Origin of the sequence: Maribacter sp. ACAM166, from assembly GCF_005771495.1 — a bacterium.
Taxonomy (GTDB): Bacteria; Bacteroidota; Bacteroidia; order Flavobacteriales; family Flavobacteriaceae; genus Maribacter.
In genome coordinates, this window is the sequence record NZ_VAUW01000029.1 from 1 (window position 1) to 53,547 (window position 53,547).

The window sequence follows — 53,547 nt, forward strand, 5'->3', positions numbered from 1 at the left end:
ATTAGAAACGGAATTGCAATCACTGAACAATTTAGGAATGATATTAATGTCATTGATAGAGAATACCCCATGATCAAGATCGATTTTATTGAGTTAGATGATCACTTTGGTCCTGAACTCATCAATAGACTATCAAAAGAATGGAATATTCCAATCAACTTTATGTTCATTGCTTCACCAGGTGATCATTTCCCTTATAAGATTGAAGAACTGGGCGGAGTAAGACTAATAATTTGATAAAAAAGAGCATTACAAAGAACTGAACTGAAACTAAAGTTTAAATAAAGGATGAGTAGTAATCTCGATTCTCAAGTTCAAAGGAACACGAAGGGTAAGCAGTTAGAAAAGGATGGAAAAATATTGGAAGCTATGGTTCTTTATGAAGCTAATATCTATGAGAATTTTGAAGGTAGCTTTCCCTATCGAAGGTTGGCAATACTATATCGTAAAAAAAAATTGTGGGCTGAAGAAATAAGAGTACTTGAGAAAGCTGTTTTCGTTTTTGATTCACTCATTCCAACAGAGAGAAATGACGTTCAGCCAAAATTACAAGATTTTATAATGGCGTTAAGTAAGGCACAAGTGAAAATACCAAAGTTCAAATAAGGGATGGGTTTTATTATAAATACATGTTCTCATAAAATCCAATTGAACGATAAAACCCACAAAGTTTTTAGTGACAAATAATATCATTTCTTAAACTTTTATTATGACAAAGCTCTATAAACTTGGGTTATCACCATCCTTTTCTTTATCATGGTGAACCGCACATCTTTGGTCATCGATAACTGCTGCCTAGTGGTAGGTTAAAAGGTTAAATGTAACAAGCGATACATTGGATTGGGCATGGGCGTCCAGATTTAATATCATATTACGGCAACCTACCATTCTAAAAATATGAGTATTATTGTATATGACTGATTTCCGCTTAAAAGTTTTCTATACCGTGGCCAAAAGGCTCAATTTCACCAAAGCGGCCAAAGAGTTGTTAATATCACAGCCAGCCGTCACGAAGCATATAAAAGAATTGGAAAGCCAGTTCAACCTAGCTCTTTTCGAAAGGAAGGGAAACTACATAGTTCTTTCTCCCGCAGGGGAAGTATTGCTGAGACATACGGAAGATATTCAAGGAATCTACAGGCAAATGGAATTTGATATGAATCAGTTTAATGAAACACAAACAGGGCTGCTGCATGTAGGTTCCAGTACTTCTATCACCCAGTATATATTACCACCGTTACTTGCGCGTTTTCATAGTATCCACCAAGATGTCAAGGTTGAATTGCTCAGTGGCAATTCGGAACAGATCGAACAGGCGCTGTTGAATAAAAGTATTGAGATTGGTGTTGTCGAAGGCAAATCGAAAAAACGTGAGATACATTATACAGCATTTTTAAAGGATGAGATTGTCTTGGTGTGCAGTAGTAAAAACCCCTTGGCCAAGAAAGACGAGATAAGGCTGGAAGAATTAAAAAACATTCCCCTTTTACTGAGGGAGCCCGGTTCAGGAACCTTGGAGGTGATTGCCGGTGCATTAAAACAAGAAGAAATCCGTTTGGCCGACCTCAAGGTAGAAATGCAATTGGGAAGTACCGAGGCCATAAAGTCCTATCTTCAACATTCGAACTGCATGGCCTTTATTTCCTTGCATGCCATACTCAAAGAGCTTCAAGGCGGAGTCCTTAAAATTATCGAAATAAAAAAATTACCCATCCACAGGCGTTTTTATTTTATCACGCCCCAAGGACCGGAAGCGGGGCTTCCCGGACTATTGATGCAGTTTTTGATCCGAAACCATAATTTGTAAGCTTCCATAGGAGGATGTCCCCAATACTAACCTATTGGACAATTTTATTTTCCGATTCATTTATCGCCAACTATTTGACCCCAACTATAACTTCAGGTTATTGGATATCAAAATTTGGAATTGGTGATTGGCCTTGGTTCCGTTTATCTTTGTGGCGTAATCCAAACGTAAAATAATGAGCATAAGAATTGGAGACGAAGCACCAGAATTAAATGCCCTGACCACAGCAGATGAAAATGATTTACATCAAGAGTTAGGACACGGGAACCAAGAAGAATTTATTCATTTGAAAAGTCTGGTTCCTTTTGACAGAAGGTCCCTATCTCTGGTTCCGTTTACCGTATTATATTTCACGAATACTAAATTCTTTACATGGATTTAAAAAAAGGACTGGAACGGGGTCCGTTCAACGATAAACAAGGGAAAAAGCTAAGCGAAGCCCTTTCTGGATTGGATTTCGGACAGCTTAACTGGTTGAGCGGCTACTTTTCTGGTATCGCCCAGAACCCTACTTCCATAGCAACAGATGGTACAGCGAACGAATCATCTTTGGGTGCTGCCACTGCGGTTGAACCGGGAAAATTAAATATTCTATTTGGCAGCCATACCGGAAATAGTGAAGCTTTGGCCGAAAATTTAGCGAACCTGGCAAAGGAAAGGGGAATCGAGGTCGAAGTTTCCGATATGGCTTCTTTTAAGACAAGGGACCTAAATAAAATAAAGAAATTGGCGGTTGTCGTAAGTACACATGGTTTGGGAGAACCTCCTGTGCAGGCTCAAGACCTTTATAAATATCTGCATGGCAAAAGGGCACCCGACCTTTCCCACGTACAATTTTCGGTTTTAGGTCTTGGCGATAGCAGTTATGTCGATTTTTGCCAGACCGGAAAGGATTTTGATGCCATTCTGGATAAGTTGGGTGGTACCCGTATGGCTCCCCGTCAGGACTGTGATGTCGATTATGAGGACGATGCCGAAACTTGGCAAAATACCTTACTGGATGCCATCTCAAAGAAATCGAGCGAAACATCCAATTTGCAAATAGGGCCAAATGAAATCGCACCGGCAACCGAGACAAAATACTCCAGAAAAAATCTTTTTGAAGCCACGATTCTTGAGAAAATAAACCTTAACGGCACGGGGTCCTCCAAGGAGACCATGCACTTGGAGCTGGACCTTCAAGGTTCGGGAATAACTTATGAACCGGGGGATGCCCTCGGAGTGTATGGGGCGAACTCCCCCAAACTGGTAAAGGCGGTTTTGGAAGCAACGAATTTATCCGGTGAAAAGATGGTAGTAGGCCATAATGGAGAAAAAACTTTACTGGAGGCACTGACCTATGATTACGAGCTTACACCCTTATCAAAAATCTCTTTGTCCAAATATGCCGAAATAACCGACAGTCCACGCCTAAAAAAAATTCTTGCGGACAGTACCGCCGTTTTGGAATATCTTCCGGGAAGGGATATTATAGATTTACTCTCCGGGGAACCTCATATATTTTCACCGGACGAACTGATTTCGGTACTTCGAAAAAACACGCCCAGAATGTACTCCATAGCTTCATCCCAGGAGGCTGTGGGCGAGGAAGTTCATTTGCTGGTATCCATAGTGCGGTACAATGCGTTTGGCAGGGACAAGGAAGGCCACTGCTCCTCTACCTTGGCCGATCGGTTGGAGGTGGACGATAAAGTTAAAATCTTTGTTGATAAAAATACGCGCTTTAAACTTCCGAAAAATCCTGATGCGCCTATCATCATGGTAGGACCGGGAACCGGAATAGCACCTTTCAGGGCATTCATGCAGCATAGGGAAGTCGCTGAGAAAAAAGGGCCTTCCTGGCTTTTCTTCGGCAATCGGAATTTCACGACAGATTTCCTTTATCAGACCGAATGGCAACAATACCTCAAAGAAGGAGTATTGACTAAGGCCGATGTTGCCTTTTCGCGAGATCAGATAGAAAAGAATTATGTACAACATCGTATGCTGGAAAACGGCAAGGAATTGTACGATTGGCTGGAAAACGGAGCCCATTTTTATGTATGCGGGGACGCACAAAAGATGGCAAAGGATGTGGACCTAGCCCTAAAGCAGATTATACAGCAGCAGGGCGGGGTAACCTTTGAAAAGGCGGAAGATTATGTTAAAAAGCTTCAATTGGCCAATCGGTACCAAGCGGATATTTATTAATCTGTGTCATAAACAATCCTGACACAAAAGAAACCCATTTATGAGCGATCAATCAGAGCAACAGAATTTATCAGAAGACGAACATATAAAGGATAAAAGTGATTTCCTTCGTGGAACCATCAAGGAGAGCTTAAAAGACCCTTTGACCGGTGCCCTCGACCCAGAGGATGTGAAACTTATTAAATATCATGGCTCCTATCAGCAATATGACAGAGATCTTGAGGTTGAACGGAAGCAAAAAAAACTGGAACCCTTGTACCAATTCATGGTAAGGATAAGGGCTGCGGGCGGAATAACTACGCCCACACAGTGGCTTACTTTAGACGAGCTTGCGGATAAATACGGTAATGGGACGCTTAAATTGACCACCCGGCAATCCTTTCAGTTTCATGGGATTCTAAAACGAAATCTAAAATCGACTATTCAAGAAGTAAATAATACATTATTGAGTACCCTTGCCACCTGTGGCGATGTAAACCGGAACGTAATGTGCAATCCCAATCCCTACCAGTCCCAGATTCACGAAGAAGTGTATCGGCTTGCGGGAGAGATAAGCGATTATTTTCTTCCAAAAACCACCGCCTATCACGAAATTTGGCTGAACAAGGAAAAAGTAGCAGGTACTCCAGATTTTGAACCTTTATACCATCATACCTATCTGCCCCGAAAATTCAAAATAGCCTTGGCTATTCCACCAGACAATGATATTGATATTTTCGCCAATGACCTTGGTCTCATAGTCATCGAAAAAAACAATAAAATCACCGGATTTAATATCTGCGTGGGCGGCGGATTGGGAAGTACCTTTGGCAACGATGCCACCTATCCACGACTGGCTGATGTGATAGGTTTCTCACCTAAAGAAAAGGTTATCGAAGTGGCCGAGGCAGTCATTGCTATCCAAAGGGATTATGGCAACCGATCGGACAGAAAATTATCGAGGTTGAAACACACCATCGACGATAGAGGTTTGGAATGGTTTGTAAATGAACTAAATACGCGCCTTGGTTGGAACCTTGGCAGTCCGCGGCTGTATCAATTCATATCCAACGGTGATAAATATGGCTGGCTAAAAGGGACAAGTAAAAAATGGTACTACACGTTGTTCGTAGAACATGGAAGGGTAAAAAACGAAGATGGACACGAATTAAAAAAAGCCCTAAGGGAAATAGCACAAATCCATAAAGGCGATTTTCGGTTAACAGGAAACCAAAATCTTATTATTGGAAATGTAGAGGAAAAGGATAAAGAAAGAATAGAGCTTATTTTGGAGAATAACGGTATTAAGAACCATTCCGAACTTACAGGACTTCGAAAGAGTTCTATGGCATGTGTGGCATTGGGCACCTGTGGACTTGCTTTTGCAGAAGCTGAGCGTTACCTGCCTTCCTTGGTTGATAAACTCGATATAATAATGCGGAAAAATGGTCTTGAAGAAGATGAAATCACTATCAGGATGACCGGTTGTCCCAATAACTGTGCGCGATCATCCCTTGGGGAAATTGGTTTTGTAGGCCGTGCCATCGGGCGCTATAATCTATATTTAGGTGCTAGCCATAATGGAGACCGATTAAATACCCTCTATATGGAAATGCTATCCGAACAGGATATCCTGCAAGAATTGGCCCCCATAATAGCAGCTTATGCCCAAAAAAGAGAAAAGAAAGAAAGTTTTGGAGACTTCGTGATAAGGAAAGAAATAGTAGAAGTAACAAATCGTCCTTTACAAGTTCTACAATAAGGAAAATATTTTGCTCTGCTACTTTTTTCAATCTTAACATCCTACTTTTTGCCCTGAGATCAAAATGAAACTGGAGGAATGCTCTATGGCCCTGCCAGCCCGATTAAATGCATTTAGACAGGTCTCCGTGGTAGTCGGTTTAAAGAAATTTTTTGTTTTGGGAAATGGAATCAGAACCACACCGGAAATAGAACTTTTCTTCCAATTTTTAGAATTGGTTACAGGCTACACCTTGACTGCTCAAAAGCTTGTATTCTGCGATGATTTAAAACTGTCGTTCTGTGGGATGCAGATTCTTCTAAAATATAAGGATAGTAGAATTTTAATTCAAAACTGCTTTTTCAAAAGTGTTAGCGTCCATTTTTCGTTTAGCTACCTCTTTTGCTATCTGGTTTTGGTTTTAGTTGATAGTTTTTAACCATTAAAAAATACGTCATGAAAGGAAAACCAAAACGTATGAGTCTTATAAAACAAAAATTGAGGATACACAATCACGGCATGGGATACAAACCGATTGCCCGCATCCTTGGGATCAGCAAGAACAATATAAGTAGCTATATGGGCAGTGTGGGAAAGGAAGAGGGCATTGTGAAAAGGCGGTAGTTCTTAAAAAAATACTCGCTGCAACTGAACACGCACTTGTAGGTGTCTACAGTGCTGCGGAAAATACCCAAGGCACTCCCATTTTACTGTTGTAGAAGCCGTCGAGGCGCAATGAGATAATCTGTTTTAGTAAATTGAATCAAGTGTACTTTTCCATATCACCGTCTTTGGCGATAAGGTAGTTTTACTTGATCTTTCAAAGTGGAAAAACCAAACTTTATGATTCCGGTTCAAACCTAAAAATAGCAAGAATCAAACTGAAATGGTATGCACAAACCGAACCTAGATTTCTATCGGGTTGATTGTTGAATAACGGGAGATGTACAAGGTTTTTGAAGTCAACTATAAATTTTGGTTTTCAAGATTTAAATTTGAACAAGATTACTTCTTCTCATTTTAGAAGAAATCCAGCATCTGGAAAAGTGATGGAGAATTGCGAAATGAAGAAAGAATGTGAGCTGAATGAACATAGATTGAAGAATTCTATATATTACGATTTAATTATGTGTGGAAAAATTAGAGAATAAAACTAGATTCTGAAACGGAATTGAAAGTTCAAATAAAAGATAAGATAGGACACCATGTCGGTGTGCATCTAGAAGATTAAAAGTTTTAATAAAGGATAAGCTACTATCACTCCAAGAAACTTTATTAACATGGAATCGACTTCCGAAAAATACTGCTTTGATTTATTCCAGAACTTTTTTTTAAATCAAAAAGTCCGTAACTTTTAACCATGGATAGGAAAAGAAATTGGACTTTTGAAGATTTCCATGCCAAACTGGACGAATTGGACGATGACATAAGAAGTAAGGTCCTCGAAATAGTCGATGGGTTAATGGAATCCGGTCAATATACCGAGAATGGTGCCATTCAGGAAGGCATCGTTCAGGCCGAAGAATGGTTTTACAGCCTCGAAGGATGATTATTTCAAAAAGGGATTATGCTGAAACAGCTATCGTGATAGTTGCTAAGGGACCGCTTTAAGCTTCCAGTTGCCACTTTTGTATTGATAGACGCAACGAAAGTATCGAACGGTATTGCGAGTAGTTCTGACCGGAATCAGCCCATCAAGAGAGAATCAGATAAATAAAGTTCAATTAAACAATTGTATAATTGGATAGAGATAGAATAGCGTATATAGAAATCGATGATTTAGGGTATCTACATATTGGTCTTGGGTTGAAAAAGTTCGTGCTCATCTATCGAACTGCCATGGAAGTTCACTGGAATCCAGAAAAACAAACATTTTATTCTCCAAAACCCTCAGATTGGACCTACCTGGATTGGTACAATCACATACTTAAAGTTGTAAAGGAAAAATGTTTTTGTGAACTTTATTTAACTTACGAAACAAAATGGGTCAATGTTCTGGAGGATTTAAAGAGTGGAATAATCAAAGTTCAAATAAAAAATGGATTTTCCAAACCTATTAGGAGGTTGGTCGTCCATTCAATTGGGTTCCTCTCTTTGTGAACGATCTGAACGACTTACAAGAGAATGTTTTCCATTTGTAGTTTGTACAACAGCACCGGTGCCGGGACTAAAAGGCATTCAGCCAAATGACCGTTAGCCTATCCTCACCCTCTCAGAAAATACATAATATTGGTAGATTTACTACCGTATGGCCGATATAGTTAGTTAGGTATGCAATCAATTAACTATATAATTAATTATTTACTATAGGCGTTAATGCGCAGTAAATCAATGTGTTATAAATATCTATTTCGGATAGAGCCATATTGGTCCAAAAGGCAATATATAAGTACAAAGATAAAGGTGAAAGCTTTTATAGACCTAATAAATTGGATCTTTCCAGAACATGGATTACCCAAGCCCCTGCGGAAGTCGAGCAATCCTGCCACTCCAATCCACCCCATGCTGACTCGCTCCCCCGGTCCGAATGGACGTCTTTCCGTTCCAGACTTGCCCGACCTCCTCGGAGCCGCAAAAAAGCACAAGCGGCGAAAAGGCCGCTTTCCCTTTCCTCTCCCTGTCCACAAAAAAATAGGATATTTCCAGAATTCCCAAACACCAAATAAGACCAAGATAATTACCGGATTGGTTCCATGTAATCCGATATGGTTTAATATGTATATACGAGTTAAAATACTGACAATAAGATAGTTGTATTTATGATTTATCTATTATATTTATCCGTGAAACGGATAGCAAGGTGTATTCTAAGTAACTTAGAATTGTCTACTTCTTGCGAAGTGTTTGCTTTAAATAGTACCCGAAATGGAACAAAGAAAAAGAGGCCGAAAAAGACTAGGAAAAAAGAAGCGATACCATAACATAATGCTGCGGTTCAACGATACCGAATATGATACATTGAGGATAATCTGCGAATCCTATCATCTGCATATTTCAGATAGGGGCGTAATTAGTCCTCTACTAAGAAGATTGGTCTTGGACAAAGAGTCGGAGGAAAAGGACAGGCTTCCGAACACCTCGAACCTTGCCTATCGAATCAATAAAATAGGTAATAACATCAACCAATTGGTCAAGCTTGCCCACCATAAAAATTTGAGAAGTCCGAACAGTAATCTGGAAAACGAAATACAAAAGGCCAATGCTCTTTTGCAAGTGCTTATCAATGTTACTGTAGAAGAACTAACGTAATGATTGTAAGTATTATTTATGGGGAAAGTTGCCAAGGAACCTTGAACTATGTATTTGGGAAAGAAGGCATGCGCATACTCGGTTACGGGAATATGTGCTCGCAGGACATTTCCCAAAAGTTCTTCGGGAGCGTACTGCATTTTCAGGGACAGCGCAATGCAACCAAGAACCGTTATGCGCACATTAGTCTGAACCTTCCCCATGGTGAACATCTTGACGATAAAACCTTCCATAAGGTATCAAAGGAATATTTGGAGAAAATGGGCTATGGGGAACAGCCCTATGTTATTGTTAGGCACAATGATACCAAACACGAGCATGTCCATATCGTAACGACCAATGTGAATGAAACCGGAAAAGTCCTGAGCATCTTCAATAGCTATAGAAGGAGCATTGCGGCCCGACAATATCTAGAAAAGAAGTTCGGACTATCACCAGCGCCAAGTACAAAACAAGAAAGGAACCTCCCATTATATAGATTACCCGAGCTACAGTCCGGTCTGGATGAAACTCAAGGGGCGAAGTTTTATTTGCAGGATGTATTGAACGGCATCCTCCAAAAGCACAAAGTGCGCAGCTTTCAAGAACTAGCAAAACTGGTAGAACCCTATCACATCGAAATAAGACAAACTAAAAGCGAATCTGGAAGGGTAGGGGTGGCCTACGGTTTGAACAATCAAAAAGGGTATCAGACAAGGTTCATTAACGGCTCCATCGTACACCGAGGGTTGAGCGGCCCGAAACTACAAAAAGTGTTCGATGCCGAATCGAAAACGAAGCTGCTTCCGATGCACAGGAAGCGCCTGCTGAAACAGATAGAAACTACATTTGGTCTCTTTAAAACAATCCGTCCGCATGACCTTGCCAAAGTGCTCAAGGAATACCAGAATGTTGATATTAAACTGGATGAAAAAGGGGATACTATCTATGGATATACCATATATGACAAATCGGGTTATGTTTTTAGAGAAAGGGAGCTGAGCCATAATATACGAATGGTAGAACGACCCGATATTTTTGGGAACCGGGACGAACAAACGGAAATAGATAGCGATAGCAAACAGTATAAATTGGAAGTGCAGAAACTTATAAAAGAGGCATTCCAAGCATCCTATCTAAAACCCCCGAAACAAAACCGACTGCTCTCGGAAAGCATCCTGACTAAAAACTTGGACAATATCCTTCCGTATATAACACAAACAAAAAACCATATATTCCTTGAACACTATCTTCCAAAAAATCAGAAGGAATTACTGTATAAAGTACTTGAAAAGGAATTTCCATCGGTAAAGGAAAGATTATATAAACAAGAAACTAAAAAAGAAAAAGAAACCTTGGAAGGTAAATTCCAACTTATAGGCAAGGTATTGGGAAACGGAATCTTCAATGTTGGGAAGGAAAACGGAAGCGTTCGTCTTTTGTTCCAATCCTTAGGGGTGAAATATCATAATAACCTATTGTCATTTACCAATTCGAACAAACATAAAATACCGGTCAATTTGGGCGAACTGCCCTTCCCGAAGGCCATGGAGAATTATGTATCCACTGGTTTTATCCGTCAAAATCATTTGATGCTGGAAATGTTGACGTCACAACAATCCGATAGCGGACTCAAAATGATGGACTTGAGTGTTTTTCTGCCAATGATTTTTCCTAAACTTTATCAAGCAATGGCACCTAGTTACAGGCAACAATATGAAAATGTCGCTTTGGGTTCCTATCTAAAACATGCAGAATGGATGCACGCACCTTTCGAGAAATCTGCAAAGGACTATATCGGCTTTTTCAATGCTAAAGGTTTCTACTTTGTGAAAGGAAATGAGGGGCTCGCGTTCAAATCCATTTATACGGACAATAGAACAAGTTTCGCGTTACCGGAAAGAACGAGCCTTTATTTGAATTCGATTCCTAATTTAAGTATGACCTTAAAGGAACAGGAGAGCCTTATTAATGCTCTTGTCAAAGACGGTAGGAACGATCTCAAAAACCTATGGGCGGGTTATTTAATGGAAAGAGGATTGTACGGCAAGGTCTCTTATATGTTAAGGGAGGAGAACATTTATCCAAACCTGCATCCGGAAATGGTACACCACCATATGGACAGCGGACTTCGGAAAAGTATAAAGCAGGTAATGGAACGAAAAGCTGGCCACGAACAAAATAGGCTATTAAGTAAAGGTGTTTATGTCATAAGTTCTTTATTAGGGAGCAGGGGCAAAGGACAAGAAGAGGTTTATAATGGTTTTAAGGATGAACTTACGGATTATTCTAAATTCAAGGGTAAAGGATTTTCATTATAGAATTCATTTAAGTGGTCTGGTTATTGAATGTAGCACCCTATCGGGTGCTTCTTTGTGGATAGGGAGAATAAAGAAAATACTGAACGAATCTAATACACTAACCACCATGATTTTTGAGTTCTAGGTTTAATTTGTCAACTACTGTATCCACAAACTCCTACGTTGTTTTATTCAAAGAGGAAAAGCCAATTGGCAAAATGGAACTATTTAAACAGCTTTAAGAGGAATTGGTTAGAGGTGGTAAGTTTTGATTAACAGGCTTAAAAACTCCTAATTTGTTTTACCTATGTTTTACCCCTTGAATAAAAAAAGCCTCTCAATTTCTTGAAAGGCTTGGTTTTTCTAGTAGCGGGGACTGGACTCGAACCAGCGACCTTCGGGTTATGAGCCCGACGAGCTACCTACTGCTCTACCCCGCGATATGGGTTTCCATCTTTCTTGTTTTGCAACTACAGCTCATTACACTGTCAAGATGGGCGCTACTATTTGTAACGGGCTGCAAATATACAACCAATTTTCGCTACTTTCAAAACTTATTTTAAATAATCTTTTTAGGACCAGTTGCTATTAAAAAAACATAAAATCCATAACTTCGATTTTTTAGGTTTTTATGGATACAATTAATGACTTTATAGCAAGTGCACTTCCTTATACGGAATGGCCAATGTTTCTTTTACTTATTGGCGGTGGACTCTTTCTTGTTGTTTATTCGAAATTCATGCCGTATCGATTTTTCGGACATGCCATCGCCATTACTGCGGGTAAATATGATGATGAAAATTCTGTAGGTGATGTGAGTTCCTTTCAAGCACTTTCCTCAGCAGTGGCGGCTACCGTGGGTTTAGGAAATATTTCGGGCGTAGCTATTGCTATTCATGACGGAGGTCCGGGTGTTGTTTTTTGGATTTGGATGACCGCATTGATCGGAATGTGTATTAAATTCTATTCCTGTAGTTTGTCAATCATGTACCGTGGTACAGATTCGGATGGGAAGTTACAAGGTGGTCCTATGTATTATATAACAAAAGGCTTGGGTGAAAAAGCCCGACCATTGGCAACTTTTTTCGCGGTCTGTGGCTTATTTGGTTTTTTAGGTGTATTTACTGCGAATCAATTTACTGAAACGTTTATGAGTGTAGTGGAGCCTGCTAACACTTTATTTGAAATGAGCGATGAGAATTGGAAATGGACAATTGGTATTATTTTGGCTATCATCACTTCTTTTGTGATTTTTGGTGGTTTAACCAAAATAGCTAAAGTTGCATCTGCTATTGTGCCGTTTATGGTGGCAGTATACTTGGTGGCGGTATTGGTGGTTATGGCCTTGAATTCAGAACTGATACTACCTTCATTGAAACTGATACTTACCGAAGCTTGGAATTTTAAATCATTAGTAACTGGCGGATTTTGGGGTCTTGTGATTATTGGGGTGCGAAGAGCAATGTTCTCTAACGAGGCAGGCTTGGGTAGTGCGCCAATGTATCATGGTCAATCTAAAAATGACGAACCTATTCGAGAAGGTTTAGTAGCAATGTTAGGTCCATTTATAGATACAATTCTAGTATGTACCTTCACTGCTATAGTTATTATTTTAAGTGGTGCTTACTTGGAAGATGTGAGTGGTATAGTAATGACTTTGTCCGCATTTGAAACTACCTTATTTGGATGGGGAGATGTACTACTGATGGTAATTGTAACTGCATTTGCGTTATCTACCTTATTTACCTATTCGTACTATGGTGTGAAATCTCTTTCGTTTTTGACGAATGCGAAAATAGGAAGGCTATATAATTGGTATTTCGTTATTATGATTGTTTTTGCTGCCGTAGCTTCATTGGACTTGGTTAAAAATTTAATTGATTTGTCTTATGCCCTTATGGTAATTCCGAATATGATTGCCGTACTTTTGTTGGCTCCAAAGGTGAATGCGGAAATGAAGAAATATTTAATTAAGTTAAAGGATGGCAGATCATAAGGCAGGCTTCGTAAATATTATTGGCAACCCTAATGTTGGCAAATCTACCCTCATGAATGCATTTGTGGGTGAAAAATTATCAATTATAACTTCTAAAGCACAAACAACAAGACATCGTATTTTGGGCATTGTTAATGGGGATGATTTTCAAATGATTTTGTCCGACACCCCTGGTATTATAAAACCCGCATATGAGTTACAGTCCAGTATGATGGATTTTGTGAAGTCTGCATTTGAAGATGCCGATGTGCTTTTATATATGGTAGAGATAGGGGAGAAGGCCCTAAAAGATGAAGCTTTTTTTGAAAAAATTAAAAATATCAAAATTCCTGTTTTGTTATTATTGAATAAGGTAGATACTACTACCCAAGAGGTATTGGAAGAGCAAGTTCAGTATTGGCAGGAAATGTTGCCTAATGTGGAATTGCATCCTATTTCTGCACTATCTAATTTCAATATAAAAGGTGTTTTTGAACGTATAATTGAGTTATTACCATTATCACCACCATATTATCCTAAAGACCAGTTAACCGATAAGCCTGAACGCTTTTTTGTTAATGAAACTGTTCGAGAGAAAATTCTAATGCATTACAAAAAGGAAATTCCTTATGCTGTCGAAATAGAGACAGAAGAGTTTTTTGAAGATGAAGAAATTATACGTATGCGTTCTGTAATAATGGTTGAGCGTGATTCCCAAAAAGGAATTATCATTGGTCATAAAGGTGCTGCCTTAAAACGTGTAGGTATGGAATCAAGAAAAGATCTTGAAAAATTCTTTGGTAAACAAGTACATATAGAGCTATATGTAAAGGTTAATAAAAATTGGCGAAGTGATTCAAGACAACTAAAACGTTTTGGATATAATAAATAATAGAGTTCTATAACCTTGATGTTATAAGTCTGAAGTGTTTTTACTTGAAATAGATGCGGTTAAAAATAGAATAATATTTATATATCAAGTATTTTTCTCATAAAAATGTAAAGACTATTCATTTGGGGTTTCCCCTTTTTTCTACCATACCTCCCTAAGGTATATAGTACAATCCATAAAATAACCATACCCACCATCAATGCAAGTTGCAGGCCATATGGTCGGTTTAAGGCGGAACTTGAATACGCCCAAACACCTAGAATTATAAAAATGGTTGCCACGCCAAAATGTAGAAACATAAAAAAGGTCCATAGAGTTGGGCTAGGACCAAAAAGACCAAACACGATACTTCCGTTATCTTCTTCATTGATTTCTAATTGTAATTGGGGAGACCAAAAGTGAATCTGTTTTTGGTTAAACGTAATGAAAACATGGTCATCTAGAATTTTAATTATAAATGGAGGTTGGTCTATGTTTTTGAAAGCATTTAAAGCCGATTCTTTAGTTTTTTCTAATTTTAATTGAAATCTTGGCCTTAGTACAAAATCGTTAGGTAGGGTTTTCATACGGTCATTTGTGTTTGCAAAAGAAAGTCATTTAAACGTAAAAAGTATTTCTTGAAAATAAATAGGAATTAAAAAAAAAGAAAAGTTCAAAGTAGAAATTTTAATTCAATTGAAATATAATCTCCCTAGTTGATATATTGTTTTATGTGAATTTAGGGGAAATTAGATTGAGAGCGATTGATTTAGGTATTTGTCTTCGTTCAAAGAACAATTCTCGATAGATTAACCTTCTTGATAGGAAATTAAAAGCTGCTACTAATGAAGTTATTAGGTTAAATAGTGCTTTGTCTGCTGCGCCATTATACCTCTTGCCAGTATTTAAAAAATTACTCGGCTAAAAAAATCAGGGTCTTTTTGTGATAATGAAGCAAACTATTCATAAAGGCTCTCTGCCATTATTTTTATCGTCAAATTAGCTAAAAAAATATCGATGAAATGCAGAATGTAATTATTTTTGGAGCTTCAGGCCATGGTAGTGTAGTCTTGGATTGTCTGGAGAAAGAAGGAAAATATAATGTAATAGGTTTTGTTGATCCTTATAAGCTTAAGGGAGCAAGAGTTAATGGGTATCAAGTGCTTGGAAGTGAATATGATTTACCTTATTTAATAAATAGATCCAATATAGTTGGAGGTATAGTGGCGATTGGAGATAATTGGACACGAAAATGTATTGTAGATCGAATTGTTAGGGTAGTCCCGCATTTTAATTTCATAAATACAGCACATCCAAAGGCAATAATTGGAATAGATGTTATGATGGGTTGTGGTAGTGTGTTTATGCCTGGGGCAATTATTAATGCAAATTCAAGAATACATGATTTTTGTATTATAAATACAAATTCTTCCCTTGGTCACGACAGTATAATGGAGAGTTATTCAAGTTTGGCCCCATAAGTATGTAGTGGTGGAAATTTGAAATTTGGTCGGTTTTCCGCAATAAGTTTGGGAGTGAATTATATAAATGGGATTGCATTAGGTAGCCATACGGTTATAGGCGCCGGAGCATTGATTATTGAAGATTTTGGGGATAAGGTTATTGCATATGGCTCGCCTGCAAAAGTCATACGAAATAGAACAATTGGGGAGCCATACTTATATTCTTCTAAAAATCAACAACCTTCTCTATAAAAATATTTAAATAAAGTTCAATCAGACCTCTCTATTTAAGTTATATTGTATTTGCCGCATTAAGTACTACCTTTGCGCCAAAATTAAGCTATGAGTGCTATTGTTGCCATTGTAGGGAGACCTAATGTAGGTAAATCGACTTTTTTTAACCGATTGATTCAAAGACGTGAGGCTATTGTTGATGCCGTTAGCGGCGTTACCCGTGATCGTCATTATGGTAAAAGTGATTGGAACGGTAAAGAGTTTTCGGTTATAGATACCGGTGGATATGTGGTTGGCAGTAATGATGTATTCGAAAAAGAAATAGATAAACAAGTAGAATTAGCGATTGAAGAAGCCGATGCCATAATATTTATGGTTGATGTAGAAACCGGAGTTACCGGTATGGACGAAGATGTTGCGAAATTACTACGAAGGGTTAAAAAGCCTGTTTTCTTAGCAATTAATAAAGTTGATAATGCAAAACGAGCAGAAGATGCTGTTGAGTTTTATTCATTAGGGCTCGGAGAATATTATACACTTTCAAGTATAAATGGCAGTGGAACTGGAGAGTTGTTGGATGCGCTGGTATTAGAGTTGCCAGAAGCTACAGAAGAAAAGACTGATTTGCCCAGGTTTGCTGTAGTGGGTAGACCAAATGCTGGAAAATCTTCATTTATCAATGCACTAATTGGTGAAGAAAGATATATCGTTACTGATATTGCAGGTACTACGAGAGATAGCATTGATACAAAATACAATCGTTATGGATTTGAATTTAATTTAGTTGATACGGCAGGAATTCGGCGTAAATCTAAAGTAAAGGAAGATTTAGAATTTTACTCGGTAATGCGTTCGGTTAGAGCAATAGAACATTGTGATGTTTGTATTTTGCTTTTAGATGCTACGCGTGGTTTTGATGGACAAGTAGAGAATATTTTCTGGCTCGCTCAACGAAATCATAAAGGAATCGTCATTTTGGTGAATAAGTGGGATTTGGTAGAAGACAAAGAAACCAATACAATAAAACACTATACTGATAAAATCAAAAAAGCGATTGAACCATTTACCGATGTTCCTATCCTTTTTGTTTCGGTACTTACAAAACAAAGAATATTTAAAGCAATAGAGACAGCTGTTGAAGTTTTTAATAATAGGAACAAGAAAATCATTACACGTAAGTTTAATGAAACGATGTTGCCGATTATAGACCACTATCCGCCACCCGCTTATAAAGGTAAATTTGTTAAAATAAAATTTTGCACTCAGTTGCCTACGCCTTATCCTCAATTTGCGTTTTTCTGTAATCTACCTCAGTATGTTAGGGATCCTTACAAGCGCTATTTGGAAAACAAGATTAGAGAGAAATATGACTTCACGGGAGTTCCCATTACCATATTTATGCGTAAGAAGTAAGTATATTTATGTTCGAATTGTTCCCCTAATAGTTATTTAAAAATTCTTAGGGGTTCTTTTTTTTAGTGGTATTTTACCACCCACCAGAAGCACCTCCGCCACCAAAACCTCCGCCACCAAAACCTCCGCTAAATCCACCTCCACCAAAGCTTCCGCCACCGCTACTTCCTCCAAAGCCTCCGCTGGATCCGTTTGATCTGCCCATGTTGCTTAAGATAATCATATCCCAAGGGCTTAGACCTCTACGTCTTCCTCCGGTGCCATTATTGTTGCCGTTTTTACGGCTCCAAAGAATGAAGAAAATAACAATGAAAATAATAAATGGCATGATAGAGGAAATAGGGAAACCTTTATCTGTGCCAAATGTGCGCTCTTCTTGAAACTCACCCGTAAGTACTTGAAATATGACGTCTGAGCCCTTATTTAATCCCGCATAATAATCACCGCCTCTAAATTCTGGAAGTATAATATTTTCTATTATTCGTTTAGAAAGTGCGTCAGTGAGGGCGCCTTCAACTCCGTATCCGGTGTTTATGGCTATTTTTCGGTCATCTTTGGCTAAAATCATTAGAATGCCATTATCCTTACCTTTCTGGCCAATACCCCATTCTTGACCCCATTTGGCTCCTAAGTAGTTAATATTTTCACCGTTAGTACTTGCAATTATAGTAATGACGATTTGCGTAGAAGTGCTGTCGGAATAACGGACCAATTTTTGGTTTAACGACTTTTCTTGTTCGTCGTTAAGTAAATCTAGATAGTCATAGACACTTGTTTGTAGTGCTGGTTTATCAGGAATTTCAAATTGACTCCAAACAGGTTTGCACCATAGTAGAAGAAATACAAGACTAACCTTTAGATATTTCATTTGGTAATTCGTTGGTGTCATCTGAATGCCATGGAAAATGGCTATTCAATTCAGTACCGGCTTTTAAAACACCGGCTATAAGGCCTTCTTTGTATGCTCCTTTAATAAAATAACGTTGTATGGTGTCCTTTGTGGTTTGCCAAAAATCTTCAGGTACTACGTTGTCAATTCCTTTATCACCACAAATCACAAACTTTCTATCATGTACAGCAACATAGATCAATACCCCATTTTCGTGCTTGGTGTTATCCATCTTCAATAAATGGAAGATTTCTTGAGCACGTTTGTAGTGTTTTTTTTGGGTACGGGCTTCAATATGTACTCTAATTTCACCAGAAGTATTTTTCTCAGCCGTTAAAATAGCATCAACTATTTCTTGCTCTTCCGATACGGTCAAAAAATCTTCTACTTTGGACATGTGTAAATCAATCAAATTCAAAATTCACATCTGGTGCATTTTCAGAACCGGTGTCAGCGTTATAATAAGCCAAGTCGTTAAAATTTAAAATACCTGCCAAAATGGAATTAGGGAATCTTTTAATATGTAGATTATAAGGCTCAACGGTGGCATTGAACCTGTCTCTCGCTACATTTATTCTATTCTCCGTACCCTCAAGTTGTGCCTGTAATTCAAGAAAATTTTGATTGGCTTTTAGTTCTGGATAACGTTCAACGGTAACTAATAATCTGCTTAATGCGCTGCTAAGTCCACTTTGTGCTTGATTGAACTGAGCCAACTGCTCAGGAGTAATGTTTGAAGGGTCAATACTTACCGCTGTAGCTTTGGATCTAGCCTCAATCACATCAGTTAACGTTCCTCTTTCAAAATCGGCGGCTCCTTGAACAGTTTTTACCAAGTTGCCTATTAGGTCATTTCTACGTTGATAGGCACTTTCAACATTGGCCCATGTTTTAGTTGACGTTTCTTTTAAAGCAATTGCGGTATTATTAAAGCCAACACCCCATTGGTATAGTCCGAATACTATGACTACAATTACGATTAATGCAACAAATCCTTTTTTCATGTATAGTGTTCTTATAGTTGATCTTTGATTTTATTTAGTTCTGCTTTAACTCGCTCCAATTTCTGAATAATATCAAAATTAGAAAGTGTTTTTTGCTTCTCTTCTTTAAGATGTGTTTTGGCACCATCAAGTGTAAACCCTCGTTCTTTAACCAAATGGTAGATAAGTTGAAGGTTCTTAATATCTTGAGGTGTGAATTTTCTATTGCCCTTCGCGTTTTTTTTGGGCTGTAGTACATCAAATTCCTTTTCCCAAAAACGAATAAGAGAGGCGTTGACTCCGAAGGCACTAGCAACTTCGCCAATACCATAATATCTTTTTTCTGGGAGTTCGATTTGCATTAATCCAATGATTGGTTCTCTTGATTAGCGAATTTCAACATATTTTCAAATTCTTCAGCAGACAAACTGCCATAATAGAAATTGATTGGGTTGATTCTGTCGGTGTCTTTCCAGACCTCATAATGTACGTGTGGAGCTTCTGAACGCCCTGTGCTTCCTACAAAACCTATTAAATCACCACGTTTAACTTTTTGACCTTTCTTAACATTATACTGACTTAAATGAGCATATAGGCTTAAATACCCATATCCATGTTCAATACGAATGTGTTTTCCGTAACCAGACGAATTATTATCCGCTCGGGTTATCTTACCATCTCCTGCTGCATAAACTGGGGTGCCTTTAGGTGCTGTAAAATCCATACCATAATGCATTTTTCTAGCTTTTGTAAAAGGATCGGAACGCCATCCGTAACCAGATGCCATACGGGTAAGGTCTTCGTTATTTATAGGTTGAATTGCCGGTATTGACATTAATAATTTTTCTTTCTCTTCTGCCAATTTGGTAATTTCATCCAACGATTTTGATTGAATGGTCATTTGTTTTTTTATGATATCTAGCCTTTTGGTAGTGGCGACAATCATGTCAGAATTATTGAAACCTTCTAATGATTTATAGCGATTGATACCTCCAAAACCTGCTCGACGCTGTTCGTCTGGAATGGGATTGGCTTCAAAATATAGTCTGTAGATATTATTGTCACGTTCTTCGATATTTCCTAGAACTTCCTCAATTTGTTCCATTTTTTTGTTCAATAACTCATATCGAAGCTCATAGTTTTTTGCTTCACGAGCTAGAGAAAGTTCTCTGGGGGTATTGATGAGGTTGGTGTTTAATAAAAGGATAAGTGATAAAAGCCCAAAAAGGAAGGACCCTAAAACAAAGAATGCAATATTTCTATAGCGCTTTGATTTTTCCGGCTCTATTTTGCGGTAGGACAGGGTGTCCGGGTCGTAATAGTATTTTACCTTAGACATGAATGTAATTTACCCTATTTTTGTTGTTTAATTTTAACGGAACAAACAAATATAAAAATTGTTTTACATAAACGGTTAAATTTTGTAAAAGCTTAGCATTTTAGATGAATTCAAAGGATACAAGAACCCAATTTCTGAATTTTTTCAAAGGTAAAGGACATAAAATAGTACCTTCTTCACCAATGGTCATAAAAGATGATCCAACCCTACTTTTTACAAATGCGGGAATGAATCAATTTAAAGAATATTTTTTAGGTATAAGTCAGCCTAAGAACGCTAGGGTTGTAGATACGCAAAAATGTTTAAGGGTAAGTGGTAAGCATAATGATTTGGAAGAGGTGGGTAAAGATACCTATCACCACACCATGTTCGAGATGCTTGGCAATTGGAGTTTTGGCGATTATTTTAAAGAAGAAGCAATTTCTTGGGCTTGGGAATTATTGACCGACGTTCTTAAAATAGATAAGGATAGTCTTTATGTTTCTGTATTTGAGGGTAGCAAAGATGCCGACCAATTGGAGAAGGATCATGAGGCTTATGCGTTATGGAAAAAAATTATTCCTGCGGATAGGATTATCATGGGGGATAAAAATGATAATTTTTGGGAAATGGGTGATCAAGGTCCGTGTGGTCCGTGTTCAGAAATTCATGTAGATATACGTTCAAAAGAAGACAAAGCTAAGATTTCTGGTGCGAGCTTGATTAATCAAGATCATCCGCAAGTTGTGGAGGTATGGAACCTGGTATTTATGCAGTATAACCGAAAGGCCGATGGTTCTTTAGAAGCTTTGCCTTCAAAGCATGTAGATACAGGTATGGGTTTCGAGCGTCTTTGTATGGTTTTACAGGGGGTACAATCAAATTATGATACGGATATTTTCACGCCGCTTATTCGTGAAATTGAAACCATAACTGGTTCTGTCTATGGTAAGGGTGAAGATGTTGATATCGCAATACGCGTCATTAGCGACCATATACGTGCAGTTTCTTTTTCGATTGCTGATGGTCAATTGCCAAGCAATACAGGTGCCGGTTATGTGATAAGAAGAATTCTGAGAAGGGCAGTACGATACGGATTCACGTTTTTGAATACGAAAGAGCCTTTTATGTATCGCTTGGTCAATGTACTTACCGATTCATTGGGTGATGCTTATCCAGAGTTGAAAATTCAAAAACAATTAATAGAGAACGTAATTAAAGAAGAGGAGCACTCCTTTTTAAAAACCCTTGATCAGGGGTTGGTACTTCTTGATACGATTATAGATACTACAAAAGAAAAGAAAGTTGATGGTGGTAAGGCATTTGAATTATATGACACCTTCGGATTCCCTATTGATTTAACTGCATTGATTCTTAGTGAAAAGGGATATCAACTAGACGAAGCAGGTTTTCAAACGGCTATGCAGCAACAAAAGAACAGGTCTAAATCTGCATCAGTAGTTTCAAAACAGGACTGGGAAGTTTTACAGTTTGATAATGAGCAAGAATTTGTTGGGTATGATAGGTTGGAGACTGAGGTCAAAATCACCAAATACCGAAAGATAGTATCCAAGAAAGAAGGTATCCGATATCAAATCGTGTTTAATTTGACTCCTTTTTATGCGGAAGGTGGAGGCCAGGTAGGGGATAAAGGTTATTTGGAAGATACGCATGGCGATGCGGTTTATATATTAGACACCAAGAAAGAGAATAACGAGATTGTTCATTTTGCGAAGAATTTACCAAAACATATATCCGAAAGTTTTAGAGCCGTTGTTGATGTTAAACAACGTAGTAGAACAGAAGCGAATCACACCGCAACTCATTTGTTACATCAAGCTTTACGGGAGATTCTAGGGAATCATGTGGAGCAAAAGGGTTCTTCAGTTCACTCGAAATACTTGAGATTTGATTTTTCACACTTTGCTAAACTTACTTCTGATGAATTACGCGATGTTGAGAATTTTGTAAATGCACGTATTGATGGGCAGTTGCAATTGCAGGAACAGCGAAACCTACCGATGAAAGAGGCTGTTGAAGCGGGAGCTATGGCGTTGTTCGGTGAAAAATATGGTGATGCTGTTCGTACGATTAGATTTGGACAATCAATCGAACTGTGTGGAGGTACCCATGTGAAAAATACGGGGGATATCTGGCAATTTAAAATAAAATCAGAAGGAGCCGTAGCTGCCGGTATAAGACGAATAGAAGCAATTACGGGAGATGCTGTTAAAAGCTTTCATATAGAAAATGATAAACTTCTATCTGAGATCAAGAGTGTTCTAGGAAATGCGCAGGACCCCTTAAAATCGGTTTCTGGTTTGCAGGAAGAAAATAGTAGCCTTAAAAAACAGGTCGCTCAATTTTTAAAAGACAAGGCAAAGAACTTAAAAGGGGATTTGTTGTTAGAATTAGAGGAGGTAAATGGCGTTCAATTTTTGGCCAAGACCATTGATCTAGATGCAGCAGGGGTAAAAGATTTATGTTTTGAAATGGGAAATAATAAAGATAATTTGTTCTTGTTTTTTGGTACAGAACAAAATGGAAAGGCATTATTATCTTGTTATATTTCAAAAGAATTGGTGGGTTCTAAAAACTTGAATGCAGGCACTATTGTTAGGGAGCTGGGTAAATATATTCAAGGTGGTGGAGGTGGTCAACCTTTCTTTGCTACGGCAGGAGGTAAAAATCCGGCGGGTATAAAGGAAGCGTTAGAAAAAGTCAAAGAATATCTTTAGCAGAAAGAATTCATTTGTGTAAATGATGCTACCGTATTTAATCATTGCTGACATTAAAATTTTAAGACTACCTTCAAAAGGTAGATAGATTCACTTCGGTTGCATAAATTGAATGTGCTAAATAACTTAGTAGTTTTATGAAAAAGTATTTGATACTCTTACTGGGCGTAGCTTCCTGCAATTTGGTAACCAAAGACAAAAACAATTCAGGAGTTAGTGATAATATTGAAATCACAAAGCTTACGTCTAATGATTCGGTTCGCGTTAGGGGGTATATTGAAAAATCATTCAGCACTCCCTTACATTCCTTAGAGCATCAACAATATTTAGATTCTGCTCTTGCCATTCAGCCAGATAATGCTTGGCTCTGGCAGCAAAAAGCAATGCCCTTATACAAGGCGAGAAAGTACCAGTTGGGTAAACCATTTTTGGCCAAGGCTGTTGCGCATGACCCGAAAAAATGGTTGGACTACAGCGGTTTTATGAAATGTATTTTTTCCAAAGATTACCTAAACTCGATAACCGATTTGATAAAGGCCAAAAATGAGTATGGCGATAGTTATGTAATGGATCATACCTATAATTTCTATATAGGGTTGGATTACCTGCAATTAAATGAATTCAATAAGGCGAAGGAGTTTTTAGTGAAAAGTAAAGAACAGCAATTCAAAGACTTTCCAAATGCTCTACCCCAAGAGGCTTGTCATTATTTAGATTGGTATTATTCAGGTATTGCCGATTTTGAACTTGGTAATTATCAAGAAGCAATTGTATCTTTTGATATGGCATTAAAAGGATATGATAATTTCGCTGATGCGCTTTACTTTAAGGGTAGGAGTATGACTAAGTTGGGTAATGTAGAAGAAGGTGTGGAATGGGAGAAAAAGGCATTTGAAAATGGAGATAATTCATTTAATGAGGATAATGCTATTTATGAAATCTACCCGTATCAAGTTTTTCATAAATTAAATGAAAGTGTACGCCCAAAATGAAACTTCTAACCCAAATTCCTTTATCAAAGGCAAAATACCAAATTGATTATTCAAGTCAAATAGTTCTTTTGGGTTCTTGTTTTTCTGAAAATATTGGGGATAGGTTAAATTATTTCAAGTTTCAGAATGTACAGAATCCGTTAGGTATTTTGTTTCATCCATTGGCAATTGAAAATTTAATTTTTAAGGCGGTTCATCAAGAATTATATAACGAGGAAGACGTGTTTAATTTAAACGAATGCTTTCATTGTTTTGATTCACACTCAAGTTTAAGCGATATTTCAAAAGATAAATTAGTAGCTAATTTAAATAAGGCTATTGGGCTTACACACGCTCAGCTAAAAAAAGCAAATCATATTAGTATCACGTTAGGTACAGCTTGGGTTTATCGTTCTGTGGAAAGTGGGCAAGTGGTTGCTAATTGTCATAAAGTGCCTCAAACAAAATTCACCAAAGAGTTATTGGGAGTTGGAGCTATCGTTAAAAGTTTGAAAAACATCAAATCAATGGTACGCACTATAAATCCTGATGTTCAATTTATTTTCACCGTTTCGCCTGTACGTCATCTAAAAGATGGTTTTATAGAAAATCAATTAAGCAAAGCACATTTAATTAGTGCAATACATGAAATTGTAAATCAAGAGAATGCTTCATATTTTCCAAGCTATGAAATTATGATGGATGAGTTACGAGATTATCGTTTTTATGCTAAAGATATGATACATCCTAATGCAATCGGTATAGATTATATTTGGGAAAAATTTCGTGATGTTTGGATAGATGATAAGATTTTTGATGTTATGAGTAAGGTAGGGGAGATTGAACGTGGGTTGCAGCATCGACCTTTTAATCCAACTGGAGATGCACATCAAAAATTTATAAAATCAATTCAAGAGAAAGTTACATATCTCAAGAAAACCTATCCGTTTATGAATTTTAATTTTCCAAAGGCATGAGAAAATTTTTAGCAGGGGCTCTTATAACATTAGCATTTGTATTTATTGTTCGTTCATGCAGTGGGGACAAAGCAGATAAGGCTATACTCCAAGAAAATTCTATGCTAATTCAGCAGGAAATTAACAATGTCTCTAAGTTAATAGTGACCGAAGGCCATTTTGCTGAGGTCTATAATTATAAGGATTCAAAAAAGCTTTTCGGACAATTATTACGTGCTGAAAAAAAGGCATTGGTGATCGTGAATGCCGATGTAACGGTAGCTTATGATTTAAGTGAAATTGATTATGAAATTGATGAAGCAACCAAAACACTAAGAATCAAAAATATTCCAGAACCTCAAATTAATTTGAATCCAGATTTTGAATATTACGATGTTACCGCAGATTACCTAAACCAGTTTGATGCTGGAGATTACAACAAAATAAAAAAAACGGTTAACACTTCACTTATGAAGAAAGTAGAAGCTTCTTCGCTACGTTCAAATGCAGAAAATAGGCTTATCAGTGAATTGCAGAAATTTTATATTCTCACCAATTCCATGGGATGGCGTTTAACGTATAAAGAACAAACTATTGAATCTTTAGAGGAGCTAAAGGTTATAAATCCTTAACGCCTGTTCCATTTACGGCCAACTCAATTCCGTCATCAATTAGTTGCCCTAAATTCGGTTGATCTAGCTTTATGGTTACAAGATGATGTTCAATACTTTTTGCTAAATTTTCGTCTTTGCTTTTAAGGGCTAATTCATAGATCTCGATAGGTAATAACCAGTCCGTTGAATGTTTTTCCCGAATTTCTTGAAACACCTTAGTTCTAGAAATAATAGTATTTTTTCCTTCTCTAAAATCACGTATTAGTTTGTAATACGCTTCGAGTTCATTTAAATCGTCATTATCCTTACTTTCAAAACCACTACTTAAAGTATGGTCTATTAAATCAAAACTCTTTAAATCTGCCGGGCCGTGATAAGCGGAAACAATTTCTTCGCCAATTGCCATATTGTATGGGTCTTGATTCGATTCGAAAAGCACGTTGTTTTGGTAGGTGACTTTGCAATTTTCAAAAGTGATAAGAATGATGCGACCTTGTAAATTTCGTGTGCCTGTGATTATTTTTCCTGTTACGTTTATGCCTCCGGTAAAGTCTAGCGATACAATTTCTCCTTCATAAATTTTGTAAGCTTTAAGGTCACGCGGACTCATTTCTTCAATGGGTAAATTGATTCCTTTGAGCCTGCCAATAGGTGAGCCGAACCCTGTTTCATGTCGATTAATATCTTGGCCGACCAGTTCTTGTTCTCGGTAGGCAAGAGCAGATTTTCCTTTGGTCTGAAAATAAATAGGTTTGCCTTCATGTGAAATGAGCGATTCGAAGTTACCGGATACTTGCAGCCCAGTACTAAGTTCTATAGTGCCCAGTTCGTTAGAATTAATCAACTTTTGCAAGCCGCTAAGTCCGCCCGTTCGAAGTGCCATAGTATTAGCAAAATCTTCTAATACCTGACTTAAAAAAGCAAAGTCTGGCGTTACGAATAGTTGAGGTTGTGGTTTCGTGATATCAAAAGATATCTTTGCCGCTTCTAAAGAGTAGGGTAGTTTTTTTACTTTATCGGTCATACACCCTTGGCTTTCCCCAATGGAAGATAAAAGGCCTGCTCCATATATTTTCGGTTTTTCTATCGTCCCTATGAGTCCGTATTCAACGGTCCACCAATGAAGATTACGTATGAGGGCCATTTCACTTGGCACTCCCATATTTTCTTGTAGATATTCTATATGCTTTTCAGACGTATCGATGTCTTGTTGGTTGGTTCCTTTAGCTTCTTTTATAATAGATAAATGACGTACGGCTTCATACAGCTCAAAATCTTTAGTACTCGATATTGCTTTACAGCCAATCTCTCCAAATCGTCTCAGGTATGCTGCATACTCTGGGTTTCCAATAATAGGCGCATGACCTGCACCTTCATGAATAATATCTGGTGCCGGTGTGTAGGCTATGTTTCCCAATTGCCGAATATCAGAAGCAATGACCAAAACATTATACGCCTGAAATTCCATAAAAGCCGCAGGAGGAATAAATCCATCTACCGCTACAGCTGCCCAGCCTAAATCCTTAAGAATTCGGTTCATGCCATACATGTTAGGAATGTTGTCGATAGAGATGCCTGTTTTTTTTAATCCTTCCGTATAAGACTTATGAGCAACTCGACTGAGGTAGGCCACATTCTTACGCATCACATAACGCCATACTGCTTGGTCAATAGGCGTATAGTCCTCATAATTTTGAGGTTTTATATATTGTCGTAAATGCTTCGGTAGCTTATCCAAAATAGGATTACTCTCATAACCTGTACTGTTCATGTGCTCAATCTTTTTTGCCATATGCTAATTAGGCTAAATGTTTTTCATCAAAGTATTTTTAGTGCAGCTTTAAAACAGGTAAAATTGTTTTGTTTTGTTTTAGAGGATACATTTGTACTTTGTTTCAATTAAATATAATAAAATAGGACTGATTGTGTGTTGTTATTAATTAAATTAGTAAAAATGACTTTTATAATGACTTATATAAGGAATATGTCTTTAGTAGCGGTCTTTTAAATCGAATTAACAGGAAAAAGTATGGCAGATAAACTCGATCATATTGATAGGGAAATTTTAAAAATCTTACAAAAGGATGCGAAAACAGTTGCGAAATCTATTGCCCAAGAATTAGGGATAACAAAGACACCGGTTTATGAACGTATTAAACGTTTAGAACAGGAGGGATTCATTAAGAATTATGTTGCCATCTTGGATAAGGAAAAAATAGAGGAAAGCATTACCGTTTTCAGTTTCGTTTCTTTGGAGACACAGAAAGGAGCAATGATGGATGAGTTTTTTGAGGATGTTAAGAACTATCCAGAAGTTACCGAATGTTTTGTGGTCGGTGGTGAATTTGATTTCCTTTTGAAAGTAGTGGTCAAGAATCTAGATGCATATTATACCTTTGCCAAGGTTAAAATAGCTTCACTGCCCAGTATTGGAAGTGTGAAAAGTGCATTCGTTTTAAATGAGGTCAAGAACGATACGATTTTTCCGTTGTTATGAAAAAAGAGCTAGTTATAAATTGATTTATAAGTAGCTCTTACTATTTATGTTGTCCGAAATTATTTTGTAGCGATTACGTTTGGAGGATACTGCTCTAATATTTGAGATACAAATTCAGTAATGCGCTGTTCTTTCTTAGCGACATTACTAGTATTTGATAGTGTGCCTTCACCTTTGCCTTGCCAGACTAATTCATTGGTCTTATTGTCTATTAAGTCTATGTAAAGCGAGCCTTGGGTGCTTGTGCTAACTCCCGAACCACCGCCCCAACCAAATCCAGGACCCCAAGCCCATGGGTTGTAACCCCAACCCCAGGCACCGCCCCAACCATAATTATTGTTGTATACATCGACCCTTTCTTGCTCTTTGGTGAAAATACTTACCAGTACATCTGGATTTTCGGATTTCACAAAACCTCTTGAACTCATTTCTACTTCAATAGCACGTAGAATACGTTTTTTGTCTAAATCTGATATTTGGGCTTTATCAATACCTGTTTTGTAAAAAGCATACGAAGTGTACCCTTTAAAATCTGCTTTTTGGTCATAATCAGATAATACATTTATCGATGAACACGAAGTGATGAAGACTAAAAGTAAGAGTGGTAGGCCTAAGAATTTAATTTTTTTCATAACGTTAAATCTTTTAAGTACTTGATTTTCTGTGTAAATTAATTACAATAATCATGCCGAAGCACTAAGGGGATGCTATTGTCGATTCGTTTTTGCATCATAACCATATGGGCAATGTCTACATCCGCTTTCACAACAATATCCTCTTTTTAAATGGTACTGTTCAGTAAAAACTCTAAAGCCATTTTCAGACCAATAAAAATCGCCTTCTTCTAAAGGAATAATTTCTTTCATTAAATTAATGATGTTTGATGGAATAAAGTTAATTTTTTCTGTTGATAACCTGAAAATATATAATTATAAAGCCTAGTTAACTAAAGCTTACGTAGGTTTTTGACGTTTGAACGGTTTTGTTGGCAACAAAAACCAGTAGTTTTCATTCAATTTATTTTTGGCCTTATCTTTGTAATATACAGACCAAAGTGAATCTATGATATTGGTTTTTAGACATTTCTTCTATAAAAATTACGTAGGTCTGTCCTTGTGGCCGTTTATTTTTTTGAAAAACGGAAGCTTAAGGCAAGATGATGTTTTAATCAATCATGAGAAAATTCACCTAAGACAACAACAAGAATTATTGATTTTGCCATTTTATATGCTGTACCTAACAGAATGGTTGTTGCGAACAGTTTGGTATTTAGATTCTTATAGGGCCTATCAAAATATTAGTTTTGAACGAGAGGCTTACTCACATGAGCATGAGTTAGGATATTTATCTAAAAGAAAATCGTTTAGCTTTATTAAATATCTTTGCCGTTAAAATACAATCTGTTTGCAAAGTAAGAGCCAAATTGTACAATTACCGTTATTGACTGAAAAGCAAATATCCCTTGTTGTAAAACGAGAAGATTTAATACACCCTTTTATATCTGGTAATAAGTATAGAAAACTGAAGTATAATCTATTGGAAGCAAAGAAGCGTGGACATAGTGCCATTCTAACTTTTGGTGGTGCTTTCTCTAATCACATAGCAGCCACTGCTTTTGCGGCTAACGAAAAAGGATTCAATTCTATCGGAGTGATACGAGGAGATGAGTTAAAAGATTCATGGCATCATAATACAACTTTGCGAAAAGCACATGAAGATGGAATGGTCTTTAAATTTGTGAGTAGACAAGATTATCGTTTAAAGGAAGACGCTTCATTTTTATCGGAACTGAAAAATGAGTTTGGTGAATTTTATTTGGTACCAGAAGGAGGAACAAACAATTTTGCTGTTAAAGGTTGCGAGGAAATTCTCACTAAAGAAGATGAAGAATTTGATTTTGTTTGCGCTAGTGTAGGTACAGGTGGGACAGTATCTGGATTAATAAATTCTTCTTTTTCACATCAAGCAGTGTTAGGATTTTCTTCCTTAAAGGGTGATTTTTTAGAGAAAGACATTCGAAGTATGGCTAAAAATAAGCGCTGGAAGTTGATGTCTGACTACCATTTTGGAGGTTATGCAAAGATTTCGCAAGAACTAGTTTGTTTTATTAATGACTTTAAAGAAAAGACGAACATTCCATTAGATCCAGTTTATACAGGAAAAATGATGTTTGGGTTGCTTGACATGATTATGCGTGATAGTTTTGTAAAAGGAACAAAAATAGTAGCTATTCATACAGGTGGTACACAAGGTATTGCTGGCATGAATAGTGTGCTGAAAAAGAAAAATTTATCTTTACTGGATATATGAAAAAGAAAATAGTAGTGCTTTTAATAATTGGGATATGCTTTGCATCCTGTAAATCTAAAAAAGCATACTCCGATAAGTTGCGAACTAAAAATGTGCTTTCTGAACGGAATAAATTTAAACCTGCTAACTCTGGTAAGGATGGCGAGGTGAATTTGCCAAACGAACCATCAAAGTTTATTTCGTTTAGAATTGAGTCAGTTTCAGAGTATATTGAAACATTTGCAGAGACAGCACAATTAGAGATGGTGGGTTATGGAATACCGGCGAGTATTACGTTGGCACAAGGTCTGTTAGAAAGTGGCAATGGTAAAGGCGAACTGGCCATGAAAACGAATAATCATTTTGGTATAAAGTGTCATAAAGGCTGGGAGGGAGACTATGATTTTCACGATGATGATGAAAAGGGAGAATGTTTTAGAAAATACAACCATCCCATGTATTCGTTTAGAGATCATAGCGTATTTTTAACAACTCGTTCTAGATATGCTTTTCTATTTAATTTAAAACATACCGATTACAAGGGCTGGGCTAAAGGTCTCAGAAAGGCAGGGTATGCTACAGATCCTAGGTATCCACAAAAACTCATCTATCTTATAGAAAAAAACGGACTTCATAAATACGATAGGCAAGTCAAAAAAGCTGGTTATGATAGGCAAACTGTAATGGCCACAGAATCTGACAAGATGCATACAGTTGAAAAAGGGGATACTTTGTATTCATTATCGAGAAAATACTATATGCCCGTTAATGAAATCATGCAGTTAAATAAGTTACGCAGTTCAAACTTATCCATCGGCCAGCGTATTAAGGTGAAAATTAGCAATATCAATTAGAAGGAATGATTTATCAAAGAAGTAGTGCCCTGTTTGCAGAGGCTAAGAAATATATACCTGGTGGAGTGAATTCTCCTGTAAGAGCATTTAAAGCAGTTGGTGGAGATCCCATTTTTGTGAAGAAGGCTAAAGGAGCTTATCTATATGACGAGGACGGAAATAAACTAATCGACTATATAGCCTCTTGGGGTCCTTTAATTTTGGGTCATGCGTACGGGCCTGTTATAGACGCAGTAATCGATAAGGCACGAAAGGGTACCTCTTTTGGTATGCCTACAGAAATTGAGACCAAATTGGCGAAATTGGCGATTTCTATGGTGCCTAATATGGATAAAATAAGGTTTGTAAATAGTGGTACCGAAGCTTGTATGAGTGCGGTGCGTTTGGCTAGAGGGTACACTGGTAAGGACAAAATAATCAAGTTTGCTGGTTGTTATCATGGTCATTCAGATTCATTTTTGATAGAAGCAGGTAGTGGAGCAGTAACATTCGGTAGTCCAAATAGTCCAGGGGTAACGCAAGGAACAGCAAAAGATACACTGTTAGCAACGTATAATGATTTGAAAGATGTTGAAACGTTAGTGGAAGCAAACAAGGGGGAAATAGCTGCTATTATCATAGAGCCAATTGCTGGGAATATGGGATGTATTGTTCCATCAGATTCATTTATGAAAGGCTTACGCAAGCTTTGCACCAAAGAAAGTGTATTGTTAATTTTCGATGAGGTTATGACCGGCTTTCGCTTGGCAAGAGGCGGTGCACAAGAGGTTTTAAATATTAAAGCAGATATTGTAACCTACGGGAAAGTTATTGGTGGAGGTTTACCGGTTGGTGCTTTTGCAGCCAAAGCTGAAATCATGGATTATTTAGCACCGGATGGGCCTGTTTACCAAGCAGGTACTTTAAGTGGCAATCCATTGGCGATGAGTGCCGGTTTGGCGATGTTGACAGCATTGAACAACAATCCAGAGGTGTTTCAAAGTTTAGCGGATAAAACCGAATATTTGCATAAAGGCATTGCAGAAGTGCTAACAGAGAAAGGAGTTGCTCATCAAATCAATAGGTTTGGGAGTATGATTTCGGTACATTTCACCGATAATCCGGTGATAGATTTTGCTTCTTCGGCAAAAGGGGATAATGAAACCTTCAAGACCTATTTTCATGGTATGTTAGATAAAGGAATTTACTTGCCACCTAGTGCCTTTGAAAGTTATTTTCTAAATGATGCGTTGAGCTATGCTGATTTAGATACTACCGTAGCGGCACTGAAACAGATAAAATTCTAGACTTTTTAGAAGTTAATTTTTTAAATTTTTGGAAGTAGCCAAAGCGATAACTCTACCCTCGCTTCCTACAGCGTTATAAAAATGATATACAGTTCCGTTCCATTTAATAACCCAAGGTTTATGGGCGTACTCTTGGTCAAAATGTTCTGAAGGAGATATAAGGTCTGGACCTTCCCAATCGGTCCAATTGATTAAATCATAGGAGCAAGCAAACCGTTCGAAGGCATTAGGCTTCCAAAAGGCACCAAAATAAAAAATGATATAAAGGTCATTGTACTTGGCTATTTGAGCATCACCACAAATTCCTTTACCTCTGCTAATGATTGGATTATTTCCAAAACGTTTCCATTGGGTCATATCATTAGAAACAGCCATATCTATACTCTCAAAATCATACGAACCTTTGGCATTATAATACATTACGTAAGGATAGCCCGTATTTAGCATGCTGTCTTTTATCACTAGACTTTTATAAATGATCTTATCCTTAAACCAGCGTGCATCTTTATCTTTTGGAGATAGTACTGGTTCATTTAATGTTTTCCAATTCTCTGCTTGTGAAACAGTATTTGACTTCGCCAAACCAATTTTTAATGTTCCTGCTTCATAACCCGTGCTGTTTCCCCCAAGATAAGACATCCAATCAACTCCATCATATTTTTCTACTTCATAGTTACCTCCCCAATCATAATTTACAAGGGCAACATAACCTGCTTTTTGATTTGCGTCCCAGGTGTTCTCAGTAAAAGAAAGAATTTTCCCTTTTGAATTCCATTCTAGTAAATCGTTACTTTCTGCCAGCCAGGTTTCGTAACCTTGACCATCAAAAACAATATAGGTCATAAACCACATATCGTTTTTCCTGTAAATTGTTGGAGAGTCGATTAATTTAGTACTGTCAGGATGTTTTAAAACAATACTATATTTAAATGGAGTTTTCACTTCTTGCATCTTTTCGGGACTTACCATTTTGCCAGGGTGTTCTGCTTTTTTTTGTAGGAAGTGTAGGTGACCATTGTAATGGTACTAACGAAGACGGTTAAATAAAAACCTATTTTTGATAACGTAATTAATTTCATTAATTAAACGGTTTTTTAGTTGTCCAGTTTAATACTTCTGTTTTATTTGCCCAAATGTTCCAAAGTGTCTCCAACTCCATAGCTTTATCTGGTAATACGGTAACGATGTTATTGGTCTCACTTCTGTCTTTGGACATATCGTAGAGTTCCCAATTATATTCCATAGCTTTTGACCACTCGGAAACGAGTTGTAATTGCCAAGGCGTATAGCTTTGTTACCCTCATGTTCCCAGAAAATAGGCCGTTCCGCTAAAGTTTTATTATCAAATGTTGGTGTAAGACTGATTCCTGCCAAAAGGAATAATTGAATTTTCATTGTATGTTTTCGGGTATTTGGCATTGGCGACTTCCAAGCAAGTAGCCATGATATTTATAAGATGGGTCGGGTCTTTTACAAATGTATCTTTTCGTGAAATACCATCCGGACAATGAACAATTAAAGGTGTAGCAATACCACCTTCTTGAACCCAATGCTTGTACATTCTAAATGGGGTGTTACGAGCATTTGCCCATTGCTTTCCATATCCTAAATACGTATTGGCAGCACCAGGTTGAAGGCCTTTGCCTGCTAAAACGGGTTTTCCATTTCTTGTATATTTCGGAACCATTCTTGTTTGAAGCTCATCTTTCGGCATAACTTTTATCTCGTCTCTTTCCACATCTTCATAATAGGTTACGATAGAGTCTCTGAAACCGAATTCCTCAGCAGAACCACCGTTATCCGGTAGAAAGAAAACTAATGTATTCTCCATTTCGCCCTTCGTTTTTAGGGCCGCATTATACGGCCAATACCTTGGTCCATATTATCTGCCATAGCCACATACACCTCCATGAGAGAGGAATACCATTCTTTTTGCGCTATGGTTTCCCAATCCTGCATATCATCTTTAAGTGTCAATTTCCATTCAGGCTCCAATAGTCCCATTTCTAACATTTTTTGATACTTCTGTTCCCTTAGGCTATCCCAGCCTTCAGCAAATTTACCTTTGTATTTTTTTATGTCTTTTGGTTTTGCGTGCATGGGCCAATGTGCAGCGGTATAGGGTACATAAAGAAAAAAGGGACGCTCGTCTTTATGGTTATTGATAAAGTCTACCGCATTATTTGAAATTGCCACGGTATAATAAAAATCATCAGACGGTGGAATAAACTCATTATCCCTTTTAAGAGAGTTAGGGTCATAAAAACTACCAGCTCCATGAATGGTACCAAAGAATTTATCAAAACCTCTTTGCAAAGGTCAATTATATTTTGTGGGGTTTACCTCCTCAGATTTATAAGGGGTAATATGCCATTTCCTAGACATAAAGGTGGCATAGCCTGCCTGTTTTAGCACCTCTGCTATGGTAACAGCATTCATACTTAAATCACCATCGTAAACATTTGTTCCCTGGTCATTAACCATATGACCTATACATGCGTCATGTTGATAAAGTCCTGTTAGTAGGGATGCTCTTGATGGACAACAGCGGGCGGTATTATAAAACTGAGTGAACCGTAATCCGTTTTTGGCAAGCCCATCAAGGATTGGTGTGTTGATTACACCTCCATAACATCCAATATCGGAATATCCCATATCATCTGACATAATTAAAATTATATTAGGCCTCTTTTTCTGTAACTGATCATTTTTGCAGCCGATTACTGCTAGTGAAATGCAACATGTTAAAACTACATGCTTAAATCTAATCATTGGAATACCATTCTGAATATTGAAAATTATGGAATTGAACAGTTACATCTCCACCCTTGACTTAGCTTTTGGTTGAGATTTATAAATCCACCATCCGGCAGCAATAAGTACTAATTGAATTACTATACGAACACCGGCTGCCATTTTAGTGCCAATAGCCGGTATATCTTTGGTTAAATCCCAAATATGAATAGGTAGGAATATAATCATAAGCAAAACGAAACCCAGCCCTCCCCGTTTTCTATATTTAGGTATTAATAGGGCAATACCAATGGAAGCCTCTGCAATGGATGATAAAATATGAGCAAGTGTTTCTGGAAAAAATTCGGGTATAAAATTACTATAAGATTCAGGAGCATATAAATGGTAAAATGCCCCGGAAAGCATTAAAAATGCTAAAATAAAAACGACAATAATTTGTAATATTTTCATGTTACTGTTAATTAAGTATGGTGTTAGTTACTTTACGTCTTTAAGATACTTAATTAGCTGATCTTGTTCAAGATCTTATATAAAAAAACCCTTAAATAAGGGCTTTTACATTTAATGATTCCTTCAATCTCTTAAAGAGCGCTTGTCTTTTTTTCGACCCTCTCTATTACTTTTATGCATCGTTTTTTTACTATGATTCATTTTTTTCCATTTTTCGAATTGCTCATTGGTAAGTAAAGATTTCATCTCTTTTTTATGTGCAATTTGATAATCTAATCGCTCATTTTGCATGGTGTATTTTTCTTCCGCTGTCATTTTACTACCTTCTTCTTGATGGGCCCTAAAACCTTCCATTTTTGATTTGCGAGTTTTTGCATCCTCCGTAAGAATAGATTTCATTTTTGACTGTTGCGATTCATTTAAATCTAAAGACAAAGTCATTTTTTTTGTTTGAAGCGTTGCTGTCTGGTCTGGGGTTAAATCCTTCATAGCATGTCTCTTTCCTCTTATGTTATGGTCTTGTGCCGTTGCCGATAATCCTGCCATCACTAAAATAGCCATCACTAATTTTTTCATATGTATTATTTTATTTATTTGTTCATTGGATAGGTTTTAGTCAATTAGGTTTAAAAATGAAATTGACTTTGGCAATTATTTAACGGCATTAGGAAATTTATAAAAAGCAAAAAGCGCGGCTTTTAGGCCGCGCTTTCGAGTAGGTAAGAATTGTAAATATTTTAATTCGTTTGAATTTTGTCGTGACTCTTGTACGGATTAATGACAATGTCAACCTCTTGTTCAATTGTGTTTGTGGCTAATTCTTCTTTTACTTCTGTAGTAGTAGCTTGGTGATATACTACAGATGCAAGGATAAAGCAGCTTAAATAAATGAGACTTTTTAATTTACTGGTCATGACTTGGGGGTTTTTAAATTCAAATCTAATCTAAAGAACATATAAGCATGAAAAAGCCCATTGTTGTGAAATGGGCTTTTTTTGATGTCAATGGTATTTAGAGTGTGGTAAACTGTTTTCATTCATCGATAATATTGACTCTTCATCGATACAGTCAAGAAAACGGATGAAGTTGAATATACCTATTTCGGATTCAGAATAAGGTTAATGCGTTCTAAAACATCGTCTAAATGATATTTAGTCATCGTATTTGTAGTCCGATTCCTTCCATTTCTAATGTCGTGTTTTAGAATATTTAATTCTGCTCTGGCCAAGGTTCTAATATCTGATTGACTCGTATTAACTGCAGTTGATTTTCTATATCCTCCGTAATCTGAAACTTTAGCTTGGTTATCTGCGGTCATTATATATTCCAAACGATCAATATGTGCCTTTTGTAAATTTCTTCGATACGTATCAATCGCAGTACCATTGTTAAGTTCAGACCAAATTCCTTTTCGTAGTTCGCTCATCATCTGTACTAAGGAATATGCGTCCTTAGTATTTACTGTTTCATGTTCAATGAGCCTGGCCATTTTACCTAAACTTAATACATTGTTTAATGTACGAACTTGCATGGTACGTATTTGCTCCAAAAATCCTGAATACTCTGTCCGATCAAGAATATTCTGGTCTAACATCCACATTGGCGTTTTAAATAATTGTTCATTTAGAAAGGCCATAGCTTTCATTTGGTGGGCTTTAGGAACCGCTGTATATACAGCGCCTTCTTGGTCATAGGTCTTGTGGTTTTCATAAACTCCACCAATATTATTGGTAACATGACCCATATATCTATTGAATTGGGCGAATACCTGACCGTATAATTTTTTAAGATCATCATAATTCTTACCATCTTCTGCAGTCCATTCGACAAGTTTGGGTACAATTCGTTTTAAATTGGCAATACCATACTCACTTGCTTTCATAGCATCATCACCTAAGTCTTCAGTCTGGGAACTAGGGTCAACAATATCACCTACTTGCTGATGGCCAAAACGATATAACGGATCACCAGAATGCGCCATAATCCAACTGTCTAATATCGATTTCTCTTCTTCGGCAGATGTATTCAAAATGGGGGTATATCCCCATTGAATGGCATATTTATCATATACACCAATATCGGGCATCAATGCCACCCCTTCATCACCTGGCTGTGCAATATAATTAAAGCGAGCATAATCCATAATCGATGGAGCTGTCCCATTTTTATTGGTGAATGATTTAGAACGAAGAGAATCTACAGGATAAGCAGCACTACTACCCATGTTATGTGGAAGCCCTAAAGTATGCCCAACTTCGTGTGATGAAACAAAACGAATCAATCTACCCATTACGTCATCATTGAACGAAACACCTCTTGCATCTGGGTTAATGGCCGCTGTTTGAACGAAATACCAATTCCTCAAAAGAGACATGACATTATGGTACCAATTGATATCAGATTCTAATATTTCACCACTTCGTGGATCACTAACATGTGGTCCATTGGCGTTAGGTATCGGTGAAGCCAAATAACGAACTACAGAATAGCGAACATCTTCGGCAGACCACTCTGGGTCTTCTTCTATAGAGGGAGGTTCTTTGGCTATTATTGCATTTTTGAAGCCTGCTGCCTCAAAGGCAATTTGCCAATCTTCAATGCCCTGTTTAATAAATGGAACCCATTTTTTTGGTGTTGCTCGATCCACATAATAGATAATCTGTTTTTTAGGTTCAACTAATTCACCACTATTGAACTTTTTAAGGTCTTCATCTTTTACCTCTAAACGCCATCGGTCTAGAAATTTAATGGTTTTACTTTCTTGAGCTTCCGAGCCGTAATCTACTTGTCCGCGAGCAAACCACCCTACACGTTCATCAAAATAGCGACGCTTCATGGGATCTTTAGGTAGCAATACCATAGAGTTGTTGATTTCTACCGAGATGGAGCCTAAGCTTTTATTACTTGGAGCCGCACTGGCCGAATAGGTTTTCACATGTCGAACTTCTAAATTTAAAGGATAACTTTTTACAGATTCGATATAACCTTTGCTTTCATCTAATCGCGAAACTTTATATCGTTTTCGATATTGTTCAGGCATTCCGAAAGCTTTTGTGTCCTTTGTGAAAATATCATTTACCTCAATTACTGTTGTTGGGTTTAATGAGTCTTTCTTTATTGCTTTGACATCGAATGAAAAAAGTACGGGTTCAAAATTTGAATTGACCACCGCTTCATGAACTGGTAAAGAATCTGCTGCAACGACATCATGTGAAACAACACGAAGTAGCACTTTCTTATCTTTCTTCTGCCATCGTAACACGTGGGTATTTATTTTTCCGCCACCAAAACCGATGCCAGAGGCTGTTTTGGAGATACGGCTCACCATCAACATTTCCTTGTTAAATAGAGAATCTGGTATTTCATAGAAATGATTGTCATCCACTTTGTGAACGGTAAATAGACCCTCATCAGAAATGGCGTCTTTTGTTATGACCTTATCATAGGGCTGTATAGCATCTTTCTTCGGTTTGTCAGATGTTTTTTCGGTGTCTTTTTTCTTCTTTTTAAAAATTTGAGCTTGGGTGGATTGATAGCCACAAATGCATACCAATAAGAATAATTTAAGCAGTAATTTTCTTTTCATTTCAAGTTAGTTTGGTGCTATTTCAAAGATCGAACTATTATATGAAACAGGTTGTTAATAATTTCTTAAGCCTATTTTGTAACAAAGTGATTCAAGCAGCGTCTATTTAATAGGAAGAATTATTTTTTATATTCTGAATTAGTCAATTACAAAGCCTTTGCACATGCAAGGGCTTTGTTTTTTTAGGGAATAATTAGAAAATTAGAGGTAGTATAAATTGAAACATACCAATTAGAAGTAACACGGCAATCACATTTAAGATAATGCCTGCCCGTGCCATTTCATGTACTTTAATAAAGCCGCTAGCGAAAACAATTGCATTCGGTGGTGTGGCCATAGGAAGCATAAAAGCGCAACTACTTGCAATGGTTATGGGAATTAGTAAATAAGTAATTGGAATACCTAAGCCAATAGCAATACCTGCTACAACGGGAGCCAGAACGGCTACCAAGGCAACATTACTCATTAATTCTGTCATGAATAACATTAAGACAATCAACAATGTTGCTGTAAAGAGTATGCTTAAATTACTTTGAGCAATTAAATCTGCTACCAAATCTACAATTCCGGAAACGGACATACCGTTTGCCAGTGATAATCCTCCTCCAAAAAGAATCAAAATGCCCCAGGCGAGTTTTTGCGTATCCTGCCATTGTAAAATAAAATCTCCTTTTTTGAGATTATAAGGCAATGTAAATAAGGCTATAGCGGCGAAAATACTAATTAGCGTATCTGATAAACCTAAACTTGGGAAAAGTGAATTGATCAAGGTTCTAAAAACCCAGAGAAAAATTGTGACTCCGAAAATAAAAAGCACCATTTTTTCTTTTCTAGAAGTAGGTCCTAATTTCTGTAACTCTTCATGAATGATTGTTTTAGAAGCCTTAAACTTTAAATTTTGGGTAGGAAAGAATAATTTCGTCAATACAAAATAGCTTATTGTAATCATAACTAGAGCAAAGGGTAGTCCTATGGTCATCCATTTTAAAAATGAAATTTCAATTTGATATTCATTTTCCAATAAACCTATCAATACAGAATTTGGCGGTGTTCCTATAACAGTAGCAATACCACCAGCATTGGCAGCGAATGCGATACCTAGCATTACGCTTAATGCAAAATTACGGTCACGTTTGGTGAAACCATCTGCATCTTCAATTAACAAATTGATTACGGACATTGCAATGGGTAGCATAACAACCGTACTGGCAGTATTGCTAATCCACATACTTAAAACAGCCGTGGCAATCATAAAACCGAGCACAACTCTATTTGCTGTTGTACCGGTAAGACGTATGATGTTTAAAGCAATGCGTTTGTGAAGATTTACTTTTTCTAAGGCTAGGGCCATGACAAAACCACCAAAAAACAGAAATACAATCGGACTACCGTAATTAGCACCGACATCACCTATAGGCATAATTTTTAGTAATGGAAATAGCAGTAAAGGCAATAGTGCAGTCACTGATATGGATACTGCCTCGGTAACCCACCAAATCACCATCCAAAGTGCAACAGCAATAACAGCATCTGCATTTGGTGTGATAAGTGGGGTCGGTAAATTAATCAGGATAAAAAATAAGATGGGACCTAGAAAAAGTCCTACTTTACTGCTTAGGTTCATTCTGGTTGGTTTAGCGCGCTCCTAAGCTAATATTATTTATCCTAATTATACCTAGTTTAAAACTTCAACAAAAAGCACATCATCAACCTTAAAAACTTTCGCAAGTTGTTGCTTAGTTATTCCTTTCAGGCCTTTATCCCAAGCTTTATTGCTTAAATCAGCTTTGCTTTTCAATAGTTCTAACTCCAGTTTTCTATCCTTTTTTAAGATTTCAAAAATTATTTTTTCGTTGTCAGATAATTGTAAGGGTTTTTTCTCGGGTCTCATTTGAGGGAAGAATAATACCTCTTGTATCGATGAATTATTGGTCATTAACATTACCAAACGATCAATACCAATACCAATACCAGAAGTTGGTGGCATACCATATTCAAGCGCTCTAAGAAAATCTTGGTCGATAAACATGGCTTCATCATCCCCCTTTTCAGATAGTTTTAATTGCTCTTCAAAACGCTCTCTTTGTTCGACTGGGTCATTAAGCTCAGAATAGGCATTGGCCAATTCCTTACCGTTCACCATCAGCTCAAAGCGTTCTGTAAGTGCAGGGTTGCTGCGATGCTCTTTGGTAAGCGGACTCATCTCTTTTGGATAGTCGGTTATAAAGGTTGGCTGCACATAAAAATGCTCACATTTCTCGCCAAAAATCTCATCGATGAGTTTACCAATACCCATAGTTTCATCTACTTCTATGCCTAAAGTTTTAGCCGTTTCACGAAGTTCATCTTCGGGCATACCGGCGACATCAAGACCTGTGTGTATTTTAATGGCTTCTAAAATAGGTATTCTTGCATAAGGTGCCTTGAATTCAATTTCATGCTTACCAACAGTTATTTTGGTGGCATTATTGGTATCCACAGCAATTTTCTCCAATAATTTTTCCGTAGTATCCATCATCCAATTATAGTCCTTATACGCTACGTAAAGTTCCATTACCGTAAACTCAGGATTGTGGGTACGGTCCATTCCCTCATTTCGGAAATCTTTTGAAAATTCATAAACGCCGTCAAAGCCACCTACAATCAATCTTTTTAAATAGAGTTCATTGGCAATTCTTAAATACAAGGGAATATTAAGTGCATTGTGATGCGTTAAAAAAGGTCGAGCGGTCGCGCCACCAGGTATAGGTTGTAGAATAGGAGTTTCTACTTCCAAGTATCCTTTTTCATTATAAAATTCACGAATGCTATTGGTTATTTTGGTCCTTTTAATAAAGGTCTCTTTAACCTTTGGGTTAACCACCAAATCTACATACCGTTGACGGTAACGTAATTCTGGGTCATTGAATTCGTCATACACCTTACCTTCTGCATCCTTTTTAGGTAATGGCAATGGTCTAAGCGATTTGCTGAGCATGGTAAATTTCTTTACCATAATTGTTTTCTCCCCTACTTGGGTGGTGAAAAGTTCTCCTTCGATACCAATAATATCTCCAATATCCAATAGTTTTTTATAGACATCGTTGTAAAGGGTTTTATCCTCACCAGTACATATTTCATCTCTATTAAAATAGACTTGAATACGACCTGAACTATCTTGAAGTTCTGCAAATGATGCTTTGCCTTGAATACGACGAGACATCAGTCGACCAGCAACAATTACCTTTTTACCGTCCTCATAATTAGATTTTATACTTGCAGATGTAGCATCTACAGGGTATAAAGCGGCCGGGTAAGGATTAATCCCCAGTGCTCTTAATTTATCTAATTTTTCCCTTCTGATTAGCTCTTGCTCTGATAATTGCATGCCGTCGTTTATTTAGCTGGCAAATATAAACGATATGTATTAATCTTTCAATCTCGAAAGGACTAAAGGATACAGGCGCTCTTTAAATTTTTCATAACCTATACCAGAAGGATACAAACCGTCTTTAGCTACAAGTTCTGGCCGTTCCAATCCTTTTCTCGTAATATCAGTAATTTTAAGGAATGTTACACTCTCAGCTTTTGATACGGATTCAGCATACATGATATAGCGTTCTATTTCAATTGAAATTTTAATACTACCAATAGTTTCACCATAGTGCGTGAAGTAATACTTTGGTATCGAGAGTACTACGACTTTTTTTTAGTCGCCACTACTAAAATCGATTGCCTTGTGCTATAGGTAAGAGAACTTGGCTTCATAGTGTGAATATGGTTTAGATTGAAATTGATTGTTTATACCAATCAACAAGGTTACCAAGTTATAATTTGCAGATTCTCGACCACTGACGCCTGTTGTAAGTTGGTCTGTTCTACAGCCTGTTAGTGCGGTAATCGTAATTTTTAAATCGAGATCAAAATTTGTTTCAATCTTGTTACCTAGTTGGGTGGAAAAGCTTTCGCCTACTGTATAACTTGTCAGTAAGGGCCAAATAGCTCCAAATTTTAGGATTTTATTTCTCGTTTAAAACGAATTATCAGACACACTACAAGATGATCTGATTGTGAACAATAGGAATGGCATAGCTATTTTAAAAATCATAAAGGTGTTTTTCATGTGTAGCTAACAAATTAGAAAAAGAAATGGTTTTAAATTTTATCAAAAATAGTGTAACAGGTTAGTCAATGTGACGACAAATAGGTACATCAATCAATCTAAATAATAATCAAATGAGTTTTATTCGAGTCTTACTCGCTATTTTTTTTCCACCACTAGCTGTTTTAGGAAAAGGGTGTGGTTCTTTTTTAATTGTGTTACTACTAACTTTTTGTGGTTGGGTACCTGGTGTTATAGCCGCATTGGTGATTCTCAACAACCCAAATTAAAATTACGATACAGCCAAATTTATCATCAATCGCATTTAGCTTTGTATCTTTGTAGTAATGAACAAGGAAGTGGTTTTTACGGATTTAGGACTAAAGGATTATAAGGAAACCTGGGGTTTTCAAGAGAAACTTTTTAAGGAAATTATAGACCTTAAAATAAAAAACAGAAGGGAAGGGCAAAGTTTGGAAACGCCAAATTATCTTCTTATAGTGGAACATCCACATGTATATACCCTTGGTAAAAGTGGCGATATTGAAAATCTTTTGGTAAATGAAAACCAATTAGCGGCAAAAGGAGCTAAATTTTATAAAATAAACAGGGGAGGGGATATCACCTATCACGGTCCTGGTCAAATTGTTGTTTATCCTATCCTGGACTTGGATAATTTCTTTACCGACATTCATAAATACTTACGATTCTTGGAAGAAACGGTCATTCTTACTTTAGCGGATTATGGACTAAAAGCCGAACGTTCACAAGGAGAGACGGGTGTATGGTTGGATGTTGGTACTCCATTTGCTAGAAAAATATGTGCTCTGGGCGTGCGGGCTTCACGTTGGGTGACCATGCATGGTTTCGCCTTGAACGTCAATGCAGACCTGGGTTATTTTGATTTAATGATCCCCTGTGGAATTAAGGGTAAAGCAGTTACGTCTTTAAATGTAGAAGTAGGGAAAAAAGAGGTTGATATGGATGAAGTAAAACAAAGGTTGTTACAGCATTTTGAAGTGCTTTTTGAGGCTGAGGTGATAAAAAAGAAAACCTCGGTATAGACCAAGGTTTTCTTTTTTAAAATCGTTTAATGATTATTTTGAATACGCTGTAAGTTCAGTGCTCGCCATCAAATTTCCATTTTTTTTATAGGTTTCTTGTTTTACCATTCCCACTCCTTCCGCTAGCCAAACCCTTGAAGGATAGACTTGATTTACCATCATCATCTTAGATTGGTTTTCACTATATATAACATAGCAATCATAAGTTCCGGCTGGAGTAGTCACGTTTTCTTTTTTTTCAACTTTTCTATTTTTCATATCCACAACCATATTCATGTTAATACCGCTCATTCCAATTTTCATGGTCACATTGGCATCACTTAGATTTTGACCAACGCTTAAATCATTCGGTATTTCAATATCATTGCCAGAAATATCAATATCCATATCACCATATTGTTCCATCATTTCACTAGGTAATAGAGATTCGAAATCTAACGTGACCATATTTCCAGAACACGATAACTTATAGTCGGTACTATAGATATCTTTTCCTTTTTCATCCTTTAGGTTAATGGCCATTGTCGCATTGGTAATACTCCCATCTGTATCCACCTCAGTAACCTTGTACGAACTCACGCCTTCAACCTTCCCCTTTTTATTGTAATTCGTGTATTCCATAGCAACTCCTTCGGTCATAGGATAGAACTTACTACAATTATTTTGTGCTATGCTATTGGAAGTGCCAACTATAAAAAGTATAAAGGCGGTTAATGTAATTTTCATTTTCGTTCTTGTATTAAGATTATTGTTTTATAAATTCTACCCGTCTGTTCTGTGCTTTCCCATCTAAGGAGCCATTATCTCCAACGGGTACTGATTCCCCTTTTCCATCGCTGGTTAGTCTGTTGGAGTCAATTCCATAGACGTTCACCAAGGTTCTCTTAACAGCCTCCGCCCTGTTCTTGGATAGAGTCATGTTAGCGCTTTCCTCCCCATCTGCATCGGTATGCCCAACTATTTTAAGGTTCATGCTAGATTCTTGTTTTAATACTTGGGATATTTGTAAGATGATACCCATGGACTGTGGTTGAATATTTGCCGAGCCACTATCGAAGAGAATGCCGTTGGTGGATATTTTGCCATCCGCTAACAGTTTTTGCCTTAAGTCTAACCCGCCCTTTTTTACCTTAAAGTTGCTTATGTAAAGATTCTCCTCATTAATATCCGTGCCACTTATCGAGAGCTTTATGGCACGCATAGTTATATTTGAAGGCAAAAGTCTGGGTACATCCACAAATTTCCCTTCATTGATCCAAAACCTAAAACGTTGTTTATTCACTGCTACCGAAATATGGTGGGGTTCGAGTACGGTTTGCCGAATATCTCCTGCAACGCCACTCCGAATTTCGCGTTTTCCGTTAATATTGTTTTCAATAATAATATCCCTTGCGATGAACTGGCATAAAGGGTATTCGATAAAACCATAATTCTTGGGTTTGTCAAAGGTATTATTGTCACCAACCATAATCTGTAAATGGGCTGTCGAAGAGGTTTTTTGGTTAAGTCCATCTGTAATTACATCAAACTCAAAGGTAAACTCCTCGGGAAGATCAATCACATCAGGAATATAGGAGGTATTATAGCCAGGTAAGATTTTAAGCCATTTGCTGTTCGTTTCCTCAATATTGACCAATTCACCACCACCATTCGTATTCCATTTTGCGGGAAAATCGCCCACAAAATCGTTGGAAAAATCATCAAAGAACAGCTGTTTATCACCTGGAACAAAATCGAACTTACTATATATTGCTAAGGATTTGGGTATTGAAGAATTTATACTTTCAGCTTTATTGTCGACTTGAGAGTTTTCTTCTGAAGAAGGTTTTCCTTTATTTTCTTCACCCGTTGGAATAGGGAGTTTATTTTCATTTTTTGTACCAGGCTCCAAAATACTGTCCAAGGCAGCATCGGTCTTTTTGGAAGTTTCATTCTCTACCCTCCGTTCCACAGTCCTTTTTGCGGCACGTTCAGCCGCTTTCCCTAGCTTTTTTATGAATTGGCTTTGTACTGGGTTGGCGAAGGCCAATGTTAACAATACAACAACTAAAAGGCTATTACACTTTTTCGTGATTTTCATTTTGTTTGTTTTAGCGCTAAGAGTAGGATTTACCAAGACGTCCCAAAAAATCAAATGTCTATGAGATGGCTTATTTTATAACTTACTAAAAATAAGAGAATTAGATGGATATTCGACTTTGAATAATATATTTGGAGGTTCTAATTGTGTGGACGGTGTATAAACCTGTATAAATTGTTTTCGGTAAAATCAATTTATTTTATAAACCTTTAGGGTGTTGTCTTGGTCCTTAAGAACCAATTCTGCTTTATGGTCATTATCCATATCCGCCATATCTATGATTGAACTTCCAAAAACAGGAAAGTTAGGTATGGATACGGCTTGACTATCGAATAGATAAATTTTTTGGTTCTGTATATCGGTGACCGACACATAAATTTTATCATTAAGATAGAAAATAGTCGGTTTGGAATACACACCAAGTTCTAATTGTATTTTTTTATCACGTATTCGTAAAACATTGTCATTCATAATAACTAATGTTCTTGAAGTGGCATCCATACCGTGGTCTTTAGCCATATTTAGGTTGCTTGTAGTAATATTTCCTTTGGCGTCAATTTGAAATAGAAGACCTTCAGACGAAGTGAAGGTGAATTTATTTTGGTAGAGTTTAATCTCGTTTTCAGAAAACGAGAACTTATCCTTTACGGTCACTCGTGTATTTCCAACCCGGTTTAAAATTTTTAATTGACCGTTTTTCAATTTAAAAATGAGGTAGTCTTTTTTTCCAATTCTAAAATGTTGTGGGGCTTCTAATATATCTGCTTCTGCAGTATCGTATTTAAAACCTTTGACTATTTCGCCTTTACTATTAAACATGAAAACCTTCTCATTTTGAGTTACCAAAAAACGATAATTTTTTTTGCCTTCGTAATCGAATACGGAAAGAGGGTTCAAGTTGCCACCAGTGAATTTCTTGGTAAAGGGCTTAACTTCTTTTCCGTTTCTATCTACTATTAAAAACTCGTTATTAGTGGTAAACGCAAATTGCAATTTACTGTTTTTAAAAAGGTCTACTTGGTGCACTTTGCCTTGTATGGTGCCTTCCAATTGCTTTTTCCATAGTATCTTTCCGCTATTCGAAATTAAATATAGAATGTTCTCTTGGTCTTGAACAATAATTTCTTTCCTCCGATTATTATGATTCGTTACAAATTGAGGTAAGACAGCTAGGTCTGTATTAAACTGAACTTCGAAAGCAGAAGAAACAGTATTGCTTTCAGACTCTTGTGTGATTTTTTTAATTAAGAAGTTTGCGTGGTAAAACCCATCATCGGCTATAAGTTGAGAACCAAAAACATAGTCGGAAAGCTTACTTTTTTCAAATGTTACGCTTAATGTTTTCGAAACGGATTCGTTTAAAATAGCAGTGGTACCTTTTAAATTAGAAACAGTCAAAATACTTGATGAGGAGGTAAGCTTATTTTCAGCATTTCTGAATAAATTACTTGTATTGAACGTATCACCTGCTTTATACTTCGTTAATAGTAATTGGAGGGTGCTTTTTGTCTTGGAAAATACTAATGTGTTTTCAATGACACTTGAATAATTGAAGGTAGACTCGCCAATTAGAGGTTCAATAGGTTTAAAAATTTTAGAAGTTGAATTCAACTCCCATATTTCATTCCCGTTATATTCTTCGGTTGCTACCTTTTCTTCATTTATGTAATCTAAAAGTGTTGCTGTGCCATAGGTTCTTAAAAGTAGAATTTTCTCATTCTCAATTTCTGCTATTCCAATTTCTTCAACGGTGTTTAAAAGAGAATCTAAAGTTGTTGCCTTATAGTTATTTATGGTTTTATTGTTCGAGTATATTTTAAATTCGTTGAAGCCAAATGATTTATAATAAGTTATATCACTTGGTAGTAGGGATGATGTATTGTTAGGTATAGGGTTGGTGCCGTTAAACAGGTTTAGAAAATGGTGTTTTTTTGTGTTAGGTTTTGTGACTCCATTTAGTACAATTTCTGAATCTTTTAGGGTAAGGTCAAGTGAAATCCAACTTGCAAAATTTGATATACTTTGATCTTTGGAAAAGAGCTGATTTAATAAAAACGCTCCATTTTCAATATCAAGCCAAATATTAAGAATTTTCTCTGAATTAGAAATGGAATAAAAACTATGTAAAGATGGATTAATGTTTTCTTGGTCATTAGAATCGATAAGATTCTTCAACAATGTTTGAGACGAGCTTACTACGGAATAGTTTTCAATATATGTGCTAAAAAAAAGCAAATCTTCAATCTGATATTTTGTTATGTTACTAGAATTATAGGAAAGTGTCTCTATACTTTTTTTGGAAAGATTATCCCAGTTTATAAAAGAAAGGCTATCGTTAGTAATATACGTAAAATCAAAATTGAGGCTGTCTGTGGCAGAAAATGCAAGTAATCCGTTCTTTTGATCTGTAAGATAATTTAAGGGTTGTATCGTGCTTTTAATTTTAGCTAATGGGTTGAATGTTTCTAGTTTTTCTACAATGTTATTACTAGAAAGTTCATCTTTAAGAGTCTCAAAATCATTTATTTTAAACACTAATGCGACGTTGTTCGGTACTAAATTTAAAATATAATTCTCCGTCTTAATTTTGCTAGTGCAGGTTATGCATAAAAATAGAATCAATATAGATAATAGGGTATGCCTCATGCAGAAATTTTTAAACAAAGTTATACTATTTGTACTACGAAGACTGGTTGTCTGCTAAAAGCTTAAAACTCATTCTATGGTATTTAGTTGGGCCATATTTTTTAATTGCGGCCCTGTGTTCTTTGGTCGGGTATCCTTTATTTTTTTTCCAGTTATACATTGGGTATTCAGAATGTAATTGAAGCATGTAGGCATCCCTAGCGGTCTTAGCCAATACAGAGGCCGCTGCTATACTGGTATATTTAGAATCACCTTTAATGATGCATGAATAGGGTATATCATTATATGGCTTGAATCTATTACCATCTACAATGATATAAGAAGGAATAGTTGATAATAAGTCAATAGCCTTGTGCATTGCCAAGATTGATGCGTTTAAAATGTTTATATCATCAATGGTATCGGGATATACATGGGCTATACCGTAACAAACACTTTCATTTTTTAAGAGAGGTTCTAAAAGAGTTCTTTTTTTTTCAGACAAGAGCTTGGAATCGTTTAAAATGGAATTTTCAAAAGTTGATGGTAGAATTATGGCTGCAGCGGTAACTGGTCCTGCCAAACAACCTCTTCCGGCTTCATCAGTACCAGTTTCGTTAAAATTTTTATATTTTTTTTTAAGCATTATGTTCCACTTAACTCTTAATTTGCAATTTTACGATATTTCTAAGTTCAAGTCATAAGTGCAACACGAATATTTAAAACAGATGGGGCTAGCCCTATCTGTTTTAGGCTCAATATTTATATTCGTCTTGCATTAAAAATGATAAACAACGTTGTTTTTTTAAAGATATCAAATTCAGTCACTACTTAAGGTACTATTATTGCAAACAGTAATAACTAGTCAAATAGGTGTATTTAAGAGTACTATTAACCGAGAATTGAAGCGCAACATACCTAAGCAATGACGAACTGCCGGACGTTATATCGTTGAGAACGCTCAGGTCAAGACCAATTTACGCCACAGTAGCAAGCCTAAACGGATAACTATTGACCGAAGATCTTAAAAAACGCATCAAAGAGCTTATGAGCTATAGAAGTAGAGCCCAGAGCTCATAACAAATCGACTGAACAAAGAGTCCGGGTATTGTGTAACCCAAGAAACTATATACAAGTGGATATGGACAGCAAAGCACAGTAATCATTATAATCATGCGAAGTATAAAAGACTATGTAAACATCAGCGTCATACAGGGCGAAGACAAAAACGCAATAACACCTATAATAAGCGCAGCGCCATTACCGGTTGCGTAGGTGTTAATCACCAACCACAAGTTGTGGACAATCGTTACCGCATTAGTGATATAGAAGTAGATCTTATGATGGGAAGAAACCATAAGTTAGCGCTATTGGTAATGACCGACAGGGCAACCTTGGTTACAATAATTGAAAAGCTTAATAGTAAAAACGCAAATGAAGTCTACCAAAGAATGAACGAGCGACTTACTAACTTCGACTCACCATGGATTAAGACACTGAAATTTTATAATGTAAAGGAATTTGCCTATCACTATAAAATTGCTAAATAATTAAAGGGAAAAACCTATTTAACTAGACCCTATTCGTCTAATAATAAGGGTTCTGTATAAAATAATATAGGCGTTATAAGGCGATTTTCCCCAAAGAAAACTGACCCTAGAGAAGTCTCGAACAAAAGAATAAAAGAAGTAGAAAGATTACTAAATTACAGACCAATTAGAAAGTTTAATTACAATAACCCTATTGAAGTCCTAAAAAATAAGTGTGTTGAACTTATGGGTTGAACTCAGCTGTTTATTATTAAGTATGATACTTAAACTTTCACATTTACTTAGGAACAAAAAAATTAACTTTGCAACGGTAACCACGCTTCATGAAATATATAGTTCTAGTTTTATTACTCTTCACGTCTTCTATTACGTTAGGTCAGGAAGAAATTGAAAAAACAGAAAAGAAACCTGATTCGCTTTCAGTATTAAAAAAGACTAAACCCCTAAATCCTATTGAAAAGAAAAGAAACGACACGGTTGGTTTGACAATTAGGGATTATAAGATGATCACTTTTGCAAGGGATACTACATATTTAGATACGACCCTTACAATACAAAAAGAGTATACATACAATTACCTAAGAAAAGACGATTTTGAGTTGATGTCTTTTGCTAATATAGGTGAGGTATATAATTCGCTTGGTGTAGATTTAGAGAGGGTAAATATTTACCCTAGTCTGGGAGCAATGGCCAAGGATCAAAAGTATTTAGAAAAGGAACAGATTGTATATTATAATGTTCCGACACCAATGACAGAGCTTTTCTTTAAAACCACCTTGGAGCAAGGGCAGTTGTTAGACGCCAATTTAGCCTTCAATACATCTAGAAGACTTAATTTTTCTATTGGTTATATAGGGCATCGTTCTTTGGGTAAGTATAATTCGAATCAAATTCAATCTGGAAATTTCACGATAACTACCAATTATGTATCAAAAAATAGTAGATATGCGTTGAGGGCACATATTGCTGCGCAGAATATTTTGTCTCAAGAAAATGGTGGATTGATTGATAAAGAACTTCAATTTGAATCGGGTGATCCAGACTACATAAATAGACCTAGGGTTGATGTTCGTTTTGATAATGCGGATAACAAAATATTAGGCAAGCGATATTACTTAGATCATATATACAAATTAATCAGAAAACAATTGGATTCCACCCGAACGGAGAAAACATCATTGTCCATAGGTCATGTTTTTGATTATGAAACCAAATACTATCAATTTATACAATCACCGAATGATACTATTTTTGGGGATGCAATACTTTCTGAGGTTAATGATAAAGCATATTTAAAAACCTTTTATAATGAAGTCAATGCTCAGTTCTATAATAGAACTTTGGGCAAGCTAACGGGTAGTGTCAATATTTATAATTATGATTACTTTTTTAATAGCCAGTTTATTACCGAAGAAGGAGTTGTTATTCCGAATAGGTTGAACGGAACAGAGATTGCAATAGGAGGGAAGTACGAAAAACGTATTCGAGGTTTTGATTTCAATGCAAATTTCAATTATAACCTTTCGGGTAGTTTAACGGGTAATCTTTTAGATGCCTCTGCATCTTATACTATTAATAAGGGTAACATATTGAAATTCTCACTTCATACATCCACAAGGTTACCTAATTTCAATTACCTTTTATATCAAAGTGAGTATTTAAACTATAATTGGGATAATAGCGGGGTTTTTGAGAAGGAGAGAGTAAGTAGTCTTATGGGGGAGCTGAATTCAAGTACCTGGGGTAAGGTGATGCTAAAGTATAGTAATTTGGATAACTATAGTTATTTCGCTTCAGATATTGATACTGCTATTGAGGAAGGTATGGAACAAGCCTTTATTAAGCCACTACAGGAAGCTAAAGGTGTTTCTTATTTGAAGGTGAAGTATGAGAAAGAATTTAAGGTAGGTATGTTTGCTTTGAACAATACGGTGATGTATCAAAACGTAACTCAAGATAATCAAGTGTTGAATCTACCTCAATTTGTCACTAGAAACACATTGTATTTTTCTTCCGATGTTTTTAAGAAAGCAATGTACCTGCAGACAGGAATTACCTTCAAATATTTTACCAGTTATAATATGAATGCATATAACCCTATTCTGGGAGAGTTCTATGTTCAGAATAAAGAAGAGTTGGGAGGATACCCGTTATTAGATTTTTTCATAAATGCACGAATTAAGCAAACACGTATTTATTTAAAGGCAGAACATTTTAATTCTTCTTTTTCTGGTTATAATTACTACGCAGCTCCTAATTACCCCTATCGTGATTTTGTAATTCGGTTTGGTCTAGTGTGGAATTTCTTCTCTTAGTTGTATGGGTGTTGTCTATAAAGTATTGATACTATGAATATTACTAGGGTTCTTGTAGTTTTTAAACATGTAATCATTTGATTTTAAAGGATGTAGGTATGAGTAGTATTTTTTTAAAGTTTGTGGTATTGTAATTATCAGTAAATCAATAGCATAACGGTATATTGAGAAAAACTTCATTTTTTTTCTATAAAAAGTGTTGAGTGTTTGGAAATAGGGTGTACATTTGCAGCCCGCTAACGAGGAAGACAGTGTCTAAATCAGTGGTCGGAAACAAGTTCATATAGATGTTGATTTAACTGGCGAAAAAAAAGAATTATTTTTTCTTAAAAAAGTTGTCGGGTTAAGAAACAGTTGTATATTTGCAGCCGCTTAGGGAAACACCTAAGGGAAACAGAGGTCTAAAAGTCGAGAGATGGAAGTCCTTTTATAGAAGTTCATTGAAA

General features: G+C 36.7%; 49 protein-coding genes, 1 tRNA gene and 2 pseudogenes. 29 read left to right on the plus strand and 23 right to left on the minus strand.

Features of this window, described 5'->3' with window-relative positions:
• The 11 genes and pseudogenes from ES765_RS15980 to ES765_RS16030 form a co-directional block, all read left to right on the plus strand.
• Nucleotides 1-237: pseudogene (locus ES765_RS15980) on the plus strand (APC family permease); the annotation flags it as partial.
• Between the two features lie 51 nt (nucleotides 238-288).
• Nucleotides 289-606, plus strand: a complete 318-nt coding sequence (locus ES765_RS15985) for a hypothetical protein (protein WP_138115314.1) — start codon at nucleotides 289-291, stop codon at nucleotides 604-606.
• A 307-nt stretch (nucleotides 607-913) separates the two neighbouring features.
• A complete protein-coding gene (locus tag ES765_RS15990) occupies nucleotides 914-1,807 on the plus strand; it encodes a LysR family transcriptional regulator (RefSeq protein ID WP_138115315.1) in 894 nt (297 codons plus the stop codon).
• 175 nt (nucleotides 1,808-1,982) lie between these two features.
• Entirely contained in the window at nucleotides 1,983-2,189 is a 207-nt protein-coding gene (locus ES765_RS15995) for a hypothetical protein (RefSeq protein ID WP_138115316.1), read from the plus strand.
• Complete coding sequence (locus ES765_RS16000; protein WP_138115317.1) at nucleotides 2,180-3,997, plus strand: assimilatory sulfite reductase (NADPH) flavoprotein subunit; 1,818 nt, start codon at nucleotides 2,180-2,182, stop codon at nucleotides 3,995-3,997. Before ES765_RS15995 ends, ES765_RS16000 begins: the two co-directional genes overlap by 10 nt.
• Nucleotides 3,998-4,037: 40 nt before the next feature.
• Nucleotides 4,038-5,738 (plus strand): assimilatory sulfite reductase (NADPH) hemoprotein subunit, encoded by a 1,701-nt coding sequence (cysI, locus tag ES765_RS16005; RefSeq protein WP_138115318.1) that lies wholly within the window; start codon nucleotides 4,038-4,040, stop codon nucleotides 5,736-5,738.
• Between the two features lie 974 nt (nucleotides 5,739-6,712).
• Nucleotides 6,713-6,868, plus strand: coding sequence for a GNAT family N-acetyltransferase (locus ES765_RS16010; RefSeq protein WP_138115319.1), 156 nt, complete (start codon nucleotides 6,713-6,715; stop codon nucleotides 6,866-6,868).
• Between the two features lie 209 nt (nucleotides 6,869-7,077).
• Entirely contained in the window at nucleotides 7,078-7,266 is a 189-nt protein-coding gene (locus ES765_RS16015; protein WP_138115320.1) for a hypothetical protein, read from the plus strand.
• Between the two features lie 191 nt (nucleotides 7,267-7,457).
• Nucleotides 7,458-7,817 carry a hypothetical protein gene (locus tag ES765_RS16020; protein WP_138115321.1) on the plus strand — a complete coding sequence of 120 codons (360 nt, stop codon included), beginning with the start codon at nucleotides 7,458-7,460 and terminating at the stop codon, nucleotides 7,815-7,817.
• A gap of 765 nt (nucleotides 7,818-8,582) precedes the next feature.
• Nucleotides 8,583-8,966 carry a hypothetical protein gene (locus ES765_RS16025; RefSeq protein WP_138115322.1) on the plus strand — a complete coding sequence of 128 codons (384 nt, stop codon included), beginning with the start codon at nucleotides 8,583-8,585 and terminating at the stop codon, nucleotides 8,964-8,966.
• Nucleotides 8,966-11,266, plus strand: a complete 2,301-nt coding sequence (locus ES765_RS16030) for a relaxase/mobilization nuclease domain-containing protein (RefSeq protein ID WP_138115323.1) — start codon at nucleotides 8,966-8,968, stop codon at nucleotides 11,264-11,266. The genes ES765_RS16025 and ES765_RS16030 overlap by 1 nt, the downstream gene beginning before the upstream one ends.
• A 346-nt stretch (nucleotides 11,267-11,612) precedes the next feature.
• Here ES765_RS16030 and ES765_RS16035 read toward each other — a convergent pair.
• A tRNA-Met gene (locus tag ES765_RS16035) sits at nucleotides 11,613-11,685 on the minus strand.
• A gap of 191 nt (nucleotides 11,686-11,876) precedes the next feature.
• Here ES765_RS16035 and ES765_RS16040 point away from each other — a divergent pair.
• Entirely contained in the window at nucleotides 11,877-13,241 is a 1,365-nt protein-coding gene (locus ES765_RS16040; protein ID WP_138115324.1) for an alanine/glycine:cation symporter family protein, read from the plus strand.
• Nucleotides 13,228-14,112, plus strand: a complete 885-nt coding sequence (gene era / locus ES765_RS16045; RefSeq protein ID WP_138115325.1) for a GTPase Era — start codon at nucleotides 13,228-13,230, stop codon at nucleotides 14,110-14,112. Before ES765_RS16040 ends, era begins: the two co-directional genes overlap by 14 nt.
• A 77-nt stretch (nucleotides 14,113-14,189) precedes the next feature.
• On the opposite strand, the gene ES765_RS16050 is transcribed toward era, so the two are convergent.
• Complete coding sequence (locus ES765_RS16050; RefSeq protein ID WP_138115326.1) at nucleotides 14,190-14,678, minus strand: GTP-binding protein; 489 nt, start codon at nucleotides 14,676-14,678, stop codon at nucleotides 14,190-14,192.
• Between the two features lie 435 nt (nucleotides 14,679-15,113).
• Here ES765_RS16050 and ES765_RS16055 point away from each other — a divergent pair, with 435 nt between their 5' ends.
• From ES765_RS16055 to der, 3 genes are all read left to right on the plus strand, one after another.
• Nucleotides 15,114-15,572 (plus strand): hypothetical protein, encoded by a 459-nt coding sequence (locus ES765_RS16055; protein WP_249356516.1) that lies wholly within the window; start codon nucleotides 15,114-15,116, stop codon nucleotides 15,570-15,572.
• Between the two features lie 54 nt (nucleotides 15,573-15,626).
• Nucleotides 15,627-15,806 (plus strand): hypothetical protein, encoded by a 180-nt coding sequence (locus ES765_RS22405; protein ID WP_249356518.1) that lies wholly within the window; start codon nucleotides 15,627-15,629, stop codon nucleotides 15,804-15,806.
• A 90-nt stretch (nucleotides 15,807-15,896) separates the two neighbouring features.
• Nucleotides 15,897-17,201, plus strand: coding sequence for a ribosome biogenesis GTPase Der (gene der, locus ES765_RS16060; RefSeq protein ID WP_138115327.1), 1,305 nt, complete (start codon nucleotides 15,897-15,899; stop codon nucleotides 17,199-17,201).
• A gap of 73 nt (nucleotides 17,202-17,274) precedes the next feature.
• On the opposite strand, the gene ES765_RS16065 is transcribed toward der, so the two are convergent.
• Genes ES765_RS16065 through ES765_RS16085 form a run of 5 tightly spaced genes read right to left on the minus strand, consistent with a single transcriptional unit; the run spans nucleotide 17,275 to nucleotide 20,412 of the window.
• On the minus strand, nucleotides 17,275-18,069 hold the full coding sequence (locus tag ES765_RS16065; protein WP_138115328.1) for a TPM domain-containing protein: 795 nt from the start codon (nucleotides 18,067-18,069) through the stop codon (nucleotides 17,275-17,277).
• Nucleotides 18,050-18,487 carry a TPM domain-containing protein gene (locus tag ES765_RS16070; protein ID WP_138115329.1) on the minus strand — a complete coding sequence of 146 codons (438 nt, stop codon included), beginning with the start codon at nucleotides 18,485-18,487 and terminating at the stop codon, nucleotides 18,050-18,052. Before ES765_RS16070 ends, ES765_RS16065 begins: the two co-directional genes overlap by 20 nt.
• A 7-nt stretch (nucleotides 18,488-18,494) precedes the next feature.
• Nucleotides 18,495-19,094 (minus strand): LemA family protein, encoded by a 600-nt coding sequence (locus ES765_RS16075; protein WP_138115330.1) that lies wholly within the window; start codon nucleotides 19,092-19,094, stop codon nucleotides 18,495-18,497.
• 11 nt (nucleotides 19,095-19,105) lie between these two features.
• The gene (locus tag ES765_RS16080; RefSeq protein WP_138115331.1) at nucleotides 19,106-19,435 is read right to left on the minus strand and encodes a MerR family transcriptional regulator; all 330 of its coding nucleotides are present in this window, start codon (nucleotides 19,433-19,435) and stop codon (nucleotides 19,106-19,108) included.
• Nucleotides 19,435-20,412 carry a M23 family metallopeptidase gene (locus tag ES765_RS16085; RefSeq protein ID WP_138115332.1) on the minus strand — a complete coding sequence of 326 codons (978 nt, stop codon included), beginning with the start codon at nucleotides 20,410-20,412 and terminating at the stop codon, nucleotides 19,435-19,437. Before ES765_RS16085 ends, ES765_RS16080 begins: the two co-directional genes overlap by 1 nt.
• Nucleotides 20,413-20,516: 104 nt before the next feature.
• Here ES765_RS16085 and alaS point away from each other — a divergent pair, with 104 nt between their 5' ends.
• The 4 genes from alaS (at nucleotide 20,517) to ES765_RS16105 (ending at nucleotide 25,688) form a co-directional block, all read left to right on the plus strand.
• Nucleotides 20,517-23,129, plus strand: coding sequence for an alanine--tRNA ligase (gene alaS, locus ES765_RS16090; RefSeq protein ID WP_138115333.1), 2,613 nt, complete (start codon nucleotides 20,517-20,519; stop codon nucleotides 23,127-23,129).
• Nucleotides 23,130-23,266: 137 nt separating this feature from the next.
• A complete protein-coding gene (locus tag ES765_RS16095; protein ID WP_138115334.1) occupies nucleotides 23,267-24,121 on the plus strand; it encodes a tetratricopeptide repeat protein in 855 nt (284 codons plus the stop codon).
• Entirely contained in the window at nucleotides 24,118-25,077 is a 960-nt protein-coding gene (locus tag ES765_RS16100) for a GSCFA domain-containing protein (RefSeq protein WP_138115335.1), read from the plus strand. Before ES765_RS16095 ends, ES765_RS16100 begins: the two co-directional genes overlap by 4 nt.
• Nucleotides 25,074-25,688: a DUF4230 domain-containing protein gene (locus ES765_RS16105; protein ID WP_138115336.1), complete on the plus strand. Its 615-nt coding sequence runs from the start codon at nucleotides 25,074-25,076 to the stop codon at nucleotides 25,686-25,688. Before ES765_RS16100 ends, ES765_RS16105 begins: the two co-directional genes overlap by 4 nt.
• On the opposite strand, the gene ES765_RS16110 is transcribed toward ES765_RS16105, so the two are convergent.
• A complete protein-coding gene (locus tag ES765_RS16110; protein WP_249356520.1) occupies nucleotides 25,675-27,462 on the minus strand; it encodes an aromatic amino acid hydroxylase in 1,788 nt (595 codons plus the stop codon). The two genes, ES765_RS16105 and ES765_RS16110, sit on opposite strands and share 14 nt — an antisense overlap.
• 237 nt (nucleotides 27,463-27,699) lie before the next feature.
• Here ES765_RS16110 and ES765_RS16115 point away from each other — a divergent pair, with 237 nt between their 5' ends.
• Nucleotides 27,700-28,167 (plus strand): Lrp/AsnC family transcriptional regulator, encoded by a 468-nt coding sequence (locus ES765_RS16115; RefSeq protein WP_138115337.1) that lies wholly within the window; start codon nucleotides 27,700-27,702, stop codon nucleotides 28,165-28,167.
• Nucleotides 28,168-28,226: 59 nt separating this feature from the next.
• Here the strand turns inward: ES765_RS16115 and ES765_RS16120 are convergent, their stop codons facing one another.
• Together ES765_RS16120 and ES765_RS21825 are read right to left on the minus strand one after the other, a co-directional pair.
• The gene (locus ES765_RS16120; RefSeq protein WP_138115338.1) at nucleotides 28,227-28,799 is read right to left on the minus strand and encodes a DUF4136 domain-containing protein; all 573 of its coding nucleotides are present in this window, start codon (nucleotides 28,797-28,799) and stop codon (nucleotides 28,227-28,229) included.
• Between the two features lie 75 nt (nucleotides 28,800-28,874).
• Nucleotides 28,875-29,033, minus strand: a complete 159-nt coding sequence (locus tag ES765_RS21825) for a DUF5522 domain-containing protein (RefSeq protein WP_171017326.1) — start codon at nucleotides 29,031-29,033, stop codon at nucleotides 28,875-28,877.
• Between the two features lie 265 nt (nucleotides 29,034-29,298).
• Between ES765_RS21825 and ES765_RS16125 the strand changes: the two genes are divergently transcribed.
• From ES765_RS16125 to hemL, 4 genes are read left to right on the plus strand one after another with little or no spacing between them, the layout of a single operon-like run.
• Complete coding sequence (locus ES765_RS16125) at nucleotides 29,299-29,559, plus strand: hypothetical protein (protein ID WP_317131433.1); 261 nt, start codon at nucleotides 29,299-29,301, stop codon at nucleotides 29,557-29,559.
• Nucleotides 29,560-29,571: 12 nt separating this feature from the next.
• On the plus strand, nucleotides 29,572-30,477 hold the full coding sequence (locus ES765_RS16130) for a 1-aminocyclopropane-1-carboxylate deaminase/D-cysteine desulfhydrase (RefSeq protein ID WP_138115340.1): 906 nt from the start codon (nucleotides 29,572-29,574) through the stop codon (nucleotides 30,475-30,477).
• A complete protein-coding gene (locus ES765_RS16135; RefSeq protein WP_138115341.1) occupies nucleotides 30,474-31,310 on the plus strand; it encodes a glucosaminidase domain-containing protein in 837 nt (278 codons plus the stop codon). Before ES765_RS16130 ends, ES765_RS16135 begins: the two co-directional genes overlap by 4 nt.
• Before the next feature lie 5 nt (nucleotides 31,311-31,315).
• Nucleotides 31,316-32,596, plus strand: a complete 1,281-nt coding sequence (gene hemL, locus ES765_RS16140; RefSeq protein ID WP_138115342.1) for a glutamate-1-semialdehyde 2,1-aminomutase — start codon at nucleotides 31,316-31,318, stop codon at nucleotides 32,594-32,596.
• Between the two features lie 12 nt (nucleotides 32,597-32,608).
• Here hemL and ES765_RS16145 read toward each other — a convergent pair whose 3' ends face one another.
• The 9 genes and pseudogenes from ES765_RS16145 to ES765_RS16190 all read right to left on the minus strand — a co-directional run bounded on the left by ES765_RS16145 (nucleotide 32,609) and on the right by ES765_RS16190 (nucleotide 42,975).
• Nucleotides 32,609-33,565: a glycosylase gene (locus tag ES765_RS16145; RefSeq protein ID WP_138115343.1), complete on the minus strand. Its 957-nt coding sequence runs from the start codon at nucleotides 33,563-33,565 to the stop codon at nucleotides 32,609-32,611.
• A gap of 109 nt (nucleotides 33,566-33,674) precedes the next feature.
• Nucleotides 33,675-33,839: a hypothetical protein gene (locus tag ES765_RS21830; RefSeq protein ID WP_171017327.1), complete on the minus strand. Its 165-nt coding sequence runs from the start codon at nucleotides 33,837-33,839 to the stop codon at nucleotides 33,675-33,677.
• Nucleotides 33,840-33,938: 99 nt separating this feature from the next.
• A pseudogene (locus tag ES765_RS22410) lies at nucleotides 33,939-35,368 on the minus strand (sulfatase-like hydrolase/transferase).
• 42 nt (nucleotides 35,369-35,410) lie between these two features.
• Nucleotides 35,411-35,800 (minus strand): hypothetical protein, encoded by a 390-nt coding sequence (locus ES765_RS16165; protein WP_138115347.1) that lies wholly within the window; start codon nucleotides 35,798-35,800, stop codon nucleotides 35,411-35,413.
• Nucleotides 35,801-35,923: 123 nt separating this feature from the next.
• Nucleotides 35,924-36,376 carry a hypothetical protein gene (locus ES765_RS16170; protein ID WP_138115348.1) on the minus strand — a complete coding sequence of 151 codons (453 nt, stop codon included), beginning with the start codon at nucleotides 36,374-36,376 and terminating at the stop codon, nucleotides 35,924-35,926.
• Nucleotides 36,377-36,896: 520 nt separating this feature from the next.
• Complete coding sequence (locus ES765_RS16175) at nucleotides 36,897-39,386, minus strand: zinc-dependent metalloprotease (protein ID WP_138115349.1); 2,490 nt, start codon at nucleotides 39,384-39,386, stop codon at nucleotides 36,897-36,899.
• A 193-nt stretch (nucleotides 39,387-39,579) separates the two neighbouring features.
• Nucleotides 39,580-41,010, minus strand: a complete 1,431-nt coding sequence (locus ES765_RS16180) for an SLC13 family permease (RefSeq protein ID WP_138115350.1) — start codon at nucleotides 41,008-41,010, stop codon at nucleotides 39,580-39,582.
• A 51-nt stretch (nucleotides 41,011-41,061) separates the two neighbouring features.
• Entirely contained in the window at nucleotides 41,062-42,753 is a 1,692-nt protein-coding gene (lysS, locus tag ES765_RS16185; RefSeq protein WP_138115351.1) for a lysine--tRNA ligase, read from the minus strand.
• A 39-nt stretch (nucleotides 42,754-42,792) separates the two neighbouring features.
• Complete coding sequence (locus ES765_RS16190) at nucleotides 42,793-42,975, minus strand: hypothetical protein (RefSeq protein WP_138115352.1); 183 nt, start codon at nucleotides 42,973-42,975, stop codon at nucleotides 42,793-42,795.
• A gap of 626 nt (nucleotides 42,976-43,601) precedes the next feature.
• Here ES765_RS16190 and ES765_RS16195 point away from each other — a divergent pair.
• Nucleotides 43,602-43,757, plus strand: coding sequence for a YqaE/Pmp3 family membrane protein (locus ES765_RS16195; protein ID WP_091873956.1), 156 nt, complete (start codon nucleotides 43,602-43,604; stop codon nucleotides 43,755-43,757).
• A gap of 57 nt (nucleotides 43,758-43,814) precedes the next feature.
• A complete protein-coding gene (lipB, locus tag ES765_RS16200; RefSeq protein WP_138115353.1) occupies nucleotides 43,815-44,531 on the plus strand; it encodes a lipoyl(octanoyl) transferase LipB in 717 nt (238 codons plus the stop codon).
• A 33-nt stretch (nucleotides 44,532-44,564) separates the two neighbouring features.
• Here lipB and ES765_RS16205 read toward each other — a convergent pair whose 3' ends face one another.
• The 4 genes from ES765_RS16205 to ES765_RS16220 form a co-directional block, all read right to left on the minus strand.
• Nucleotides 44,565-45,257, minus strand: coding sequence for a DUF3108 domain-containing protein (locus ES765_RS16205; RefSeq protein WP_138115354.1), 693 nt, complete (start codon nucleotides 45,255-45,257; stop codon nucleotides 44,565-44,567).
• A gap of 19 nt (nucleotides 45,258-45,276) precedes the next feature.
• Nucleotides 45,277-46,611 (minus strand): OmpA family protein, encoded by a 1,335-nt coding sequence (locus ES765_RS16210; protein WP_138115355.1) that lies wholly within the window; start codon nucleotides 46,609-46,611, stop codon nucleotides 45,277-45,279.
• 189 nt (nucleotides 46,612-46,800) lie between these two features.
• Nucleotides 46,801-49,257, minus strand: coding sequence for a ribonuclease HII (locus ES765_RS16215; protein WP_138115356.1), 2,457 nt, complete (start codon nucleotides 49,255-49,257; stop codon nucleotides 46,801-46,803).
• 34 nt (nucleotides 49,258-49,291) lie between these two features.
• Nucleotides 49,292-49,882: a ribonuclease HII gene (locus tag ES765_RS16220; protein ID WP_138115357.1), complete on the minus strand. Its 591-nt coding sequence runs from the start codon at nucleotides 49,880-49,882 to the stop codon at nucleotides 49,292-49,294.
• 442 nt (nucleotides 49,883-50,324) lie between these two features.
• On the opposite strand from ES765_RS16220, the gene ES765_RS16225 reads away from it, so the two are divergent.
• Entirely contained in the window at nucleotides 50,325-50,786 is a 462-nt protein-coding gene (locus tag ES765_RS16225; RefSeq protein ID WP_317131434.1) for an IS30 family transposase, read from the plus strand.
• 323 nt (nucleotides 50,787-51,109) lie between these two features.
• Nucleotides 51,110-53,101, plus strand: a complete 1,992-nt coding sequence (locus ES765_RS16230; protein WP_138115359.1) for a putative porin — start codon at nucleotides 51,110-51,112, stop codon at nucleotides 53,099-53,101.
• Nucleotides 53,102-53,547 lie beyond the last annotated feature (446 nt).

What these genes read in the sequence shown, in the direction of transcription:
- ES765_RS15985 (WP_138115314.1), top strand. Translation starts at nt 289, where the DNA reads ATGAGTAGTAATCTCGATTCTCAAGTTCAAAGGAACACGAAGGGTAAG.
- ES765_RS15990 (WP_138115315.1), top strand. Translation starts at nt 914, where the DNA reads ATGACTGATTTCCGCTTAAAAGTTTTCTATACCGTGGCCAAAAGGCTC.
- ES765_RS15995 (WP_138115316.1), top strand. Translation starts at nt 1,983, where the DNA reads ATGAGCATAAGAATTGGAGACGAAGCACCAGAATTAAATGCCCTGACC.
- ES765_RS16000 (WP_138115317.1), top strand. Translation starts at nt 2,180, where the DNA reads ATGGATTTAAAAAAAGGACTGGAACGGGGTCCGTTCAACGATAAACAA.
- cysI (WP_138115318.1), top strand. Translation starts at nt 4,038, where the DNA reads ATGAGCGATCAATCAGAGCAACAGAATTTATCAGAAGACGAACATATA.
- ES765_RS16015 (WP_138115320.1), top strand. Translation starts at nt 7,078, where the DNA reads ATGGATAGGAAAAGAAATTGGACTTTTGAAGATTTCCATGCCAAACTG.
- ES765_RS16025 (WP_138115322.1), top strand. Translation starts at nt 8,583, where the DNA reads ATGGAACAAAGAAAAAGAGGCCGAAAAAGACTAGGAAAAAAGAAGCGA.
- ES765_RS16030 (WP_138115323.1), top strand. Translation starts at nt 8,966, where the DNA reads ATGATTGTAAGTATTATTTATGGGGAAAGTTGCCAAGGAACCTTGAAC.
- ES765_RS16040 (WP_138115324.1), top strand. Translation starts at nt 11,877, where the DNA reads ATGGATACAATTAATGACTTTATAGCAAGTGCACTTCCTTATACGGAA.
- era (WP_138115325.1), top strand. Translation starts at nt 13,228, where the DNA reads ATGGCAGATCATAAGGCAGGCTTCGTAAATATTATTGGCAACCCTAAT.
- ES765_RS16050 (WP_138115326.1), bottom strand. Translation starts at nt 14,678, where the DNA reads ATGAAAACCCTACCTAACGATTTTGTACTAAGGCCAAGATTTCAATTA.
- ES765_RS16055 (WP_249356516.1), top strand. Translation starts at nt 15,114, where the DNA reads ATGCAGAATGTAATTATTTTTGGAGCTTCAGGCCATGGTAGTGTAGTC.
- der (WP_138115327.1), top strand. Translation starts at nt 15,897, where the DNA reads ATGAGTGCTATTGTTGCCATTGTAGGGAGACCTAATGTAGGTAAATCG.
- ES765_RS16065 (WP_138115328.1), bottom strand. Translation starts at nt 18,069, where the DNA reads ATGAAATATCTAAAGGTTAGTCTTGTATTTCTTCTACTATGGTGCAAA.
- ES765_RS16070 (WP_138115329.1), bottom strand. Translation starts at nt 18,487, where the DNA reads ATGTCCAAAGTAGAAGATTTTTTGACCGTATCGGAAGAGCAAGAAATA.
- ES765_RS16075 (WP_138115330.1), bottom strand. Translation starts at nt 19,094, where the DNA reads ATGAAAAAAGGATTTGTTGCATTAATCGTAATTGTAGTCATAGTATTC.
- ES765_RS16080 (WP_138115331.1), bottom strand. Translation starts at nt 19,435, where the DNA reads ATGCAAATCGAACTCCCAGAAAAAAGATATTATGGTATTGGCGAAGTT.
- ES765_RS16085 (WP_138115332.1), bottom strand. Translation starts at nt 20,412, where the DNA reads ATGTCTAAGGTAAAATACTATTACGACCCGGACACCCTGTCCTACCGC.
- alaS (WP_138115333.1), top strand. Translation starts at nt 20,517, where the DNA reads ATGAATTCAAAGGATACAAGAACCCAATTTCTGAATTTTTTCAAAGGT.
- ES765_RS16095 (WP_138115334.1), top strand. Translation starts at nt 23,267, where the DNA reads ATGAAAAAGTATTTGATACTCTTACTGGGCGTAGCTTCCTGCAATTTG.
- ES765_RS16100 (WP_138115335.1), top strand. Translation starts at nt 24,118, where the DNA reads ATGAAACTTCTAACCCAAATTCCTTTATCAAAGGCAAAATACCAAATT.
- ES765_RS16105 (WP_138115336.1), top strand. Translation starts at nt 25,074, where the DNA reads ATGAGAAAATTTTTAGCAGGGGCTCTTATAACATTAGCATTTGTATTT.
- ES765_RS16110 (WP_249356520.1), bottom strand. Translation starts at nt 27,462, where the DNA reads ATGGCAAAAAAGATTGAGCACATGAACAGTACAGGTTATGAGAGTAAT.
- ES765_RS16115 (WP_138115337.1), top strand. Translation starts at nt 27,700, where the DNA reads ATGGCAGATAAACTCGATCATATTGATAGGGAAATTTTAAAAATCTTA.
- ES765_RS16120 (WP_138115338.1), bottom strand. Translation starts at nt 28,799, where the DNA reads ATGAAAAAAATTAAATTCTTAGGCCTACCACTCTTACTTTTAGTCTTC.
- ES765_RS21825 (WP_171017326.1), bottom strand. Translation starts at nt 29,033, where the DNA reads ATGAAAGAAATTATTCCTTTAGAAGAAGGCGATTTTTATTGGTCTGAA.
- ES765_RS16135 (WP_138115341.1), top strand. Translation starts at nt 30,474, where the DNA reads ATGAAAAAGAAAATAGTAGTGCTTTTAATAATTGGGATATGCTTTGCA.
- hemL (WP_138115342.1), top strand. Translation starts at nt 31,316, where the DNA reads ATGATTTATCAAAGAAGTAGTGCCCTGTTTGCAGAGGCTAAGAAATAT.
- ES765_RS16145 (WP_138115343.1), bottom strand. Translation starts at nt 33,565, where the DNA reads ATGGTAAGTCCCGAAAAGATGCAAGAAGTGAAAACTCCATTTAAATAT.
- ES765_RS21830 (WP_171017327.1), bottom strand. Translation starts at nt 33,839, where the DNA reads ATGGAATATAATTGGGAACTCTACGATATGTCCAAAGACAGAAGTGAG.
- ES765_RS16165 (WP_138115347.1), bottom strand. Translation starts at nt 35,800, where the DNA reads ATGAAAATATTACAAATTATTGTCGTTTTTATTTTAGCATTTTTAATG.
- ES765_RS16170 (WP_138115348.1), bottom strand. Translation starts at nt 36,376, where the DNA reads ATGAAAAAATTAGTGATGGCTATTTTAGTGATGGCAGGATTATCGGCA.
- ES765_RS16175 (WP_138115349.1), bottom strand. Translation starts at nt 39,386, where the DNA reads ATGAAAAGAAAATTACTGCTTAAATTATTCTTATTGGTATGCATTTGT.
- ES765_RS16180 (WP_138115350.1), bottom strand. Translation starts at nt 41,010, where the DNA reads ATGAACCTAAGCAGTAAAGTAGGACTTTTTCTAGGTCCCATCTTATTT.
- lysS (WP_138115351.1), bottom strand. Translation starts at nt 42,753, where the DNA reads ATGCAATTATCAGAGCAAGAGCTAATCAGAAGGGAAAAATTAGATAAA.
- ES765_RS16190 (WP_138115352.1), bottom strand. Translation starts at nt 42,975, where the DNA reads ATGTATGCTGAATCCGTATCAAAAGCTGAGAGTGTAACATTCCTTAAA.
- ES765_RS16195 (WP_091873956.1), top strand. Translation starts at nt 43,602, where the DNA reads ATGAGTTTTATTCGAGTCTTACTCGCTATTTTTTTTCCACCACTAGCT.
- lipB (WP_138115353.1), top strand. Translation starts at nt 43,815, where the DNA reads ATGAACAAGGAAGTGGTTTTTACGGATTTAGGACTAAAGGATTATAAG.
- ES765_RS16205 (WP_138115354.1), bottom strand. Translation starts at nt 45,257, where the DNA reads ATGAAAATTACATTAACCGCCTTTATACTTTTTATAGTTGGCACTTCC.
- ES765_RS16210 (WP_138115355.1), bottom strand. Translation starts at nt 46,611, where the DNA reads ATGAAAATCACGAAAAAGTGTAATAGCCTTTTAGTTGTTGTATTGTTA.
- ES765_RS16215 (WP_138115356.1), bottom strand. Translation starts at nt 49,257, where the DNA reads ATGAGGCATACCCTATTATCTATATTGATTCTATTTTTATGCATAACC.
- ES765_RS16220 (WP_138115357.1), bottom strand. Translation starts at nt 49,882, where the DNA reads ATGCTTAAAAAAAAATATAAAAATTTTAACGAAACTGGTACTGATGAA.
- ES765_RS16230 (WP_138115359.1), top strand. Translation starts at nt 51,110, where the DNA reads ATGAAATATATAGTTCTAGTTTTATTACTCTTCACGTCTTCTATTACG.